We start from the raw sequence: 57,068 nt of genomic DNA, 5'->3' as shown, positions 1-57,068 counted from the left end.
GTACCTCAAGGCCAACGCCCCGGACCTCGACCTGCTCTCGATCAACGCCTACGGCGACGTGTGCAACATCCGCGAGAACTGGGAGGCTGGCGGCTACGACAAGCCCTACCTGCTGACCGAGGGCGGCGCGGCCGGCGAGTGGGAGGTGCCGGACGACGTCAACGGCGTGCCCGACGAGCCGACCGACATCGAGAAGGGCGCGGCGTACGTCTCGTCCTGGAAGTGCCTCATGGAGCACGAGGGCAAGGCGCTCGGCGCGACGTTCTTCCACTACGGCACCGAGGGCGACTTCGGCGGTGTCTGGTTCAACGTGATCCCGGGCGACAACAAGCGCCTCGGCTACTACTCGATCGCCAAGGCGTGGGGCGTCGACACGTCCGCCATGAACACCCCGCCCCGCATCCAGAGCATGGACGTGCCGGGCTCGACGAGCATCGTCGCCGGGTCCCCGGTGAACCTGAACCTGACCGCGACCGACCCCGACGGTGACCCGATCAACTACGTCGCCTTCTTCAACAGCAAGTACATCGACGGGGCGGGCGGGCTCGCCTGGACCGCGCTCACGCAGACCGCTCCCGGGAAGTTCACGGTCACCGCGCCCGAGCGCCTCGGCGTGTGGAAGGTCTACGTGTTCGCCGAGGACGGCCAGGGCAACGTGGGCGTCGAGACCAGGTCGCTGCGCGTGGTCCCGCCCGCGGTCCAGGGCACCAACCTCGCGCTGGGCGAGCCCGCCACCGCGTCGAGCTTCGACCCGTGGAACGGCGACTACTCGGCCGCCCGCGCGGTCGACGGCGACCTGGGGACGCGCTGGGCCAGCCAGTGGGGCCCGACGGCCTGGTTCCAGGTCGACCTGGGCTCGGTCCGGTCGTTCGACCACCTCCAGCTCGTGTGGGAGGCGGCCTACGGGAAGTCGTACGAGGTCCAGACCTCGGACGACGGCTCGACGTGGTCGACCGTCAAGACCGTCACGGGCGGCAACGGCGGCGTCGACGACATCGACGTCGCGGGGTCCGGGCGCTACGTGCGACTGAACCTCACGGAGCGCGGCACCGAGTGGGGCTACTCGCTCTTCGAGCTCGGCGTCTACGCGCGCTGACGAGACCCCGGGTGGGAGCGGCGCCCCGCTCCCACCCGGACCCGCGCCCGGGGGCCACCGCTCGGTGGTGGGCGCGTCGCGCTCCGGCGCGGCCTCCCGACAACGACGTCACAGGAGGAAGCATGCACCGCACCACTCTCACGTCCCGCCGAGCGCCCGGGGACGCCCCGCAGCGCCACGGCAGGCCGCGTGCCCGACGACGGGCCCGCGCCCTGGTGGGTTCGCTCTCGGTCGCAGCGTTGGTCACCTCGTCCGCGATCGCGATCAGCGCGGCCGGAGCGGCGAGCGCCGCACCGGGCACCCTGCTCTCGCAAGGAGCGCTGACCGAGGCCTCGAGCTCGGAGTCCGGCGGGCTCGGCCCGCGCTTCGCGGTCGACGGCGACCGGTCCACCCGGTGGGCCAGCTCCCCGGGCGACGACCAGTGGTTCCGCGTGGACCTGGGCGACTCGTTCGCGCTCGACACGGTGGTCCTCGACTGGGAGGCCGCGTACGGCAAGGCGTTCACGATCCAGGTGTCCGACGACGCCGCGACCTGGACCACCGCGGCGACCGTCACGGCCGGCACGGGCGGGCGCCAGACGCTCGACGTCGACGCGACGGGTCGCTACGTCCAGCTCGTCGGGACCCAGCGAGCCACGGGCTACGGCTACTCGTTGTACGAGCTCGAGGTCTTCGGGGACGGCACACCCGTCGAGGTGCCCGAGACCCCGGGGTTCGACGACGAGGTCACGCACCACGAGTTCCAGGCGAACTGCTCGTTCTCGCACTTCGAGAAGGACGACCCGATCGTCTTCCCGGGCCAGCCCGGCGCCTCGCACCTGCACACGTTCGTCGGCAACCGGTCGACCGACGCCTTCACGACGCCCGAGTCGCTCTTCGCGAGCACGGACTCGACGTGCACCGTGCCGCAGGACCACTCGTCGTACTGGTTCCCCGCGCTCTACCGCGGGGACACCCCGATCGCGCCGGACATCCCCATGACGATCTACTACAAGTCCGGGATCGACGACTACACCAAGGTCGTCCCGTTCCCCGCGGGCCTGGAGTTCGTGGCGGGCGACATGATGGCGACCGTCGACTCGTTCCGCACGGCTCCGGGAGCGGTCGAGGGCTGGGAGTGCGGCGAGATCTCCAAGAGCTGGTCGATCCCGGACAGCTGTGCCCCCGGCAGCCAGCTCAACCTGCGCTACCAGTCGCCGAGCTGCTGGGACGGCAAGCACCTGACGCCCGGTGCCGCCTCGCACATGGGGCACGGCACGCACATGGCCTACCCCGTCGCGGGGCAGTGCCCCATGACCCACCCGGTCGCGGTGCCCATGCTCGAGTTCAAGATCGCCTGGCCCGTGAGCGGTGACATGTCGGACGTGCGGCTGGCCAGCGGCTCGGACCAGTCGTGGCACTACGACTTCATCAACGCCTGGGAGCCGGACGTCCTGGCTGCGCTCGTCAAGCAGTGCATCAACGGCGGCCTGCAGTGCAACCCGCGCGGCTACGACCTCTACAAGCCGCACCGGGGGACGGTCCTCGACGAGGACTTCAACCTGGTCGGCTGACCCGAGCTCGACCCCGCGGCGGCCCACCAGGTCGGGGCGGGGTCGGGGACGTCGGCCGACGACGCAGGGCCCCGAGCCGTCAGGGGGCGGCTCGGGGCCCTGCGTCGTCCGCCGTGGGGACCGGTCAGGCGTCGGCCGGCGGGATCGGGAAGTTCGCCGAGAACAGGTTGGTCGGGTCCACCTGGCGCTTGACCTGGCGCAGGCGCGTCAGCGTGGGCTCGGGGAACGCCTCGAGCAGGCGCTCGGGGCGCGCGTCGGTCTCGAACGACAGGTAGAGCCCGTCGGTGTGCGGGTGCACCAGGTCGTCCCACACGCCGTCGATCCCCGCGGAACCTCCCCGCGACCCGAACGCGGCGACCGAGAAGTTCTGGGTGCGGTGCGCATAGGCCGTCGCGTCGGCCGCGACGTCGTTGACCGCGCCGCCGACCGCGCGGAGCTGGAGGAGCTGCGCCGCGCCGCTCCCGAGGAAGCGGGCGAGGTCGCGGGCCGTGGCCTGGTCGACGTGCTCGAGCAGCCCCGAGCGCGATCCCGGTTCCCCGCCGCCCGAGTGCTGGGCGTCGGCCCGGCGCACGATCCCCGAGTACGGGGTGAGCACCGCCTGGTGGTCGAGCAGCGGCGCCGAGTCGGCGAGGCTCTCGAGCGCGCGGATCGCGGCGTCGGTGTCGTCGTCGGCCCACACGGTCATGAGCTGGGCCATGGGCCCGCGTCCGCCCCGGCCCGCGCTCATGTGCAGGAAGCTCGTGAGCTCGCGCGGCGCGGCCTCGACCGTCGCGGCCCAGCGCTCGAGCAGGCCGGCGGTGTCCGAGGCGTCGAGCACCATGATCGAGTAGACGAGGTCCGTCACGGGCGTCGCCTCGACGTCGACCCAGGTCACGACGCCCATGTTGCCGCCCGCCCCGCGCAGCGCCCAGAAGAGCTCGGGCTCGTTCCGGGCGTCCACGACGCGCACCCGCCCGTCCGCCGTGACGACCTCGGCCGCGACGACGTGGTCGATCGTCAGGCCGTGCTTGCGGCCCATGAGGCCGATCCCGCCCGTCGTGGCCAGCCCTCCGACCCCCACGCCCCCGGAGTCCCCCGAGCTGATCGCGAGCCCGTGGGGCGAGAGGACCTCGGCGACCTGACCCCAGGTCCCACCGGCGCCCAGCCGCACGCGGCGCGACCCGTCGTCGGGCACGACGACCTGGTCCAGGGCGCCGACGTCGAGCAGGACCCCTCCGTCGTTGGTCGAGCGCCCGCTGATGCCGTGGCCGGCCGACCGCACCGCGAGCGGAACGTCCTGCTCACGTGCCCAGACGACGGCCTCGGCGACCTCGTCCGCGCTGCGCGGACGGAGCACGACGCCCGGGGCCCCCGAGCGCATGTAGGTGTGCCGCACCGCGTCGTACGCACGGTCCCCGGGCTCGACCGCGCGCTCGCCCAGGGCGGCGGGGAGCGAGTCGTAGTCGATGCCCTCGCGTCGCGCGGCGAGGGCAGCGGCCCCGCGGCGACGTGCGGCCGGCGCCGTGCCGGCGGACCGGCGCGCGGTCGCGACGAGCTCGCGCAGCGCGGGCGCGACCTCCTCGCCGAAGACCTGGATCTCGCGCGGGTCGTCGGTCGCGAGGACGAACCCCGAGACGCCGTCCTCGAGCGCGAGCGCGCCGAGCTCCTCGACCCACTGCTCGGGCGGACCCTGGAGGTAGCCGAGCCGGCTCGTGGAGAACTTGCCGTTGACGTTGAGCATGCGGCGCACCGCGCTCGGGTCGCGGCCCGCGGCGAGCGCGGCCTCGTCGATCACGGCGTTGCCCTTGGCCAGGTCGCCGGGCTGGAGGTAGGACAGCGAGGGCAGCCAGCCGTCACCCTTGCGGCCGATGAGCCGCTGCATGCGGGGCTTGACCGCCCCGATCCACAGCGGGACGTCGTGCGCCGGGGCGGGGCCGCGCTTGGCGCCGTCGACCTGGTGGTGCGTGCCGTGCACGCGCAGGGGCGTGCGGTCGCTCGTGTCCCAGATGCCTCGGATGATGTCGATGGCCTCCTCGAGCGCCGTGACGGCCTCGCCCGGCGCGAGGCGCGGCGTGCCCATGGCCTCGATGGCGTCCCAGAACGCGCCTGCTCCCAGGCCCATGGCGAACCGGCCGCCCGAGAGCAGGTCGAGGCTCGCCCCGGCACGGGCCAGCACGGCCGGCGGGCGCAGCGGCAGGTTGAGGACGTTGCCCGCGACCTGCACGCGCTCGGTCGACGCGGCGACCCACGTCATGAGGGTCCAGGCGTCGAGGAAGGCCGGCTGGTAGGGGTGGTCCTGGAAGGTCACGAGGTCCAGGCCCGCGTTCTCGGCGAGCTGCGCGAGACGCACGGGCGCCTGCGGGTCGCGGTTCTGCGGGGTGTGGAAGGTACCGAGGATGAGGTCGTGGCCGTAGTCCGTCATGCGTGCGCGCTCCGTGTGCCGCGAGAGCGGCGGTCGTCTCCAAGATCGTCTGAGTTACAGACGATATCACCAGCAACTCATCTTCTCTCTAGATCATTCCGTTGTATCCTGGGGGCGTGACCCTCGCGACGCCGGACACCTCCCGCTCCCCCAGCCCTCTCGGCTGGTCGCTCACCGCGCTCCTGCGCGAGTGGAGCGCTCGCGTCGACGCGCTCGCCCAGGACCTGCCCGACGGGACGCGCGGCTACCAGGTGCTCTCCGCCGTCGTGCACGACACCCCGCCCAGCCAGGCCGCGCTCGCGGCGCGGCTCGGGATCGACCGGACCGTCATGACCTACCTGATCGACAAGTACGTCGACTGCGACCTCGTCGAGCGCCAGGCCGACCCCACCGACCGCCGGACCCGGCGCATCGTCGCGACCGGCAAGGGGCGCACGGTCCTCGCCGACCTCGACGCGCGCGTCGCGGCGGCCGAGGAGGACCTGCTCGCGGGGCTCGACCCCGCGGACCGCGCGACCCTGCGGCGCCTCCTCGAGCGCGCCGCCGACGGCGCGGCGCACGACGAGGACCGGTGCGCCGTCGTCGTGCAGGGCATGGACGCCGTGACCGCGCCGCGCGTCCGCACCGCGCGGTAGCCGGCTCACGACGCGGCGGGCGGCACGTCCTCGCCGATCGTGCGGCGCGACAGCAGCGCCGCGACCAGGAAGCACACCGCGCCGAGCAGCGTGCCGAGGTTGGCCCAGAACGCGCTCACGAGCGAGTCCGTCTGCGGCACCACGTACGCGCCCACGGCCGAGGCGCCGAACGCGACCGAGCCCACCAGGTTGAGCCACGTCCCGTGCCACGTGCGCGCGTCCGCGTCCCACAGGTGACCGCGGTCCCGGGTCGCGACGACCGCGAACGCGCTCGAGACCAGGAACGCGACCGACCCGTAGGCGTCGGGCCGCCAGCCCGCGCCCAGGCGCGTGGGGTCGGCGATCGCCGCGCCCAGCGCGGCCGCCGTGCTGATGTTGAAGAAGAGGGTCCCGGCGAGCTGGACGGCCGCGGCCCACCAGTCCCAGCGGTCGGCCGGGAGGGTCCCCCTGCGGGGCACCCGGCGTCCGCTCAGGCTCAGCTGGATCGCCGCGGCGAGCGTGAAGAAGACCGAGCCGATGCAGAACGTCACGCCCACCGCGACGGGTCCTACGGCCTGGGCGTAGAACGGCACCGCGCCGACCAGGAAGCACGCCGACCCGACGACGAACCCCCACGCCTCGCGGCGCAGGCGGCGCACGCGCACGTCACGAGCCATGCGCCCAGCGTGGCACGCCGTCGTCCGGTCGTCTCGGCGGGACCCGCCCCACGGGCCGGTCCGGCCGTCTCGGCGGGCAGCGGGCAGCCCGCGGTCCACCGGTCGACGGCGGGCGGATCAGCGCGAGGGCGTCTCCACGACCTGCCCGGCCCACGCGAAGCCTCCGCCGAAGCCGATGAGCAGCGCGGGCACGCCCGCGGGGATCTTGCCCGAGTGCCACCACTTCGACAGGCCCAGCGGGATGCTCGCGGCCGAGGTGTTGCCCGACTCGGTGATGTCCGTGACCACGACCTTGTCCTCGAGGCCCAGCGCCTTGGCGAGCGGCTCGATGATCCGCAGGTTCGCCTGGTGCGCGACGAGCACCTCGATGTCGTCGAGCGTCAGGCCAGACTTCTCGACCGCGGCACGCGCCCGGTCCGCCGCGCGCGTGATGGCCCAGCGGAAGACCGCGCGCCCGTCCTGCACGAACTTCTCGTCCGGGGCCTCGATGAGCACGGCCGGGGTCAGCTCGGGCTCCGAGCCCCACGCGACCGGCCCGATCCCCGGGGTGTCGGTGCCCTGCACCACGAACGCCCCCGCGCCGTCGGCCGTGAGGATGCACGTCACGCGGTCGGTCCAGTCGGTGAAGTCGGTCAGCTTCTCGGCGCCGATCACGAGGGCCGTGGTCGCGGCTCCCGTGCGGATCGCCTGGTCCGCGAGGCCCAGGGCGTGCGCGAAGCCCGAGCACGCGACGTTGACGTCCAGGATCACAGGCCCGACGACGCCGCGCAGGTCGGGTGCGTCCTCCTCCTCGGGCGTGGACTGGCCGGGCATGACACCCGTGCGCAGGTTGTACGCCACCCGGCCCGCGGTGTTGGGCGAGCGGTCGCGCGCCGTGGCCGTCGCGACGATGACCATGTCGACCGCGCTCGCCGCGATGCCGGCGTCCTCGAGCGCGTGGCGCGCCGCCGCGGTCGCCATGTCGGCCACGGTCTCGTCCTCGGCCGCGACGTGACGCGTCACGATCCCGGTGCGCGACCGGATCCACTCGTCGTTGGTCTCCACCAGCTGAGCGATGTCGTCGTTGGTGAGCGTCCGCTCGGGCTGGTGGTGGCCGATCCCGACGATGCGCGAGCCGGCGGCTCCGGTGAGGGTGAGCATGGGTCGATCATTCCCCCGGGTGGGCGGATCGGCCAAGTCGCCGGTCCGTGCGCCCGACCTCTTGCGGGACCTGGACGACCTCGTGGGACGAGGCGCGCGGGGGCGTGGCCCCGGCCCTGGAGCGCTCGATGCTCGCGGTCTCGCTGAGCACGACCGTCGATCAGAGACGACCATGGAAGGACGGGGGCACGACGCGGGGCACGGCAGACCGCGTCCGCCTCGCCTTGCATCGACGACGACAGGGGTACAGCTATGTGCACGGGAATCAGGTTCTCGGACGGGCAGGGGAACGTCTACCTCGCACGGAACCTCGACTGGACGAGCGGGTACGGGGAGCAGGTGGTGGTCACCCCCACGGGGTACGCACCGAGGTCACCGTTCGGCGCGGTGCCCAGCATCGAGCACGCTGTCATCGGCATGGGCATCGTCGAGGAGGACACCCCGCTCTACTTCGACTGCGGCAACGACGCGGGCCTGGCCGTCGCGGGGCTCAACTTCCCGGGGTACGCGGAGTACGCCACCGGCCCCGTCGACGGCGCGGTCAACGTCGCCGCCTACGAGTTCCCGCTGTGGGTGGCGTCGCAGTTCGCGAGCGTGGACGAGGTCGAGGCCGCGCTCAAGGACGTGGCGATCGTCGACAAGCCGATCAACGACAAGTACCCGAGCTCGCTGCTCCACTGGATCATCGCCGACGCGGAGCGCGCGATCGTCGTGGAGTACACGAGCGACGGCATGCAGGTCTTCCACGACGACGTCGACGTCCTGACGAACCAGCCCGGGTTCTCCTGGCACCACGAGAACCTGCGCAACTACCTCAACACCTCGCCCGAGTTCCCCCAGGACACCGTGCTCGGCAGCGCGCACCTCACTCCGTTCGGCTCGGGCTCGCACATGCGGGGGATCCCCGGGGACTACTACTCGCCCTCCCGGTTCGTCCGCGCCGCGTACGTCAACAACCACTACCGGGCCAAGGAGACCGAGGAGGAGAACGTCAGCCGGGCGTTCCACACGCTGCAGCAGGTCGCGATGGTCGACGGGTGCGCCGCGATGGGGTCGGGCGAGTTCGAGATCACGATCTACACCGGGCTCTTCTCCTCCCGGACCACGACCTACTACTGGAACACCTACGAGGACCCGGCGGTCCGCAGCGTCGCGCTCGCCGACCACCCGACGGACGGCGACAAGCTCGTCCTCGCGTAGACGTCCGCCGGCTGCGCCGACGCGCGACCGGGCCCCGGAGGGTGTGCGGGGCCCGGTCGGTGCGGGGCCGGACGAGCACCGAGCGACCGAGGTCCCGCTCACCCCCCGATCATCGAGCCCTCGACCTCGGCCAGCAGCTCGTCGACCAGGCCCAGGAACACCGACGGGTCGTCGCGCCGCACGCAGTGCCCCGCCCCGGCGACCCGCACGACCCGGCCCCTGCCCGCGAGGACCTGCTCGGCTCGGCGCGCGCCGTCGTCGGGCACGAGCGAGTAGCTCGACACCTCGCCCGCCGCGACCACGACCGGCACCCGCCCGCCGAACGCGACGGGCCAGTCGCGGGCGGTCCACTCGTGCGGGACCTCCAGCAGGCGCGGCGAGACCGCTCGCTGGGCGCGGGCCCAGGGCTCCGACTCCTCGGGCGACCACTGCGGGAAGCGCGCGCGGAAGTCCGCCGCGAGCTCCGCCGTCAGGCGTACGCGGGCCGCCTCGATGCCCGGCGCGAGGAAGAGCGGCCGCCCGCCCTCGTCGTGCTCGGCGTCGAGCACGCCCCACGCCGGGTCCTCCAGGACCAGGCCCAGGACCAGGTCGGGGTGGCGCAGCGCGAGCTCCTGCGCCGTCAGGCCGCCCATCGAGTGCCCGACGACGACCACCGGGCGCCCGAGCACGTCCCGGACCACGCGGGCCGCGTCGTCCGCGAGCGCCGCGAGCGTGAACGGCTCGTCGGGCAGCTCGGAACCTCCGTGGCCGCGCGCGTCGAGCGTCAGGACGTCGCGCGTGCGGACGAGGTGTCGGACCGTGCCGGGCCAGCACTCCCCCGAGTCGGTCACGCCGTGCAGGAGCAGCACGGGCGGGGGCTGCGGGCCGGGCGCGGCGGCGCCGTCCCCGGTGGGACCCGTGGCCCGGTAGAGCCTCCAGGCGTTGGGGCCGGTCCGGCCGGTGAGCGGGTCCGCGGTGGAGGACGGTCGGGCGGGCGGTACGGAGGACGAGGCGTCGAGGACGTCGGTGTCGGGGCGGCTGCTGTGCACGGGAAGATCTTCGACCCGCGCGACCTCTCCTGAAAATCTCAGGGCGCGTCGAGCGCGGCCCGTTCGTCGTCGCGCGGTGCGAGGACCACGGGGTCGCCCTCGCCGTCGAAGACCCGCACGGGCCGGGTCTCGTCCCAGCGCTGCCAGCCCGGGTCGCCCGAGGTCGCGAACGCGACCCACGCGCCGTGCATCGCGGTCGCGAGCGACTGCGGGGCGTCGGGGCCCGCGAGCGCGACGGAGTCGGGCGTCGCGAGACCGTCGAACACGAACCCGAGCTCGACCGCGTGCGCGGCACCGAGGTCCTGGACCGGGCTGCGCCACGCGAACTCGTACACGAACGTCTCCGCGCCGGCGGACCGGCGCGCGTCGGCGACCTGCTGGAGCGGGACGCGCAGCAGGACGTCGGTCGCGAGCGCCCCGAGGAGCTCCCCCGCGGTCGCCCCGGGGCGGTTGCGCCGGAACAGGCGGACGGCCCGGGCCGAGATGCCGACCTTGCGCCGCGCCACGGCCAGGTGCCACCACCGGAACCGGCTCAGCAGCCCCGTGGGCACGAACCAGAGGCGGTACTCCTCGGTCGTGGCCCCGATCAGCAGCGGGATCGTGCTCCCGGCGCCCGCGACGAGCGCGTCCTGGGGCGTGCGGGGCACCAGGTCGTCGTCGAGGACGAGCGCGAACCCGGGCCCTCCCGTGAGCGGCGTGGCCCCCGCGGTCACGCGGTCCTGCGAGGCGACGAGCGCCTCGGGCAGGACGGTTGCGAAGCCCGCGCGCGTCGTCGGGACCCCCAGGTCCTTGCCCATGGCGCGCGTGATGCGCCCCGCCCTCGCGGCCGGCTGGGCGGACAGGGGGCCGCTCTGGACGATCGCCCGGGCGACCAGGTCGGGGGCCGAGGGGTGCGCGAGGATCGCCGAGACCGTGTTGCCCCCGGCCGACTGGCCCGCGAGCGTCACCCGGCGCGGGTCGCCACCGAACGCCGCGACCTCGTCCTGGACCCAGCGCAGCGCGGCGAGCTGGTCGGCCAGGCCGAGATTGCGGGGAGCGCCGTCGAGCACCGAGAACCCCTCGGCCCCGAGCCGGTAGTTGACGCCGACGAGCACGACGCCGTCCTGGGCGAACCGCGTGCCGTCGTAGCCCGCGAGCGCGTTGGACCCGTGCGCGAGCGAGCCGCCGTGCACCCACACCACGACGGGGAGCAGGTCGGTGCCTCGGTCCGCCGGGGTGAAGACGTTGACGTGGAGCACGTCGTCCCCCGCGACCGTCACGGTCGGCAGCAGGGCCCCGAGCGCCCCAGGGTAGGGCGACTGGGGCGCCGTGGCCCCGTGGCACGTCGCGTCCCGGACGCCGTCCCACGGCTCGACCGGACGGGGAGGCGCGAAGCGGCGCGCGCCGAACGGCGGAGCCGCGTACGGGACGCCGAGGAACTGCTCGACGCCGTGGGCGACGGTCCCCTCGACCGCGCCATGGCTCGTCACGACCTGCACCCGACCGACGGTCTCGCTCTGCGCGCTCATCGGGCCATCGTCTCCCCGGGAACCTGTGGGCAGCGGCGGCGCGCCGTTGGGCGCGCTGCGAGCCGTGGTCGGGCGCGGCCGGGTCCGGGTCGACGTGCCGGCGGGGCTGGCGGGAAGGCGCGGTAATTGCCAGACTGCTGCGATGCCCGACGACGAGGTCGCGACGAGCCCCCACGACCCGGCACGCCCGGCGACGGAGGTCCACCCGGTCCACCCGGTCCGGCGTGCCGTGCTGCTGGCCGCCGCTGCGCTGGTGGTGCTCGTGTGGAGCGCGACGCTCGAGGTCGTGTGCGCCGCGGCGGGGAGCGGGACGGACGGCTCCTTGGACATGCTGCCCCCCTGCCCGGCGCAGAGCACCCGGACGGGTGCGGCGATGGTGTCGGCGGGCGTCGTCGTCGCAAGTCTGGTCCTCCTGCTCGTCGCCCGCCGACAGGCGTGGTCCCGCAGCCCCGGGGTCGAGCGTCTGGTGTTCGTGACGTTCGTGGTCGTGACGGCCGGGGCGGTCGTCGCCGCCCTGTTCTCGACCGGGTTCGACCCGACGATCTAGGTCGTGACCGGTGTCCTCGCGAGTGCAGCGGCTCCCCGTGTGCCGGATGATCGGTGCCATGCGCAGCACACTCATGAACCACACCGAACAGCCCGGCGAGCCGGGGAGCTTCCAGCTGCAGAACGACCGCATGCTCAAGGTCGACCTCGCGGGCACGGGCGGCTTCTTCTACGCCCGGCAGGGCTCCATGGTCGCGTACCAGGGCGACGTCGACTTCGCGTACGAGGGCTCGGGCGGTGTCGCCAAGATGTTCAAGAAGGCCTTCACGGGTGAGGGCATGTCCCTCATGAAGGTCTCGGGCAGCGGCGACGTGTTCCTCGCCCAGGACGCGGACCAGGTGTTCGTCCTGCACCTGGAGGGCGAGTCCGTCACGGTCAACGGCTCGAACGTCCTCGCGTTCGAGAGCACCCTGACGTGGGACATCAACCGCGTCGAGGGTGCGTCCATGATGAGCGGCGGACTCTTCAACACCACGTTCACGGGCACGGGTGCGCTCGCCGTGACGGCGTACGGGACGCCCGTGGTCCTCGACGTCGACGAGCCCACGTACGTCGACATGCAGGCCGCGGTCCTGTGGTCGAGCTCGCTCACGTCCACGATCCGCAAGACCGCGAAGCTCTCGGCCGCGATCGGCCGCGGGTCGGGCGAGGCGTACCAGCTCGGTCTCACGGGTCGCGGCATCGTCGTCGTGCAGGCCTCCGAGGGGCACCCGATCCCGACGGCGAAGTAGCTGCGAGCGGTGCTGGGCCCGTGCCACGGGCCCGGCACCCTGACCACCGGCCGCCCAGGCGTGCCGGGCGCACGAGACCCCCCCAGGAGGCAGCGGTGATCGGCCTCGAGCTCGTCGTGGTCCTCGGCGTGGTCATCGTGGTGTGCGGGATCCTTGCTCGCCGCACGCGGGTCGCCGACCCGATCCTGCTGCTCGTCGCGGGGATCGTCCTCGGGTTCGTGCCCGCCCTGCGGCAGGTGCACCTGCCTCCCGAGCTCATGCTGCTCGTCTTCCTCCCCGTGCTCCTCTACTGGGAGGCCATCACCATCTCGTTGCGCGAGATCCGCGCGACCCTGCGCGGGATCGTCCTGACGAGCACGCTGCTCGTGGTCGTCACCGCGGCGGCCGTCGCGACCGCCGCCCACGCGCTGGGTCTGCCGTGGGGTCCCGCGTGGGTCCTGGGCGCGGCGGTCGCCCCGACCGACGCGACCGCCGTCGGCGTCCTCGCACGCGCCCTGCCCCGGCGCACGGTCACGGTCCTGCGGGCAGAGAGCCTCGTCAACGACGGCACCGCGCTCGTCCTCTACGGCGTCGCGGTGGGCGTGACCGTGGGCGAGGAGACGCTCAGCGCCGGGCACGTGACCTGGCTGTTCGTGCTCGCGTACGGCGGCGGGATCGCGGTGGGCCTGCTCGTCGCGTGGCTCGCGGTCCTCGCCCGGCGCCGCATCGACGACCCGCTGCTCGGCAACGTGGTCGTCCTGCTCATCCCGTTCACGGCATACCTGCTCGCCGAGCTGATCGAGGCGTCCGGCGTGCTGGCCGTGGTCGTGTGCGGTCTCGTCATGAGCCAGGTCGGGCCGCGCATCGGGCGCGCGGCCACGCGGCAGCAGACCGTCGCGTTCTGGTCGGTCTCGACCTACCTCATCAACGCGTCGCTGTTCGTGCTCGTAGGGCTCGAGGCACAGTCCGCGGTGCGCAACCTGGTGTCCGAGGACCTCGTCACGGCGATCGTCGGCGTCGCGGTCGTGTGCGTGGTCATCCTCGTGGTGCGGTTCGCGTTCCTCGTGCTCTCGGCCTACACGATCCGGCTCGTCGACCGGCGTCCGTCCCAGCGCGGGCGGCGCGTCACGAACCGGGCGCGCGCGGTCAGCACGGTCGCGGGCTTCCGGGGCGCGGTGTCGTTGGCCGCGGCGCTCGCGGTGCCCACGCACCTGAGCTCGGGCGCGCCCTTCCCCGACCGCGACCTCATCGTCTTCATCACGTGCGGCGTGGTCGCGACGACGCTCGTCGTCCAGGGGCTCCTGCTGGCCCCGACGATCCGGTGGGCGCGCCTGCCCGACGACGACGGGCTGGCTCGCGAACGTCGGCTCGCCGACGAGACGGCCGCGCAGGAGGCCCTCGACGCGCTCCCGGACGTCGCGGCGGCGCTCGGCACCGACCCGTCGGTCGTCGACCGGCTGCGTGGCGAGTACGAGGAGCACCTCACGCTGCTCCGCGCCCGGGACGGCGAGGGGGACGACCCCGACCCCGCGGTGCTCCTCGACGACGAGTACACCGAGCTGCGCCTCGCGCTGCTCGCTCGCAAGCGCGAGACGGTCGTGCGCCTGCGCGACCAGCGGGCGATCGACGACACCGTCCTGCGGCAGGTGCAGGCCCGGCTCGACCTCGAGGAGATCCGGCTGAGCCGCGGTGATCCCGCCCCGGAGTGAGCCGTCGCCGCCGTGGTCACGGCCGGCTCGATCTCGCGGGAGAATGGAGAGCTGGGTGCTGCGTCCCGCGCGGATGCGCCCCGCCCCCTTGCCCTCGATCGCGCAGGAAACTGCAGGAAGCCACAGGACGTTCCAGTGCCCTCAGCGGACCAGCCCACCACGCCCTCCAGCACCACCACCCCGGCCAGCCCGGCGAAGGAGCAGGCGACCGTCCTCGCGGAGGCCTCGCGCCGCCGCTCGTTCGCGGTCATCAGCCACCCCGACGCCGGCAAGTCGACGCTCACCGAGGCGCTCGCGCTGCACGCCAACGCGATCCGCGAGGCGGGCCGCGCCGACGGCAAGGCGGGCCGGCGCACGGTGTCCGACTGGATGGACATGGAGCAGGACCGTGGCATCTCGATCACGTCCGCGGCCCTCCAGTTCACCTACCGCGACGCGATGATCAACCTCGTCGACACCCCGGGGCACGCGGACTTCTCCGAGGACACGTACCGCGTGCTGTCCGCGGTCGACGCCGCGGTCATGCTGGTCGACGCCGCCAAGGGCCTCGAGGTCCAGACCATGAAGCTCTTCGCGGTCTGCAAGCACCGCGGCATCCCGCTCATCACGGTCATCAACAAGTGGGACCGTCCGGGCAAGGACGCGCTCGAGCTCATGGACGAGATCCAGGAGCGCACGGGCCTGGTCCCCACGCCCCTCACGTGGCCCGTGGGCGTCGGCGGCGACTTCCGGGGCGTGCTGGACCGCCGCACGGGTCAGTACGTGCACTACACGCGCACGGCCGGCGGCACCACGATCGCGCCCGAGGAGGTCATGGGCCCGGACGCGGCCGTGGCGCGCGAGGGCGATGCCTGGACCACCGCGGTCGAGGAGGCCGAGCTGCTCGCCGACTCCAACGGCGACCACGACCAGGAGACGTTCCTGGCCGGGCAGACGACGCCCGTCCTGTTCGGGTCCGCCGTGCAGAACTTCGGCGTCCACGCGCTGCTCGACGTCCTGGTCGACGTCGCGCCCTCGCCGTCGCCCCGCGTCACGGTCACCGAGGACACCCGCCCGGTCGAGGCGCCCTTCAGCGCGTTCGTCTTCAAGATGCAGGCCGGCATGGACACCGCGCACCGCGACCGGCTCGCGTTCGCGCGCATCTGCTCGGGCGTGTTCGAGCGCGGCATGGTCGTGAGCTCGGCCCGCACGGGCAAGCCGTTCGCGACCAAGTACGCGCAGCAGGTCTTCGGTCGCGAGCGCACCATCGTCGACACGGCCTACCCGGGCGACGTCGTGGGGCTGGTCAACGCGGCGGGCCTGCGCGTGGGCGACACGCTCTACCTGGACAAGAAGGTCGAGTTCCCGCCCCTGCCGACGTTCGCCCCCGAGCACTTCGCGGTCATGCGCGCCAAGGACGTCTCGCGCTACAAGCAGTTCCAGCGCGGCGTCATGCAGCTCGGCGCCGAGGGCGTGGTCCAGGTCCTGCGCTCCGACCTGCGCGGTGACCAGGCCCCGGTCCTGGCCGTGGTGGGCCCCATGCAGTTCGAGGTCGCCGAGCACCGCATGGCGACGGAGTTCAACGCGCCCGTGTCGCTCGACCGCCTGGGCTACTCCATGGCGCTGCGGACCACGAAGGACTGGGTCGCGCAGCTCAACGAGCAGCCCGGCGTCGAGGTCCTCCAGCGCGAGGACGGCGAGTACCTGGCGCTCTTCCCGGACCGCTGGCGTGTGACGTCGGTGCGCAACCGCCTCGAGGGCGTGGTACTGCTCGAGGACGAGATCTTCGGCTGACCCTCCTGCCCTGATGCCCGACGGCGGAGCGCACCCACGTACCTGGGTGCGCTCCGCCGTCGGGCATCAGGGGGTGCCGGACCGGTGACCGGCAGGCCTCACTTCGCGACCGCTGCGCCCCTCGCGACCAGACCCGCCTGGTCGGAGAGCTTGAGCTCCTTCATGAAGAACGCGATGACGAAGCCCAGCACCCCGAGCGGGACCAGGTACCAGAAGGCCGGCGCGAGCGCGTCGGTGTAGGCGTTGACGACGAGGTCGTGCAGCGCCGCCGGCAGCTCCTTGACGGCATCCGGTGTGAGAGCGTCCGGACCGAAGTCCTTGGGCATCTCGCTCGCCGGCAGCTCCTTGGTCGCGTCGGCCAGGTTGGACGTCAGCCTCGAGGTGAACACGGTCGAGAACACGCTGGTGCCGACCGCGGCCCCGATCTCGCGCAGGAAGTTGTTGGTGGACGTCGCCACTCCCACCATCTCGGGGGCGACCGAGTTCTGCACCGCGATCACGATGGTCTGCAGCACGAGGCCCAGCCCGAACCCGAGCACGAAGATCATCGCGCCGAACGTCAGCATCGAGATGTCGGCCGTGAGCTGCGTGAGCAGGACCAGCCCCACCGTCGCGATCCCCATCCCGAGGATCGGGTAGATCTTGTACCTCCCGCTGCGCGCGATGAGCAGACCCGAACCGATCGCCGTGATCATCAGGCCCACCGTCATGGGCAGCATGAGCAGCCCCGACTCGGTCGCGCCGTAGCCGTGGGCCATCTGCAGGAAGGTCGGCAGGAACGACAGCGCCGCGAACATCGTCATCCCGAGGATCAGGGCGATCGAGACCGAGACCGAGAACGTCCGGCTCCGGAACAGGTGGAGCGGGATGAGGGGGTCGGCCACGCGGGTCTCGACGACGAGGAAGGCGATCAGCGCGAGCACCGTCACGACCAGCACCGTGAGCAGGGCCGGGCTGCTCCAGTCGTACTTCTTCGCGCTCGTGATCGAGCTCCAGCTCGTGAGGAGCACGATGCCCGCGGTCGTGACCGCCATCAGGAGCGCGCCCCCGACGTCGAACCGCTTGCTCGGCGTGCGCGACGGGAGCCGGAGCTTGAACCAGGCGATCCCGAACGCGATCAGGCCGATCGGGACGTTGAGCCAGAAGCACCAGCGCCACCCCGGCCCGTCCGTGAACCAGCCGCCCAGCAGCGGTCCCGCGACCGTGGCGATCCCGAACACCGCCCCCATGGGACCCATGTACCGGCCGCGGTCCCGGGCCGAGACGATGTCGGCGATGATCGCCTGGCTCAGGATGACCAGGCCCCCGGCCCCGAGCCCCTGGACCGAGCGCCACACCACGAGGTCCACGAACGACGACGACAGCGCCGAACCCGTCGAGCCGACCACGAAGATCGCGATCGCGACGAGGAACGGCAGACGACGCCCCCGCAGGTCGCCGATCTTGCCGTAGATCGGCATCACGATCGCGATCGCGAGGAGGTAGGCCGTGATGATCCACCCCTCGTCCTGGGCCGCACCGAGGTCCCCCACGATCGTGGGCAGCGCCGTGCCCACCACGGACTGGTCCAGCGCGGACAGGAACATCGCAGCCAGCAGGGCGCTGAAGATCACGTAGACCGTGCCCTTGGACAGCACCAGCTCGGGTTCGCCCGGGGCCTGGGTCGTGGGTCGCGCGGTGTCGCTCATCGCAGGGTCCTTCCTGGCGGCCGGTGGGTGCTGGGGACCGTCGGGCGCTGGCGTCCGACGATCGGCGGGACGTGACCTGAACGCGCGAGAACCGCCCCGGTTCCTGGGGGAACGTCGGCGGGCGGCCGCCCGGACGGGGTGCGTCCGGGCGGCACGTCGCGCCCCTCCAGGGTGGGACGGGGCCCCTCGGGGCGCAACAGGGGCGCCGCGGTCGGGCGCGCTCGCCAGGGGCGCGTGAGCGAGGGGGCACGCCCGGAACGGAACAGGGCGGGCCTGCGGACGGCGACCCGACGGAAGGCAGGCCGGGCAGCGATCAGCGCACGAGGTCCGAGGGGTCCGTGTTCGCCCCGCACAGCACGACCGCGACGGTCTCGCCCGGCTCGGGCACGTAGGCGCGCGACTCGAGCGCGGCGAGCGCCGCAGCGGCACCGTGCTCGACGACGAGCCGCCGCTCGTCCCACAGGTGCCGGCGCGCGGCGACGATCGCCTCGTCGGTGACCAGGACCGAGCACACGCCGTCGCTCTGCGCGAGCGAAAGCGCCATCTCGGAGGTGCGGCGGGCGCCGAGCGAGTCGGCCGCGACCGACGCGACGGGGACGTCGACTACCTCGCCCGCCGCGAGCGCGGCGTGCAGGGCCTGGGCCCCGCGGGGTTCGACCGCCACGACCCTGATCCCGTGCGGGTGCGCCGCAGCGGCCACGCCGCTGAACAACCCGCCGCCTCCGACCGCGACGACCACGGTGTCGACATCGATCCGCGCCGCGACGATCTCCTCGATCAGCGTGCCCGCCCCCGCCGCGATCAGCGGGTTGTCGTAGGCGTGCGACGCCAGTGCTCCCGTCTCGGCCGCGAAGCGCTGCGCGGCGTCGAGCGCCTCGGCGTACTCGGACCCCACCTGGTGGACCTCGGCGCCGAGCGTGCGCAGGCGCGCGACCTTGACCGCCGGCGCGGACTCGGGCACGAACACGGTCGCCCGGACCCCGTGGGCCCGCGCTGCCCACGCGTTCGCCATGCCAGCGTTCCCGCCCGACGCGATCACGATCCCGGCCTCGGGCAGCGTGCCCGCATCCAGGTGCGCACCCACGAAGTTCAGGGCACCCCGAGCCTTGAACGAGCCCGTGTGCTGCATGAGCTCGAGCGCGAACACACCTGTCGCGGCACCGAGCGCACCGGGGTCCATGGGCGCGAGCGCGACGGGACGCACCTGCCCCGCGATGCGCTGGGCCGCGGCGAGGACGTCCAGGTGGTCGATGATCATGAAGGGAACCCTACGTCGCGGGCGCCCCGTGCGGAGCGCCGTCGACCACCGGCGCGACGAGGCCCAGCGCCCACTCGAACCGGTCCTCGGGCACGGCCCACTGGACCATGCCGTCCGGGACCCGGATCATGACGACCGTCGTCTCGGGCGGGACGGTCCACAGCTCCCTGTCCTTCGCGGGCCGCACGGTCGTCGGGTCCAACCCGTCGGTGGGCACGCTCAGGCGCCTGGTCGAGATCGCTCCGGGGGTGAGCCTGACCTCCTCGAAGCTCCAGATCGGGGACAGGTTCGGGTGCAGCCCGTGCACGGTGCGGAGGTAGCACGAGATCCCTCCCGACCGACGGAGCTTCAGCTCGCGCCTGCGCGCCCGACGCTCCGCGAAGTAGGACCCAAAGATCCCCTCGAGCAGCGCACCGATCAGCTCGCCCAGCGCCTCCATCACAACCCCGCCTCGCGGTAGAAGCCCTCGATGTGCTCGCGCACCGCGTCCGCCGCCCCGGCACCGTCGCCGCGCGCGACCGCGTCGAGGACCGCGCGGTGCTCGGCGCGCAGGCGCACCGCGGTGCGGGGCCAGTCCTCCAACCGCTCCGTGCCGACCTCGACGTAGGACTCGATCGCACCCCGCAGGCCCGTCATGACGGCCTCCACCAGGACGTTGCCCGCGAGCCGGACGAGGGCCACGTGGAACGCCGCGTCGAGCTCGCGGAAGCGGGCCGGGTCGAGCGAGGGGTCGTCCATGGTGTCGAGCAGCGCGACGGCCTCGGACAGTCCCGCGCCGCCGGCGGTCGCGGCGGCCTGCCCGACCGCCCAGGTCTCCAGGAGCACCCGGGTCTCCACGACGTCGCGGACCACGAGCGTCCCGGACGCGACGTGCAGACGCACGGCCGCCCCCAGGCCCGCGGCGGGCCGGTCGATGACGGTGGCTCCGGCGTCGGGCCCCGAACCGACCGCGGTGCGGACGATGCCCATGGCCTCCAGGACGCGCAGCGCCTCACGGACCGAGGGGCGCGAGACGCCGAGCTCCTCGGCGAGCGCACGCTCGGCCGGGAGCCGTTCACCGAGGCCCCAGCGGCCTGCGGCCAGGTCGGCCTCGATGCGGGCGAGGACGATCTCGTGGGTGCGCACGAGGTCAGCGTAGTGCCGCGGGGCGTCGGCAGGACGAGCACGGCAGCTCGGTCACGCTCGTCCTGACGACGCCCTGCGGGAGACCGGCTGGGGCGTCAGTTGGTGTCAGTCGGTGTCAGTCAGAGTCAGTCGGTGTCAGGCGCCCGCTCCGCAGGAGCAGGACGACCGTTCCGCCGACGACGAGCAGCGCCGCCGCGCCGACCGCCGTTCCGAGCGCGGTTCCCGTCGTGGCGAGCCGGCCGGGCTTCTGCGACTCCCGGGCCCCGTCGGCGGACGACGGGACCGACGCCGTGGAGGGCTCGCCCTCCGTCGTCGCGCCGGACGTCGAGGTGCCCGTCGACGAGCCCGTGCTCGACCCGTCGCCCGGTGCGTCGGCGGTCGGCTCGTCGGCCGGCTCGTCAGTCGGCTCGTCGGCCGGAGGCTCCGACGGCTCCGACGGCTCCGACGGCTCCGACGGCTCCGACGGCTCCGACGAGACCGTGACCGTCTCGCTGTCCTTGAACGGCGCCAGCTCCCACGTCGCGTAGATCTGGCAGTCCTCGCCGAGGGGAGTGCTCGTGACGTCGCTCTGATGGTAGGACGTGCCGTCCCCACCGCCGCGCGCCGTCAGCATGACGGATCCCTCGTCAGCGACGGCGTCGGCACACAGCCTGACCTCCGCGGGGTAGGTGGGGGCGTCGTGAATGACGAGGACGCCGTCCGTCGTGAGCTCCGCGTGCCCGGCGGACTCCTCGCACACCCGGACGGGCACGTCCGAGCTGATGGCGATGGGGCTCCCGAAGGCAGTGGTCCTGAGGTCCCACGAGATCTCCTGCCCGGCCAAGACCGTCGGGTTCGTCGCGGTCACGTCGACCCACTCGCGGCCCATGTCCGCGAGCCAGGTGATCTCTTCGTGGTCCAGCCCGAACATGTCGCAGTTGACCCCGTCGGTGACGCACCAGACCATCGACTGGAGCGTGAGCCGCTCCGACACCGATCCGTCAGCCCGACCAGTAAGGCCCAGGGGGGACGTGTAGCCGTCGCGGATCATCGTGTCGACGGCGGCGAGCTGCTGCTCGTTCAGACGTTGCGGGCTCACCAGGGTGGGGAACGGGATCGGGACGTCCCCTTCCGCGAGCACACCGCCTGGCAGCAGGTTGTTGCACGTGTTCAGGAGGGCGTCGGTGCAGAACGACCACTCGGACACCGGGCGGTCGGTCGCGGCGTCGTACCGGACGGCGCACAGCGGCGGGTGCGAGCTGGCGTCGGCCGTCCCGTCGACGTCGTAGAGCGGGACGAGCTGTCCCGCGTTGTACGCCTCCAGCCGCTCGCCGGAGACGAGCGTGAGGTCGGTGTAGTAGTCGGGCCCGGACCACCTCGGGTCGTGGTGCGTGGCGCCAGGGCACATGGCGGCAGAGAACTCGCCCACGGGGGACGCCGGAACGTCGACCGTGGCGACCGGTGCGGTCGCCGCGAGCCCGTCGTCGGTAGTGGTGGCAGTGGTGGATGCCGCGGTGGCGACCGGTGCGGTCGCCGCGAGCCCTCCGGTCGCGGCGACGAGGGCGGTCAGTGCAGCGACGGCGCCGACGACGAGCCTCCGAGAACGCGGGGGTGTCGGTGTCGGGACAGGCATGACGAGATGAACCTCCAGCAACGAGAAGAGCGCGAGCCCGAGGATGGCGGGCTCGTCGACTCAGCCCACGGCGGGCCGGCAGTCCGCAGGATAAGAGGCCTTCCTGTGTGACGGAGGCCACGTGGCAGCATGCTCGGCTCCGCCCTGGCGTTCGGGGGACCAGCCGCGTTCTGACACGCCGTCCGCATGTGGTCTGACCACATGCCCACGATGGTCTACAGTGGCTCGGACATCGTGTGGTCAGACCACAGCCTGCTCGGCGCCGAGCAGGGGCCGGGAGGGCCGCGCGGTACCTCCGACGGGCACTCGCCGCCCGCCGGGACCAGACTGAATCCCACCGCCCCCTGCCCGGCTGGAGTCCCCAGTGCGCATCGCCCTCGCCGCCACCTGCATCGCCGACGCGATGTTCCCCCAGGCCCCCCGGGCCACCGTCCAGCTCCTCGAACGCCTCGGCCACGAGGTGTACTTCCCCGAGCAGCAGACGTGCTGCGGACAGATGCACGTCAACACGGGCTACTTCGACGAGGCGGTGCCCGTCATCAGGAACCACGTCGAGACCTTTGCTCCCGCGCTCGACGGCGAGTGGGACGCGATCGTCGTGCCGTCGGGCTCGTGCACCGGCTCGATCCGCCACCAGCAGGCCATGGTGTGCCGCCGCGCGGGGCAGGAGAAGCTGGGCGCGACTGCCGAGGCCCTCGCCGCCAAGACCTACGAGCTGTCCGAGCTGCTGGTCGACGTGCTCGGCGTGACCGACGTCGGCGCACACTTCCCGCACCGCGTCACCTACCACCCCACGTGCCACTCGCTGCGCATGATCCGCGTGGGCGACAAGCCGCTCCAGCTCCTGCGGGCGGTCGACGGGATCGACCTCGTCGAACTGCCCGGTGCCGAGAGCTGCTGCGGGTTCGGGGGGACGTTCGCGCTCAAGAACTCCGAGACGTCGACCGCGATGCTCAGCGACAAGATGTCGAACGTGAAGTCGACGGGCGCGGAGGTCGTCACGGCGGGCGACTACTCGTGCCTCATGCACATCGGCGGCGGGCTCTCGAAGCTGCGCTCCGGGGTGCGCACCATGCACCTCGCGGAGATCCTCGCCTCGACGCAGTCGGCTCCCACGCTCGTGGACCCCGATGCCGCGACGCCCGCGTCCTCGTCGCGGGGCGCCTCCGCCGAGGCCCCTGATCGGGGCGTGGATCCGTTGTCAGAAGCACACCGGGATATCCCTCGCCCCAGCTCTGACAACTCGTCAGAGACAGATCCGTTGTCAGAAGCGCACCGGGATATCCCCCGGCCCAGCTCTGACAACTCGTCGGCGGGGGTCGCGCGATGAGCACCTTCCTCGGCTTCCCCACCCGGCGCGGCGCCAAGGCCCTGCCCGACGGCGGCACGCACCACGGCGCGCCCGGCACCAGCGCGGAGCCCGGCTGGGCCGACGACGTGCCCCACCCCGACGCCCCGCTGCGCTGGGGCGCGACGTTCCCCGAGGCCGCCAAGCAGGCGCTGGGCAACACTCAGCTGCGGCGCAACCTGGCCCACGCGACCTCGACCATCCGTGCCAAGCGAGCGGCGGTCGTCGGCGAGGTGCCCGACTGGGAGGAGCTGCGCGACGCGGGCTCGACCATCAAGGCCCACGTCATGAGCGACCTCCCGCACCTCCTCGAAGAGCTCGAGCGCAACGTGACCGCGCGCGGCGGCGTCGTGCACTGGGCCCGGGACGCCGCCGAGGCCAACCGGATCGTGACGGACCTGGTCAAGGCGACGGGCGAGACCGAGGTCGTCAAGGTCAAGTCGATGGTCACGCAGGAGATCGGCCTCAACGAGGCGCTCGCCGAGGAGGGCATCGCGGCGTTCGAGACCGACCTCGCCGAGCTCATCGTGCAGCTCGCGGACGACATGCCGTCCCACATCCTGGTGCCCGCGATCCACCGCAACCGCTCGGAGATCCGCGAGATCTTCCTCGAGCGCATGGGCGACGCACCGCCCGACCTGACCGACGCGCCGCGCGAGCTCGCCATGGCGGCCCGCGCGCACCTGCGCCGCAAGTTCCTCTCCGCGAAGGTCGCGATCAGCGGCGCGAACTTCGCCGTCGCGGACACGGGCACCCTCGCGGTCGTCGAGTCCGAGGGCAACGGCCGCATGTGCCTCACGCTCCCCGAGACCCTCATCACCGTCATGGGCATCGAGAAGCTCATCCCCACGTACCAGGACCTCGAGGTCTTCATGGCGCTCCTGCCCCGGTCCTCGACGGGCGAGCGCATGAACCCGTACACGTCGCTGTGGACGGGCGTCACACCGGGCGACGGCCCGCAGGAGTTCCACCTGGTCCTGCTCGACAACGGTCGCAGCAAGGCCCTGGCCGACGACGTGGGCCGCGCGGCCCTGCACTGCATCCGCTGCTCGGCGTGCCTCAACGTGTGCCCGGTCTACGAGCGCGTGGGCGGGCACGCGTACGGCTCGGTCTACCCGGGCCCGATCGGCGCGGTCCTCACGCCCCAGCTCACAGGGTCGACGGGGAGGTCCGACCCCAACAACTCGCTGCCGTACGCCTCGACGCTGTGCGGCGCGTGCTACGACGTGTGCCCCGTGAAGATCGACATCCCGTCGCTGCTCGTGCACCTGCGGGCGCGCGAGGTCGACCAGGACCGGGGCCGCCCCACGGCCTGGGGCGCCGCCATGAAGGCCGCGTCGTTCGTCATGGCCACGCCCGGGCGGTTCGAGCTCGCCGAGAAGGCCGGCGGCGTGACCCGCGTCCTGGGTGGCAGCAAGGGCCGCATCACGTCGCTGCCGTTCCCGGGCTCGAAGTGGACCGACGCGCGCGACCTGCCCGTGCTGCCCCGGCAGAGCTTCCGCGAGTGGTGGGCTGACGAGCACGTCACCCCGGAGGCACCGCCCTCCCCCGCTTCCCCCGAGACCACCGGAGACGCCCGATGAGCGCTCGCGACGACATCCTCGCCCGCGTGCGCGCGGCCGTCATCAACGACGGCGCGCACCTCGGTGACGCCGTGGCCGAGCAGGCGCCCGTCTCGCGCGGGTACCGGACCACGGGCGAGCACTCCCCCGGGTCCCCCGCAGCCATCGAGGTCCTCGTCGACCGGCTCGTCGACTACCGGGCGATCGTGCACCGGGCCGCGACCGAGGAGGACCTGGCCCGCACCGTGGGCGAGCTGCTCGCGGACGCTCGCTCCGTCGTCGTGCCCCCCGCGCTGCCCCCGGGCTGGACCGGCGGGCTCGGGGACGCGACCGCCGTCGTGCACGACTCGCGCGAGGACCGCCGCACCGCGGCCGAGCTCGACCAGGTCGACGCCGTCCTGACCGCGTCCCGGCTGGCCGTCGCGGACACCGGGACGATCGTCCTGGACGGCGAGGACGACCAGGGGCGCCGGGCGATCACCCTGGTCCCCGACCTGCACGTGTGCGTGGTGCGGACCGAGCACGTCGTGCACACGCTGCCCGAGGCCGTGACGATCCTCGCCGCGCACCCCACGCGCCCGCAGACGTGGATCTCGGGGCCGAGCGCCACGAGCGACATCGAGCTCTCGCGCGTCGAGGGCGTGCACGGGCCGCGCACGCTGCACGTGATCCTGCTGGGCTGAGCACACGCTCGCTACCGAGCATGCGGTCGGCCACCGCATGCTCGGCACCAGCGGTCGGCGCTCAGCCCACCTGGCGCCGCACCGCGCGGCGCGCGCGCTCGGGGTCGAGCGGCCGGTCGAGCGGTCGGCCGTCGGGCCCCGTCGAGAGCGCCGCATGCAGCACGAGCCCTTCGAGGAGCGCGTCGACGTCGGGCGCGACCTCCGCCTCGACATGCCGCCGCAGGGCGGCCCGGCTCGCGGCCATCCACCGCTGGGTGACGGTGCGGAAGGCGGGCTTGCGTGCCGCGAGCACGTAGAGCTCGAGCGCGACGAGCAGGTCCCGTCGGTAGTTCCCCGACTCGTCGCACACGAGCCCGACGATCGCCTCGACCGGGTCCCCGCCCTCGGGGACGGTCGCCATGGCGGCCTCGAAGCGCGCAGCCGCCTGGACCGCGTGCCGTTCGAACGCGAGCCGCAGCAGCTCGTCGAGGTTCTCGAAGTGGTACGTCATGGATCCGAGCGGCACGTCGGCGGCCGCCGCGACCACGCGGTGCGTGGTGCCCGCGACACCGTGCTCGGCGATGACGTCGAGGGCCGCGTCGACGATCCGGGCCTTGCGGTCTGGATCGACGCGGCGCGGCGACGTCGAGGTCACGCGGGGTCGCCGCCGGCAGCGGCACCGGAGGTGCCGTCGGCCCCCTGGGTGCTCGCGGCGCTCTCGGTACCCTCGGCGTCGATGTGCCGCAGGACCCGCGCGGGGTTGCCCACGGCCACGACGTTCGCGGGCAGGTCGCGCGTCACGACGGACCCGGCGCCCACCACGGTGTTCTCGCCGATCGTCACGCCCGGGCACACGGTCACGCCGCCGCCGAGCCACACGTTGTCGCCGATCGTGATGGGCTGGGCCCCTTCCCACTTGTCGCGGCGCGGGCCCGGCTCGATCGGGTGCGTGGGCGTCAGGAGCTGGACGCCCGGGCCGATCAGCACGTCGTCACCGATCGTGACGGGCGCGACGTCGAGGCACACGAGCCCGAAGTTCACGAACGTCCGCTCGCCGATCGTCGTCTGGTAGCCCAGGTCGCAGCGGAAGGGCGGGCGGATATCGCTGTCCTCGCCGAACGCGCCGAGCAGCTCGGTCAGGACCTCACGACGGGCTGCGCCCTCGGTGGGGTCCAGGGAGTTGAAACGGTGGCTGAGCGACATGGCGCGCGCCGAGTCGGCGGCGATCTGCGGGTCGTCGGCGAGGTAGAGGTCGCCTGCGAGCATGCGCTCGCGCATGGGGCGCTGGTCGGAAGGGTCCGGGAAGGTCATGTGTACAAGCGTACACATGGGCGCGGGGCGCCCGTCAGGCGGAGGCCCGACGGCGGTGCGTCAGCTCCTCGAGGACCGTCCGGAGCCGCACGGGGAAGTCCTCGGGCGTGTCGGGCGGGAGCCGGTCCACCCGGAACCAGGCGACGGCCTCGCTCTCGTCGCTCACGACGGGCAGCGCCTCGAGGTCCGCGAACGCGACGTAGCCCACGTCCCAGTGGACCAGGCACGTACCGAAGCGGGAGGACAGCGCGTGCCGGTGCAGGTCCACGGGGGCGCCGTCGGGCTCGAAGGGCTCGAGGGTCTCGATGCCGCTCTCCTCGCGGGCCTCACGGAACGCCCCTGCCGCGAGGCTCCCGTCACCTGGCTCGACGTGCCCACCGACCTGGACCCAGAACTGCCCCTTGCGGTGGAAGCACAGCAGCACGTGCAGCAGGTCCGGGGTCAGCACGAAGCAGCTCCCGGTCAGGTGCTCGGCGCCACCGCGGAAGATCACGTCCCCCTGGCCCTCCTCGACGAACGCCACGTACTCCTCGCGCAGCGCGGCCTGCGCAGGGCTGAGCGGCGCCCAGGACCGGATCGAGTCGAGGGCGGTGGCGGCAAGGGCTTCGGCGGAGGTCACCCCGGAAGCCTACGACCGCCGGGACGCGCCGCGAGGTAGAGGGGTGCCGTCGAGGTAGAGGGCTCCAGCCCTCTACCTCGACGCGAACCCTCTACCTCGACGCAGGCGTCAGGGGGTCAGCAGGCCCCCTCGTCCTTCCACGGGCCCCAGTCGCTGACCACGGGAGCGTTGCCCTGCGTCCAGTACCGGGCAGACCACCTGTGGCCTGCGTGCGTGACCTGCGCACCACCGTTGTAGGCCGTCCCGGCGAGCCACGCGGCGGCCGAGCAACCGGCGCCACCGGTCGTCCCTCCCGTGCTCCCCCCGGGCGTCCCACCCGTCGTCCCGCCAGAGACCACGGGGTTCACGACCATGACGCCGCGCGGGTGGTCGTAGGTCGTGGCGTACGTGGTGGCCCCGATCGTCACGCGGACGTTCGAGATCTGCGCCATGGGCAGGCGCCACGACAGCTTGGTGGACGCCGAGCCGCCCGCCGGGATGCCCCCGGACGGGACCTTGAGCGTCGCCGAGTGCAGGTCTCCCTCGAGCCCGCCCACGTTGTTGCCGGTGTGGCCCGCGACCGTCGTGATGCCCCAGCCGTTCTGCTCGCCGATCGTCGCGGACGTGGTCGTCGCGAAGTCGAACGAGATCGTGGCTCCGGCCGGGATCGCGACCGAGGACCTGTTGGCGAACGTCACCCGCGGGTTGATCGGGTAGTTGTTGTCGCCGAGCGCGAACTCCGAGAACGACACCCCCAGGTCGATCGCCTCGGCGGGCGTCGCGGTCTTCGACTTGGCGGCGCCGTACGGTGCCGCGGTCGCGAACGTCGAGTGCATCCGCGTCACGAGGCTGTCGCCCATGCCGTACTCGCCGCTCGCCGCGTCCAGGCCGTAGTCCCCGGCCAGCTCCCAGATCATCAGACCGCCGTAGCCGCCTGCGACCACGTAGTCGGCCTTGGCCTGGATCGCCTGGTCGGAGTCGCCCGAGATGAACGACTTCGTCTGCGCGTTCCACCACCACTCGGTCTTGGTGACCGGGTCGAAGTGGTGCTGGTAGGTCCCGGTCAGCGGACCGGTCGGCGCGCCGTACGCAGCCGCGTAGGAGCCGACCCTGCCGTTCTGCAGGTTGAGCATGTGCCAGATCGGGTTCCCTCCTGCGGGGATCTTCGCCCCGGCCTTGTCGACGTCGTACCAGACGTTGTCGATCCCGCCCGCCCCGTTGCCGCACTTGGACGTGCCGCCCAGCGAGGGCCCGGTGCCGGGCGGGCACTTGGTCTGGTCGGGCAGCGCGGCCTTGCCCCACAGTCCGTTGGTCCCACCCTGCACGTTGGTCCAGCCGCGCGTGTAGAACGGGACGCCGATGTTGATGCGTCCGGCCTGCACTGCTCCGCGGAAGTAGTGCGCGGCCCAGTCGGCGTTGAGGTACCCGATCCCGTCGTAGGCCCCGTACACCCCGGCGGCCGCGAGCTCGCCGTCCTTGCCGTCGTCGAACAGGGCGCCGTTGCCACCCACGAAGTCGTTCCACGTCCCGTGCAGGTCGTACGACATCACGTTGACGTAGTCGAGGTACGGCATGATCTGGAAGACCTCCATGCCCCGCAGGAGCCACCCCGAGGCGGGGGCCGCGATCGTCAGCATGTAGTACTCGCCGTCCTGCGCCGCGGCCTTGTCGAGGGCCTCGCGCGTGGTCTTCATGAGCTGCTCGTAGTTCTTCCAGAGCTGTCCGCGTCGGGCGTCGGCGATCGCGAAGTCGTCCGGGTTCCCGGCCTTGACGTTCGAGGTCGGGTACTCGTAGTCGATGTCGATCCCGTCGAACCCGTAGGTCCGCACCATCGCGACCGCGGAGGCCGCGAACGCGTCGTACTCGGCCTGGGTGTCCAGGGTGTAGAAGCCGCCCGAGGCGACCCTGTTCCCGTCGGCCCCGAGGTAGCCGCCCGTCTCGGCCCAGCCGCCGACCGACACGAGCGTCCGCACGCCGGGGTGCTGCTTCTTGAACTTGGTCAGCTGGTTGAAGTGCCCCTTGTAGGGGACGGTCGGGTCGAGCGCGTTCTCCGCCCCCGCGAACGTCAGGCCCGTCGCCTCGCTCGTCGCGGACTCGGCGTTCACCGAGATCTTCGAGTCCGGGCCGACGTGCGCGAACGCGTAGTTGATGTGCGACAGCTTGGTCCACGGGATGTCGCTCGCGAGGTAGGCCGGCGTCCCTCCCTCGCCCGTGCGCCACGAGGTGAAGTAGCCGATCACGCGCCGGTCCAGGCCGTTCGGCAGCTTCTCGCGGCCGGCCTCGTCGTACACGTCGCAGTAGGGCACGTCGACGGTCTTGTTGACGGCCAGCCCGTCAGGACGGCACTTCTCCTGGGGGTTCGTCGAGATGGGCGTGCCCGGGTCCCCGCCGGTGGGGTCCCCCGTGGGGTCGGTGCCGGTGGGGTCGGTCCCCGTCGGATCGGTCCCCGTCGGGTCGGTCCCCGTCGGGTCGACCGTCCCGCACGGCCCGACGACCTTCCAGGCCCCCCACTGCTGCGTCCCGGGGACCTCGCCCTGGGTCCACCACGACGCCTTGTAGTTCGAGCCGGCGTACGACGCGGTCGCGCCGCCCGTGTACACCGACGAGGCCGCCCAGGCGGGCGCGCACGCCTCGGCCGCGAGCGCTGCGGGCACCGGCACCGTCAGGGGCACTGCCACTGCTGCCGTGGCGGCGGCTGCTGCGAGCCATCGCCTCACGGACCGTCTGCTTCGTTGCATGATCGACCCTCCCCAGCACGGCTGCGGCACCGTTGCCGCAGCATCGTGTGCGGCCACGCTAGGGCGAGGGCTCGTGGCCTCACATCAGGGTCTGCCACACGATCGCTACGTACGTGATTCCCGCACGAACCCAGGCGCCCGGGCGTACGTCTCACCGGCCCGACGGCGCCACGCACCAGGGTGCGTCCGCGGGCTGGGAGAATGGTCGGGTGACGAACGGCCTCTTCGACCTGCCTGAGGGCACGCGTGTCCCACCCCGACGGATCGTCCTGCTGACGGGTCCGTCGGGCTCGGGCAAGACGTCGTTGACCCGACGACTGGGGCTCCCGGTCGTCGCGCTCGACGACTTCTACCACGACGTCGACCACCCGGACATGCCGCACCGGTTCGGCATCGTCGACTGGGACTCGCCCGGGAGCTGGGACGCGGCCGGTGCGCTCGACGCGCTGCTCTCGCTCGCCACGACGGGCCACTCGGACGTCCCGGTCTACGACATCCCGACCTCGCGCCGCACGGGCACGACCCACCTCGACGTCACGGGCTCGCGCATCGTCATCGCCGAGGGGATCTTCGCGGCCGAGCTCGTCGAGGCCTGCCGGGCCGAGGGCATCCTGGCCGACGCGATCTGCCTGCGACGCCCACGGGTCATGACGTTCTGGTTCCGGCTCCTGCGCGACCTCGGGGAGTCGCGCAAGCCCCCGCTCACGCTGCTGCGCCGCGGCTGGGGGCTGCTGCGCGACGAGCCGCGGCTCGTCCAGGGCTGGGTCGACAAGGGCTGCCGGACCGCGTCGCCCGGGCAGGCCGAGAGGGACGTCCGCGCGCTCCTCGCGGGCTGACCCGAGCTCCGCGAGAGGCGCCACGACCGCCCGGGGCGCGCGACGCCGTCGGGCACCGGACGCCCCGTACGACGCGACCGCACGGGGCGCGTGCTGCCGGAAGGGGACGGAGACCCGACACGAAGGCCGCCCGACGACGCGCGTGGCGTCAGCGGGCGGCCTGGACGTGCTCCGGAACCGCGTCCCCGGCTCCGGGGACGCGCTCAGCCCAGGTGCACGGCGACCTGGTCGCCCTGCGGCAGGAGCTGCTCCTTGGGACCGCGGATCAGCACCGCGGCGATGACGGCGCCCACGACCAGGGTGACGGCCGTCGCGACGAACGCCGCCGAGTAGCCGTCGACGAACGCGGCGAGCTGCGACGCCTCGTCCGTCACGACCGCCCCCGCGACGACGCCCGCGTAGATGGTCGTGAAGACCGAGAGGCCGATCGAGCCGCCGATCTGCATCGAGGCGTTGACGGTCGCGCTCGCGGCGCCCGCGTCGTGCGGCTCGACGCCCGAGAGGGCCACGTTCTGGAGCGGGACCAGGACCATCGCCATGCCCACGCCCAGCACGATCAGGGCGGGCAGGATCTCGACCGCGTACGACCCGCCGACCGTGATGCGGCTCAGGTAGAGCAGCGCAGCGGCCGCGACCAGGGGCCCGCCGATCATGAGCGGACGGGGGCCGAAGCGCGGGAGGAGCTGGGTGATCACGGGGGCCAGGACGAGCGTCATGATCGTCATGGGCAGGGTGCCCAGGCCCGCGTGCAGGGGCGAGAGGCCCAGCACGATCTGCAGGTGGAGGGCGAGGTACAGCAGCGCACCGATCATGAGCGCACCGAAGATGGCCTGCAGCAGGAACGCGCCGGCCCGGACCTTGTTCGTGAGCACGCGCAGCGGGAGGAGCGGCTGCGCGACGCGGGACTCGATCCAGACGAACAGCGCGATGAGCACGACGCCGGCGGCCAGGCACCCGATGGTCTCGGGCGCGACCCAGCTGTGCTCGGCGAGCGTGAAGCCGTAGACGAGCGAACCGAGCCCGAGGACCACCACGACCGTGCCCAGCACGTCGTACTTGTTGTCCCCCTCGGCCTTGCTCTCACGGATCAGGAGCGCCCCCGCGACGAGCGCGACCAGGACGACCGGGACGTTGACCCACAGGCACCAGCGCCAGTCCGCGAACTCGGTGAGCGCGCCACCGAGGACCAGGCCGACCGCGGCCCCGACACCCGCGACCGAACCGAACACGGCGAACGCCGTGTTGCGGTCCTTGCCGCGCGGGAAGGACACCGTGAGCAGCGCGAGGGCCGCGGGGGCGAGCAGCGCTGCGAAGACCCCCTGGAGACCACGCATCGCGATGAGCTCGGTGCCGTTGCGCGCCAGGCCCGCGAGCAACGACGCGACGCCGAAGCCGACCATCCCCAGCAGGTAGGTGCGCTTGCGCCCCCAGTAGTCCGCGATGCGCCCGCCGAGCAGCAGGAGAGCCCCGAACGCGAGCGCGTAGGCCGTGACGACCCACTGGCGCTGGGTGTCCGTGAGGCCGAGCTCGAGCTGGGCCTGCGGGAGGGCGATGTTCACGATCGTCCCGTCGAGCACCACGAGCAGCTGCGTGAGCGCGAGGATGAGCAGGATCCACCAGCGACGAGGCCCCGACGCGCCGGGCGCGTCGTGCTCGGCCGACGCCGAACCATGGGGCTCGGCCGAGGGAGGGACCACCTGGGCCGAGGGCGCAGTGGTGGAGGGAGGAGAAGCGGGCATGACCGACCTTCGGGGACGCACAGCGGGGATCGTGGGGTTTCCAGCCCGGATCGAGACGCGTCCGCGAGGTGCCGGACCGTTCGACCGCCCCAACTTCGAAGTCGGACAGACGGACCATCTTAACGTGTCAGCACGTCAGGAAGCTGTGTGAGTTCCCCCACGAGGATTCACCACCGACGTCCGCGCGACCACCACCGCGGCCGCGCGGACGCGGATGTCAGCGCCGGGTCATCGTCGACGGATAGCCGCCTCCGTCCGGATAGACCCACTCGCCGACGAGCACACGGTCGTCGGCGTCGAAGGTCCCCTCGAAGAACGCGGGGCTGCCCTTGACCCCTGCCCAGATGGTCAGGGTGTCGCCGGTGAGGTCGTACACGTAGTCGAGCGTGTTGCCGAGGGAGTCGTAGAAGCGGGACACGACGTCCACACCGACGGGCTCGCCGAACGGGTGGAGGTTGCCGATCACCTCGAGCCCCTTGATCTCCTGCCCGAACTGGTCGAGCCGCACGCGCTGGAGGAGGAAGTACCCACCCTCCATCCACTCGTACGTGACCTCGCCCTCGGCGCCGCCGGTCACACGCCAGGTCCCGACGAGTCGTTCCAGGGCGCGGAGCCCTGCGCTGGGCGGCGCCTGGCCGTCGAGCCCGTAGGCGTCGACTTCCGCTGATCCGGTCGGGACGGTCGCGCTCGCGCCCGTCGTCTCGGCGGGGGTGCTCGTGCTGTCCATGGTCGTTCTCCTTCGTCTCGGCGCCACGTCCGGTCGGCCGCAGTCGTGGAGACCTCGTCACGCCTCCGCACGCCTCGACATCCAGAGACTGTGATGCACGTCACACTCCAAGGGTGTCAAGGCCCGGGCTGCGGTCACGAGGTAGCCGTGAACCGCCCCGCCACCGAAGGAGAACCTCATGTCACGGCAGATCCCGCTCCCACCGTCCCCGAAGCCACCGACGCTCGGCGCCGCCCGCACGCAGACGGCGGCGGCGGACCGTTCGAGCACCCGACGCCTGCTGGTCGCGGCCGCGGCCGCGGGTCCGCTCTTCGTCGTCTCCGCAGGCGTGCAGTCCGTCGCCCGGGAGGGCTTCGACCTGCGGGTCCACCCGCTCAGCCAGCTCTCCACCGGAGACCTCGGCTGGGTCCAGATCCTCACCTTCGCCCTGACCGGCCTCGGGCTCCTCGCCCTGGCGGTGACGCACCGACGGATCGTCACCGAAGGAGTCGGACGGCGCGCCGTCCCCGTGCTGCTGGGGATCGCCGGGGTCGGCTTCGTGCTCGCGGGGGTCTTCGTCATGGACCCGGAGAACGGCTTTCCCGTCGGTGCGCCCGACGGACCGGCGGACTCGATGTCGTGGCACGGCGTCGCCCACTCGGTGGCCGCCGCCGTCGCCTTCACCGCGCTCGCCGCTGCGGCCGTGGTCCTCACGGTCCGTGCGGTGCGTGCCCGTCAGGTGTCGGCTGCGATCGGCCACGGGATCGTGGGCCTCGCGCTGCTCGTACCCGTCTCGCCCGAGACCGCGAGCCTCCAGGTCGCGGCCAACGGGCTGATCGCCTTCACCTGGACCACGGTCCTCGCCCTGCGGCTGCGGACCCGTGCCCTCGGCTGAGAGTCTGGTCTCGAGCCGACCAGCGAACCTTCGAAGGAGAACCACGTGAAGTACCTGTTGCTCGGATACACCCCGACCGCCGCATGGGACGCCGGCTCCGCCGACACGCCGTCCGACGAGGCCCTCGCGGCCTTCGCGGCCTACCAGGAGTTCGAGGCGGAGCTTCGCCGGACCGGAGAGTTCGTGTCGAGCGAGGGCCTGGGCCATCCCGCGATGAGCACGACGGTGCGCCGCACCGACTCCGGCGTCGTCGCGACCGACGGCCCGTTCGCCGAGCTCAAGGAGGTCCTCGCAAGCTTTGCCGTCATCGACTGCGCGAGCCACGAGCGGGCCGTCGAGGTCGTCAGCCGCATGGTCGCGGTCCTGGGCGAGCCCATGGAGATCCGACCGATCATGGGCGACGACTTCGCGGCCTGACGCCCATGACGCCCTCACCAGAGGTGGACCCGCGGGTGGACCCGAGCATCGAGGACCTGCTGCGCTCCGAGGCACCTCAGGTCCTCGGTGCGCTCGTGCGCCGGTTCAGCCGGTTCGACGTCGCCGAGGACGCCGTCCAGGAAGCGCTGCTCGTCGCGAGCACCCGGTGGCCCGTCGAGGGCGTTCCGGTCGAGCCCAGGTCCTGGCTCGTGCGGGTGGCGTACCGCAGGATGATCGACCTCCTGCGTTCCGAGCAGGCGCGCCATCGCCGCGAGCGGACGGTCGGGGAAGCAGCGCTCGCGGAGCAGGCGTCGGGCCGCGAGGTGATCGACGACGACGACAGCCTCACCCTGCTGCTCCTGTGCGCCCACCCGTCCCTCAGCCCGACCTCGCAGGTCGCGCTGACGCTCCGCGCCGTGGGCGGCCTGACGACGGCGGAGGTCGCCCATGCCTACGGCGTGAGCGAGGCGACCATGGGGACGCGGGTCAGTCGTGCGAAGCAGCAGCTCCGCCGGGAAGGGACCCGCTTCGTCCCCACCACCTCGGCCGACCGCGACGCACGCCTCGCCTCCGTGCTGCGGGTGCTGTATCTCGTGTTCAACGAGGGCTACACGGCCTCCTCCGGGACGAGCCTCGGCCGTGTCGACCTCTCCCACGAGGCCATCCGGCTCACCCGGCTCGCCCGGTCCCACAGCACCCAGGACCCCGAGGTCGCCGGGCTCCTCGCCCTCATGCTCCTCACCGAGGCGCGACGTGACGCCCGGACCGACGCCTACGACCACCTGGTGCCCCTCGAGGACCAGGACCGGTCGCGCTGGGACCAGCGGATGATCGAGGAGGGCCGCGCGATCATCGATGCCGTGTGGCCGCTCCGGACCGTCGGGCCGTACCAGGTGCAAGCCGCGATCGCCGCCGTCCACGCCACGTCGACGAGCGACGCCGACACCGACTGGCCGCAGATCGCCGCGCTCTACCTCTGGCTCGAGCGCCTCGCACCGACCGGCCCGGTCCGCCTGTCGCGCGTCGTGGCCGTCGCGCGGGCATTCGGCCCGCAGCGCGGGCTCGACCTGCTCGACGCGCTCGACCGCGAGCACGGGCTCGCCGACGACCCCCTCGCAGGCGCGCGAGAGCCCGCGGTACGCGCCCACCTGCTCGACGACCTGGGCCGCCATGCCGACGCGGCCGTCGCCTTCCGCTCGGCAGCGGCCCGCACGCAGAACACGGTGGAGCAGGACTACCTGCTCGACCGGGCGCGCACCAGCACGGCGCGAGAGTCCAGCACGCGCTGACGGCACGCGTGCCCGTGATCGACCTCCTGCCCGAGCGCGGTCCCCGCGAGGGACGCTGCCTGCCGCAGGGTGAGCGGCGCCGTCGGGCCTCCCCGTCCCCCGGCCGGTCCGCCGGCCCGGTGCTAGCGTGGAATCGCCTGTCCCGCGTGGCCCCCGGCCACCCTGTCGCCAGCCGACCACCGCCCTGGCGACCCACCTTCCGGCACTGCCGTCGCCCGAGCGAGGAGCTCCCATGGCCGACGAGACGATCTCCCGACGCGCGGCGGACCTCGCGCGGTCCACCCCGTTCGACCACCTGCTCGGGTTCTTCGCGCACGTCTACCCCGAGCGGCGCGCCCGGCCCGGCGTCCTCGACCTCACGTTCGGCAACCCGCACGACCCGGCCCCGGCCGAGTATGTCGAGGCGCTGCGCGCGAGCGCCGTCCCGCGCGACGAGCACTGGTTCGGCTACAAGGTCAGCGAGCCCGCTGCCCGCGCGGCGGCGGCCGACGCGCTGCGCGGCGTCGTCGGCGTGGCGTTCGAGCCCGACGACGTCCACCTGACCACGGGTGGCTTCACGGCTCTCGCGCTCGCGCTCAAGCTCGTCGCCGACCCCGGCGACGAGGTGGTCTTCAGCATCCCGCCGTGGTTCGCGTACGAGGTGATCGTGCGCGAGGCCGGGCTGGTCCCCGTCAAGGTCCCGATCGTCCCCGAGACGTTCGACCTGGACCTCGACGCGATCGCGGGTGCGATCACCCCACGGACCAGGGTCGTCCTGGTCAACACGCCCAACAACCCGACGGGTCGCGTCTACCCGGTCGAGCAGCTGCGGCGCCTCGCGGCGCTGCTCGACGAGGCGTCGGCACGCACCGGGCGCCGCATCTTCGTGGTCTCGGACGAGCCGTACCACCGCATCGTCTACGACGGCACCACGTTCCACAGCCCTACCGAGGTGTACCCCTGGTCGCTGCTCGCGTACAGCTACGGGAAGACGTTGCTCGCGCCGGGCCAGCGCATCGGGTACCTCGCCGTCCCCCCGACCCTGCCCGGCCGTGAGGAGCTGCGGCCTGCGATCGAGGCGCTCCAGATCGCGATCGGTTACGCGTTCCCCAACGCGGTGCTGCAGCACGCGCTGCCCCTGCTCGAGCGGATCCCGTTCGACGTCGCGCTCTACGAGCGCAAGCGGGACCTCATGGTGTCCGGGCTGCGCGAGATCGGCTACGACGTGCACTCGCCCGAGGGAACGTTCTACCTCTTCCCCCGCTCGCCCGTGCCCGACGACCGCGCGTTCGAGTCCCTCCTGGCCGAGCACGACGTCCTGGTCCTGGGCGGCAAGTACTTCGAGACGCCCGGCCGCTTCCGCATCTCGCTCACGGCGAGCCTGGAGACCCTCGAGGCCAGCCTGCCGCGGTTCGCGGCAGCGTGGGCGAGCGTCCGCTGACCCCTCACCTCGTCCCCGGAGCCGCCCGGCACACGTCATGCCGATGTCACAGGATCGCCACGCGTCGGACATCGTGGTGCCCGATCCTGGCGACGGAGGTGACGCCATGTCAGCAGGAGACGGACTGCGGGTCCAGTCGATCTACGAGGGCTTCTTCAGCGGCGGGGCACGAGTGCTGCACAGCGCGGTCATCACCGGGCTGCACGGCGGGGGCCGGCAGACGCACTCCGTCCTGAGCATCCACCGTGCGGTCCTGCGCGAGGGCCTGCTTCAACCCATGACCGAGGACCCGAGGTACCAGGCGCTCCGCGCAGCAGGCATCCAGGTCGCCTCGCTGGGCCGGCGCCCGGGGGCTCCCGCTGGCCCGGCCGCGCCGCGAGGATTCACCGAGGCGGAGCTGTCCACGGCGGCGGAGCTCGCCGCGCAGTCCGACGTGGTCCTCTCGCTCAAGGAGCAACCGCTGCGGCTCGTGAACCAGGACGGCTTCCCGGAGCGGCCCGTGATCGCGTGCCTGCACCGGTCCGACCCCGAGCACCAGGGACCTGCGCTCGACGACCTGCTCGCGACCGTCGAGAACGGACGGCTCGCCGGCGCGGTCTGCTGTGCCGAGTCGACCCGGGACGCCTACCGTGCCGCCGGGGTGCCGGCCTCGCTCCTCCACGTGATCCCCAACGGGGTGGACCTCGCACGGTTCCGTCCCCTGGCCCCGCGCCGTCGCGCCGCCCGGCGCGGGATGCTCGGCGTGCCGCTCGACGCGACCGTCGTGGCGTTCGCGGCGCGCTACGACGGGATGAAGGACGTGGCCCTGTTCGTGCGAGCGGCCCGGGCGTTCCTCGCGCGGGCGACGACACGGCACGTGCTGATGTGCGGCGCGGGGATGAGCCCGACGAACCCGGCCCTGCTCGAGGACCTGCGGGCCTCGTTCGCGGATCGCCCGGACCTGCTCGCGCGGATCCACCTCCTGGGCGTGCGCCGCGACATGGAGTCGGTCTACGCGGCGGCCGACGTCGTCGCGCTCACCTCGTCGTTCGGCGAGGCGGCCCCGCTGTGCCTCATCGAGGGCGCGATGTGCGGGGCCGTGCCCGTCACGACCGACGTGGGCGACGCCGCGTCGATCGTCGACGGGATCGGCCTGGTCACGTCCAGGGACCCCGCCGCGATCTGCGCGGCGTGGGAGGAGGCGGCCCGACGGCGGGACGAGCTGGGCCTCGCGCTCCTGCGCAGCCGACCGCGGTTCAGCCACACCCGGATGATCGCGGCCTACTCGACCGTGATCGAACGCCTCCACCGGGGGCAGCGGGCCGCGCTCGGGGTGCGCTAGACCTGTGCTCGGCTCACCCGGCACGCAGGAGCGTGACCGGAGAGCGCGAGGCCCACACCGGTTCGACGACGACGCTCGCCAGGCGCCACCCGTCGACGGTCCGGCGAACCTCGAAGCTGTAGACCTCCCCCAGGGTGACGGGCTTGTCGGCGACGGGCTCCCGCCGGGCGAACGTCACGAGCAGGTTCGAGCGCACCGTGGCCTGGTCACCGTCGAGGTCGACCAGCACGTTGCTCACGTGATGCTGGATGCCGTCCTCCGGACGATGGTTGCGTGCGGCCTGCCTCACCACTGCCTCGACCCCCTCGGCAGTCCCGCCAGGGGTGCGCGCGGTCGCGTCCTCGACGAACAGGTCGCGGAGCTGCTCGGCGTCACCGGCGTCCAGGGCGTACCCGAGGCGGAAGACGAGACGGGTGATCTCGTCACGGTCGACCAGGGCCCGGAGCGAACGAGCGAGCTCGTCCAGCGGAGCTGCTCCGGTGGCTGCGGAAGGGCGGGGCGTGGACATGTGGACCTCCGGGGGAAGTTGGCCTCGTCAACGATTTTCGTTGGTGAAGCCAACGATACAGATTGTTGGCGCCACCCACAATAGGGCGGCCCCACGAACGATAGGATCGGGCGATGGAGACCGAGACCGCCCCCACGCGCCTTCGCACCCTGCCGAGCTGGCTCCTCGCCCAGGCCGCGCTCGAAGCGTCCCGGCGGGTGGCCGAGAGGCTCGCCGGGGTCGGCGCCCACCGGTCCCACTTCGCGGTGCTCACGACTCTCGAGGAGTTCGGGCCCGCGAGCCAGGCCGCGCTCGGCCGCCGGTGCGGGATCGACCGGAGCGACATGGTCGCGCTGGTCGACCGCCTGGTCGCCGACGGCCACGTCGAACGGAACCCCGACCCCTCGGACCGTCGCCGCAACATCATCACCCTGACCGCCACGGGAGCGAAGCGTCTCGACGAGCTCGGAGCGGTGCTCGCCGCAGCCCAGGAGGACCTCCTGGCTCCGCTCGACGACCGCGACCGCCGCCGTCTCGTCGACCTCCTCGACAGGCTCGTCGTGCAGCGCGGCCAGGGCTGACCGGCGTCCGCTGACAGGCGGCGCACCGACCCCGGGCGGCCTGCCGCGATCCCGGAGCGCTGCGCGCCACCATGCCGTACCTGACCCCAGGCGCTACGGTCGAGGAAACCGCTCAAGGAGGAGAGGTCCCATGACCGGACTCGTCGCCACCGCCTCGATCCACATCGCCGCCCGCCCCGAGAGGGTGTGGGCCGAGCTCGTCCACCCGTCCGCGACCTGGATGCTGGGCGCGAACGTGGAGACGGACTACCAGCCGGGCAGCACCATCACGTTCGAGGGCCAGTACCAGGGAAAGCACTTCGAGGACCACGGCACGGTCCTCGAGGTCGACCGGCCCAAGACGCTGCGCTTCACGCACTACTCCCCCGCGAGCGGCGTGCCCGACGTCCCGGAGAACCACCACGAGGTCGCGATCACGCTCGCCCCGGACCCCAAGGGCACGCGCGTGACGATCCGGCAGGACAACAACGACACCCCCGAGGCGGTCGAGCACTCCGAGGAGCTCTGGCGCACCGCGCTCGCCTCGCTCGCGGGGCACGACTAGGTCTCCTCGGTCCGGTCGCCTCCGGTCCCGGCGCCCCCGGCCCGACCGACCTCGGAGACGACGAAGGGCCCCGATCCGTGAGGATCGGGGCCCTTCGTCCGGTCGGCGTCAGACGACCGGGGATCGACAGCCGGTGGCTGCCGTAAGGATCACTCGGCTCCGGCTCGCAGCTCGCCGGTCGGCGGGAGGTCGGCCGTGGAGATGCCCGTCGGCGCGTTGAGCGCCGCGGTCGCGGCCACGCTCACCGGGCCACGCTCGTGGTCGTCCTTGGAGACGCCGCGGAACGTGAACTCGCCCAGCAGGCCTTCGCCCTCGGCGTCGACCAGGACGACCTGGCCGGCCTTGAGCTCGCCGAACAGGATCTTCTCGGAGAGCACGTCCTCGATGTCGCGCTGGATCGCGCGGCGCAGCGGACGAGCACCGAGGACCGGGTCGTAGCCCTTCTCGGAGAGGAGCGTCTTGGCCGCGTCCGTGAGCTCGATGCCCATGTCCTTGTCCTGCAGACGCTTGTCCAGCTTGGCGACCATGAGGTCGACGATCTGGACGATCTCCTTCTGCGAGAGCTGCGGGAAGACCACCACGTCGTCGACGCGGTTGAGGAACTCCGGGCGGAAGTGCTGCTTCAGCTCGTCGTTGACCTTGGCCTTCATGCGGTCGTAGCTCGTCACCAGGTCGCCACCGGCGTTGAAGCCGGTCTGGAGGCCCTTGGCGATGTCCCGCGTACCGAGGTTCGTGGTCATGATGATGACGGTGTTCTTGAAGTCGACCACGCGTCCCTGCGAGTCGGTCAGGCGACCGTCCTCGAGGATCTGCAGGAGCGAGTTGAAGATGTCGGCGTGCGCCTTCTCCACCTCGTCGAACAGGACCACGGAGAACGGACGGCGACGGACCTTCTCCGTGAGCTGGCCACCCTCGTCGTAACCGACGTAGCCGGGAGGCGAGCCGAAGAGACGCGAGACCGTGTGCTTCTCCGAGAACTCGGACATGTCGAGCTGGATGAGCGCGTCCTCGTCCCCGAAGAGGAACTCGGCGAGCGCCTTGGCCAGCTCGGTCTTACCGACACCCGTGGGGCCGGCGAAGATGAACGAACCACCCGGACGCTTGGGGTCCTTGAGGCCTGCCCGCGTGCGACGGATCGCCTGGGAGAGCGCCTTGATGGCCGTCTCCTGGCCGACGACGCGCTTGTGCAGCTCGTCCTCCATCTTCAGCAGGCGTGCGGACTCCTGCTCGGTCAGCTTGAGCACCGGGATGCCGGTCGACATGGCCAGGACCTCGGCGATCAGGTCCTCGTCCACCTCGGCGACGGTGTCCAGGTCTCCGGCCTTCCAGGCCTTCTCCTTGTCGGCGCGCTGCTGCGTGAGCTGCTTCTCGGTGTCGCGCAGGCGCGCGGCCTTCTCGAAGTCCTGCTCGTCGATCGCGGACTCCTTGTCGCGACGCGCCTCGCCGATCTGCTCGTCGAGCTCCTTGAGCTCCGGCGGTGCGGTCATGCGACGGATGCGCAGACGCGCACCGGCCTCGTCCACCAGGTCGATCGCCTTGTCCGGCAGGTACCGGTCGTTGATGTAGCGGTCGGCCAGCGTCGCGGCGGCCACCAGTGCGGCGTCCGTGATGGACACGCGGTGGTGCGCCTCGTAGCGGTCGCGCAGACCCTTGAGGATCTCGATCGCGTGCGGCAGGCTCGGCTCCGAGACGAGGATCGGCTGGAAGCGACGCTCCAGAGCCGGGTCCTTCTCGATGTGCTTGCGGTACTCGTCGAGCGTGGTCGCACCGATGGTCTGGAGCTCACCACGGGCCAGCATCGGCTTGAGGATGCTCGCCGCGTCGATCGCGCCCTCGGCGGCACCCGCACCGACGAGCGTGTGGATCTCGTCGATGAAGAGGATGATGTCGCCGCGCGTGCGGATCTCCTTGAGGACCTTCTTGAGGCGCTCCTCGAAGTCACCGCGGTAGCGGGAACCGGCGACCAGGGCGCCGAGGTCCAGCGTGTAGAGCTGCTTGTCCTTGAGCGTCTCCGGCACGTCGCCACGGACGATGTCCTGGGCGAGGCCCTCGACGACGGCCGTCTTGCCGACACCGGGCTCGCCGATGAGGACGGGGTTGTTCTTGGTGCGGCGCGACAGGACCTGCATGACGCGCTCGATCTCCGAGGTGCGTCCGATGACCGGGTCGAGCTTGCCCTCGCGTGCGGCCTGCGTGAGGTTGCGGCCGAACTGGTCGAGCACGGCCGAGCCGGACGGCTGGCCCTCGGCGGGGCCGCCCGCAGCGACGGGCTCCTTGCCCTGGTACCCGGACAGCAGCTGGATGACCTGCTGGCGCACGCGGTTGAGGTCGGCGCCCATCTTGGTGAGGACCTGGGCTGCGACACCCTCTCCCTCACGGATGAGCCCGAGCAGGATGTGCTCGGTGCCGATGTAGTTGTGGCCGAGCTGAAGGGCCTCGCGGAGCGAGAGCTCCAGGACCTTCTTGGCGCGCGGCGTGAACGGGATGTGCCCGCTGGGGGCCTGCTGGCCCTCGCCGATGATCTCGGTGACCTGCGAGCGCACACCGTCGAGGGAGATGTTCAGGGACTCCAGCGCCTTGGCTGCGACTCCCTCTCCCTCGTGGATGAGGCCGAGCAGGATGTGCTCGGTGCCGATGTAGTTGTGGTTGAGCATCCGTGCCTCTTCTTGGGCAAGGACGACGACCCGACGGGCTCGGTCGGTAAATCTCTCGAACATGTGCTGCTCCTCACGAGCGGCGTACACCCGCACCGGTGGTGCTCAGGCCTGACCGCAACGACTCTATCCGTGACCAACGGGGCCGACCCCACGGATATGCCCTTGTTCGCCAGGGGCGTGACGAGGGGGTCGCTCCGTGACCTTCGGCCGAGCGTCGACGGGGAGCCTGGACAGACCCCCGCGGGGCGTCCGGCCCGACGGCGCCACGCCCCTCGGGCCCTCGTCTCCAGGGGCGTCGGGCCGGGTCAGGCGGCGCCCGCGACCGCCAGGGTCGAGGGCAGCCAGAGCGCGACCACCAGGACGAGAACGCTCGCGGCGACCTCTCCCATCCCGAACTGCAGGGGCTTCGCCCCGGTCCTCGGTACCCACACCGCCCGGGCGGTCAGGCCGGCGAACAGCAGCACCGCGGGCCACCACGCGAGCCCGGCCGCTGCGAGCGCCACGCTCACGGCGACCCCTGCGGCCACGTGGTAGACGACCGACGCGACCAGGTAGGAGCGCTCGCCGCGCTCCCGGACGAGCGTCTTGACGTAGAGGATCGTCCCCGCGAAGTAGGCCAGCACGAGCACGAAGACGGCCCACACCTGGGGCCAGCCGATCCCCGCGAGGCCCGTGACGCCGTCGGGCAGCGAGACACCCGGCCACAGGTCCGGCGCCGGACCCGTCCCGGCCACGAACGCGACCGGCAGCATGAGGCACGCCGCGAGCACCGTGGCCCCGTCGTTGAGCAGCGAGCGCTCGCGCCGCCGGTACGAGCTCCACAGGCTCACCCCGAGCAGGGGGAGGAACAGCGGGACCCAGACCAGGAGGTCGGGCCGCAGGGCCAGGACCACGACGGCTGGGACGACCGTCGCGATCCCGTACGCCCGCACGGCCGGCAGGTAGCGCGCCCTGAAGCGGGACTTGAGCCACAGGCCCGCGGCGAAGAACGCGAAGTACCCCACGAACCACAGGACCGCGAGCGGCACGTGCACCCAGGCCGGGCCGCCGAGGACGACGCCGACCAGCAGCGGCACCGCGAGCATCGCCCACGCGCCGTGCTGGTCGGGGACCCAGCCCGGGCCGCGGCGTCGTCGACGTCCTGCCGGACGCCGCTCAGGTCGCGTGCTCCCCTGGGTCATGCCCAGAGACTGGCACGCGTCCGTGCAGCCCAGGGGGACGTCCCGGCGGGCGGACCAGGCGTCCCGGCCGGTGGACTCACCCGGTCCCCGACGTGCGTTCCCGGCGCGCCGCCAGCATCGTTGACCCGGGAGCACCGCGAGGGCAGGCTCGTGGCAGGGGCACCCGCCAGTCCGAGGGAGGACGATGCACAAGCCGGACGAACCAGCAGGCGCCCATGAGTCGTGGGAGCAGATCGTCGCCCGTTTCGCACGCTTCAGCGGCGTGGTGGGCGAGATCACCGACCCGCTCACGTGGGGGCTGGACCTCGAGGAGGAGACCGTCACCGGGACGGGTGACGACCGCGACCCCACCGAGGAGCGGTTCCTGCGCGCCTACGTGTCGTTCGTGGGCGAGGCGGTCGACGTCGAGACGCTCCGCGTCGGCACCGACGACCCCGAGCAGATCGACGACATCGTGCGCGCCGCGCTCAGCGGGGCGCTGGCCTCGCCCCTGCACAGCGACGTCCCCGAGGGGGCCGAGGGCCCGACGGGGGCGGACTTCGCCGACGCGTACCAGGACTACCGCTCGGCGATGCGGGCGATCGTCGAGGAGGTCGACCTCGCGGCGCTGCAGCGCACGGCCTTCGTGCTCGACGACGTCTCGCACCCGTGCGTGCGCGTAGCGGTCCGGGGGACGGTCGCGGTGTACGTCCCGGTCGGCGACCGGGCCGTGATCGTCTCCGGCCCGACCGACCTCGTGGACCGTCTGGACATCTCCACGGCCCCGATCCGCAACCTCCTGCACGGCGACGACGGGCCTCGGTTCTGACCCGTCCGCGCCCGTCGTCCGGTGCTGACGCCGAGGCGTGATCAAGCAGACACGCCCAGGCGTGACGTGGCCGTCGGGAACGACCAAGATGGGTGGTGCGGACGGTGCACAGTCGCACTGGACGGTCGTCGAGCAAGAGAGCAGGTGACGTCGATGCGTGACGTGGTCGTCGGTGTGGACGGGTCGGTCCAGTCGCAGGAGGCCCTCGACTGGGCCCTGGTCGAGGCTGGCTCACGAGGGGTGCCGCTCACCGCGGTCCTCGCGTGGGAGCCCTCGTGGCAGGACGGTCCGCGCCCGTCGGAGCCCTCCGACTTCAGCCACCTCGCGGACCTCAAGCAGGAGCAGGTCCTGACCCTCCTGGACGAGGCCCGGCACCGGACCGGGGTCGAGACGATCACGCACGCCGAGCAGGTCCAGGGGTCGCCCGCTGCCGCGCTGCTGGCTCGGGCCGAGCACGCCGAGATGCTCGTGGTCGGGCGTCGCGGGCTGGGACGCCTGGGGCGGCTGGTGCTGGGGTCGGTGTCCTCGGCCGTCGTGCAGGGGGCCGTTCAGGTCCCGGTCACGGTCGTCCGGTCGAACGAGGAGGACGAGGCCCCCGAGACGGACGGCAGCGTGCCGCGCGTCGTCGTGGGCGTGGACGGTTCGCGCACCTCGGTGCACGCGCTGCGTCACGGCCTCGAGGTCGCCCGCCGCACGGGCGCCGTGCTCGACGCCGTGTTCTGCTGGCAGATCGTCACGCTCGCCCCGCTGCCGGACTCGTGGGGCTGGACTCCTCCGATCGACGACTACGAGAAGTTCGCGGGCGAGCAGCTCGACCGCGCGCTCGAGGCCGCGGGCGCGGACCTCTCCGAGGACCGGCTGCAGCGCAGCGTCGTGCACGCGCAGCCCGCCAAGGGCCTGATCGACGCGGCCCGCGGCGCCGAGCGGCTGGTCGTGGGCAACCGTGGCACGGGCGGGTTCGACCGGCTGCTGCTCGGCTCGGTCAGCCGGCAGGCCGTCGAGTACGCGTCGTGCCCGGTGACGGTCGTGCGTCGCCCCGCCGAGGAGTCCTGAGGCGGGTCAGCCCGCGATCGTGAAGGTCGAGGTCACGGTCGGCCCTGCCTCGACCACGCTGCCGCCGGTCGCCCGGACGTAGCGCAGCCCGATCGAGTGCTCGCCGGGCGCGAGCCCCGACACGACGCGGTCGAGCGGGCGGCCGTTCGCGCCGTGCAGGTTGCCCGTGGCGACTCCGTCCACGAAGACCTGCAGGGTCATCCCGGCACGTCCCTCGATCCGGACGTCGATCGACGGCGCCCAGCCCAGGACGGACCCGTCGGCGGGCGTGAGGATCGTGGGCAGCGCGAACGTGAACGGCCCCTGGACGGTGGTCGGCTCGGAGGTCAGCCCGCCGCGCTCCTGGGTCACGGTGAGGCTGTCCCAGCCTCCCCCGCTGCCCGACGGCGTCGCGCGCCACGTTCCGGCCGGCGAGACCTCCGCGGTGGCCAGGACGGACGACGTCCCCGTCGGGTCGGTGCCGGTCAGGGTGACTGTCGCACCGGCCTCCCCGGTGCCCGAGAGCTCGGGCAGGAAGACCAGCTCGCCCGGCGCCGGGGCGACGAGGGTCGGCGCGACGGGCGGGACGTCGACGGGGTCGACGGGGTCGACGGGATCCACCGGGTCGACCGTGTCCGGGGGCACGGGCCCGACGGGGTCCACCGGATCGACGGGCGGCTCGGTGACGACAGGCGCCTCGGGTCCGGCGCCGGTGCCCTGAGGTCGCTGCGAGGAGCCCGTCCCCGGGGAACCTGACGAGCCGGTCCCACCCGAGGGCCCCTGGCCCGGGACCTCGGGCCGGCCCGCCTCGGGGGGCTCGGCCGCCCCGCCGTCCGGGATGCCCGCGGGGTCGGTCGTCCCGGGGGCCAGGGGGTCGTTGGTCGCCCCGTCGGCAGATCCTGGCGAGTCGCTCTCCGCGGTGAGCTGTTCGGCGACCGCCGGCGGCGCTGCGGCCCAGGGCTGCGCGACGACCAGCACACCGGCCGCGACCGCGACGCCCGCACCGACCAGGGCGAGCACGAGCCCGCCCGAGAAGCCACCCGCGGTCGCCCCGGCCCCCGAGGTCGCCGCGCCCAGCGGGCCGGACCCACCCGACGCTCCGCCCGAGCCCGCGGGCCCTGAGGAGGCGAGCTCCGCCGTCGGGCCGACGAACGTCCCCACCGGTGCCGCGCCCGCCGCGCCGCCCAGCGCGAACGAGCCTCCGCCCAGGACCGCCGGGACCCCCAGGACCAGCGGGACCAGGAGCAGACCCAGGCGGGAGGCGACCTGGTCGACCTCCTCGACGAGGATCGAGCACGACAGGCACCCCGTGAGGTGCTCCTCGAACCGGTCCTTCTGACGCGCGCTCAGGGCACCGCGGTTGTAGTCGCCCATCAGCTCGACGGCCCAGCGACACTCCTCGGGCACCGCGGCGGCGTTGACGTGCGCCTGGAGCCACGACCGACGCAGGCCCTCGCGCGCCCGGTACGCGAGCGCCGAGACGGACCCCGCGCTCAGCCCGAGCAGCGGGGCGACCTCCCGGGGATCCATGCCCTCGACCTCGGTGTACCAGAGCACCGCCTGCCACCGCTCGGGGAGCGCCTTGAACGCCGTGACGGTGACCGAGCCCTCGACCACGCCGTCGGCCATGTCGACCGGGTCGGCGACCTCCGGGACCTCCTCCACGGCGATCGGGAGCGGCGCGTGCGACCAGGAGATCGCGACGCTGCGGACCGTCTGGTAGAGGTAAGGCCGGAACGGACCGGTCGGCCCGTGCCCGCCCTGGATTGCGTTCAGGATGCGCGCGAACGACTCCTGGACCAGGTCGTCCGGGTCGAACGACCACGTGACCCGGCGGGCCGCGCCGCGACCGGCGCCCGCGTGCCGGGTCCACAGGACCCCGTAGGCGTCCCGCGAGCCCTGCCGCACGGCGTCGACGAGCTCCTCGTCGGCCAGCGCCTCGAGGTTCTGCTCGCTCGTCGTCGCCATGGGCGTCCTTCCGTCGTCCCGGCGATGACACCGGGCGCACGATCGGGGGCGCCCCGTGCCTGCCACGAGGTGCCCGTCACGAAGAGAGACACGCCCCGGACGCGATCATGACGCGACGGTGACGTGTCTCTCAGCGAGGCCCCGGTGCTGCGGCCGGCGACCGGTCAGTGGGTCCGGACGTCCAGCCCCAGGGACTCGGCGAGGACGAGCGCCTGAGCAGGATCGACGATCGCCCCCTGCACGGTGCTCGACAGCGGGTCGAGCGAACGGAGGTCGCTGCCCCGCAGGTCCGTCCCCGTGAAGTCGGCCTTGTGCAGCCACGCACCCGACAGGTCGAGGTCTCGCAGCACCGCGCCCTGGCAGCGCGCACCCGTCAGGTCCGCTTCGCGGAACCGCGCGCCGGTCAGCGTCGCACTGCGCAGGTCGGCTGCCGGGAGACCCACGAACGACCAGTTGCCGCCCACGACCTTCAGGAGGTCGAAGCTGCACTCGGTGAACACCGAACCGACCGCCTTGCAGCGCGTGAACGTGGTGTCGAAGAACGAGCAGCGCGAGAACGTGCAGTTCGCGAAGGCCGAGTCCGTGTGGGTCGACGCGTTGAAGCGCACGTTGCGGAACGTGCACCCGGTGAACGTGGCACCCGTGGTCGTGATCTCCGAGAAGTCGCAGTCGCCGAACGCCACGTGCTCGAACGTCTCGCCATCGAGGTCGCGGCCGTACCAGTCCTCGCGGTCGACCGACGAGTCGGTGGGCGGGGTGGGGTCTCCGTGCGCGCGATCAGCCATGCGAGCGACGGTAGCGGGAGGCACTGACGGGTCTCTTCGACCGGGTGCCGAGCACGAGGTTCCGCGCGGTCGAGCACGAGGTTGCGGTCGTGAGAACGGCCGGAGCGACCGCAACCTCCTGCTCGACGCACGACAGGCAGCGGTGCTCGGGGCTACCGGCGGGCGAACGCTCGGCGGAACGAGTAGACCGCCAGGCACGCCCCCGCGAGACCGACCATCCAGCCGCCGGTCCCGAGCGCCGGGCCCGTCGTGCAGAGGGCCTCGCCACCGGACGGGTCCTCGACGCACCGCCGCACCTGGACCGCGACAGCCAGGAAGGCCACGACCGCCGCCAGCACCGACAGCGCCAACCAGCCCCAGCCGATGCGGCGGGGCGTGCGGTCGTCGTCGGGCACTCCAGGCAGGTCGGGCACCGTCCGAGGGTAGCGGTCGCGGGCACCCGCCAGGGACATCGACGACCCGGAGAGCGGGCGCTTCCCCGAGGCCCGCCGGGGCCCGCTCCCCGCATGCCTGCACCCACCTCGGTCGACCGGCTCCGGGACCAGGTGCGCACCGCGCCACCGTTCAGTGCACGCGCGGCGGGACCTGCACCCGGTCGAGGTCCTCGGCGACCGTGAGCTCGCCGTCGAACACGGTCCTGGCCTCGGCCCAGAACTCCCCCGCGTCCTGGTAGCGCTGCGAGAAGTGCGTGAGGACGAGCGACCGGACGCCGCACTCCGCCGCGACCGTGGCAGCCTGCAGCGCTGTCAGGTGACCGAACGCGTGCGCGAGCTCGCGGTCCCGGTCGAGGAAGGTCGACTCGATCACGAGCAGGTCGACCCCGCGCGCGAGCGAGAACACCGCGTCGCACAGGCGCGTGTCCATGACGAACGCGAACGACTGCCCCGGGCGCCGGGCGCTCACGTCCTCGAGCCGGACGGTCCGCCCGTCGACCGTGACCACCGTTCGCTCGCGCTGGAGCACCCCGATCGCGGGGCCCGCGACGCCGGCCGCGGCGAGGAGCGCGGGCACCATGCGCCGGCCGTCGGGCTCGTCGAGCCGGTAGCCGAACGCCTCGACACCGTGCTCGAGCCGCTCGGCGCGCAGCGTGAAGCCCTGTTCCGGGCGCACGGGCCAGACGACCCCGTCCTCGGCCAGCGGCTGGAGCTCCAGGTCCGCGCGGTGGTGGTACGACGTCGCGTCGATCAGGTGGTCGACCCACGCCGCGCCCGACGCCGGGAACGACACCGGGATCGTGTGCGGCACGCCGTCCAGGCTGATCCGCTGCACGACGCCGGCCAGCCCCAGGCTGTGGTCGCCGTGCAGGTGCGTGATCGCGATCCGCGTCAGGTCCGTCGCCGACACCCCCGCACGGAGCATCTGCCGCTGCGTCCCCTCGCCCGGGTCGAACAGGACGGCCTCGTCGTCCCAGAACAGGACATAGCCGTTGTGGTTGCGCGTCCGGGTGGGCACCTGGCTGGCGGTGCCGAGGACGACGAGCTCGCGGCGGGACATGAGCGCACGCTAGCGGCCCGGGGACGCATCAGCACGGCGTCTCCCGCTCACGGAGACCCGGGCCCCCGTCCCGCGACCTACCACTCCCTGGCGCCTCGGTCCCCCGGCGCCCCGCGGAACGCGTAGATCAGCACGCGGATGCTGAGCACCGCACCGACGAACAGCATCACGGCGCCGAAGACCGAGTACCAGCTCAGGTCGTTCGTGAGCTGCGGGCCGTTCTCCGCGATCAGGAGGAACACCCCGCCCACGACGCTCGCCGCGGCGATGATCGTCGAGATGACCTGCTGCACCAGGCTCGTGACGAACTTCCGGTCACCGGGGTCGGAGAACGCCCGGACGTTGACCGTGAACTTCCCGGCCTCGAGGTCGGACGTGATCTTGTTGAGGCGCCGCGGCAGGCGCTCGATCGACGGGGCGAACGCCAGGAGCTGGGACCCGGCCTTGGCCCGGATCTTGCGCAGGCTCACCATGTTGCGCAGCAGCTCCTCGCCCTCGTCGCGGGCCGAGGACACCAGCTCGAACGACGGGGACAGGACGTGCAGCGTCCCGTCGAGCGACGCGATGGTGCGGAACGCCGCGGCGACCTGCGGTGGCACGCCCATGCCCGCGTCGTTCACGAGCCGGACCATCGAGGCGAACAGCGACCCGCTGTTGGCGGCCCCTCCACCCCGGAACCGCAGGATGAGCTGGCCGACCGAGCGCTCGAACCGGCGTTCGTCGAAGCTCTCGGGCTGGTCGAGGAGCTCGATGAGCGCGTCGGTCGCCGCGATCGAGTCGTCGGCCTCGACCGCGAGCAGCACGGCCGCGAGCGCGACCCGCTCGGCCTCGTCGAGCCGGCCCACCGACCCGAAGTCGAGCAGCCCGAGCGAGCCGTCGTCGCGCAGCAGGACGTTGCCCGGGTGCAGGTCGGCGTGGAAGACCCCGGTCACGACGATCTGGTCGAGCGTGACGCGCAGCAGGCGGGCCGCGATGTCGTGGCGCGCGTCGTCGTCGAACGTCGTGAGCAGCTCGGCCGCGTCCCCGACGGGCGTCCCGTCGAGGCGGTCCATGACCAGGAGCGTCGAGCTCGACAGCTCCGGGTAGACGCGCGGGATCTCGACGAGGGGCACGTTCGCGTCGGGGTCCTCGCCCTGGTGCAGGCCGGGCAGCGGGTGCCGCCGCGAGCGCCTGACGGTCGCGAGCGCCCCTTGCACGTTGAGCGTGTTCTCGAGCTCGGTCGTGTAGTCGAGCTCCTCCCGCAAGGAGGCCGCGAATCCCTCGGCGAGGTCCATGATGCCCAGCGACGGACCCCAGGACGTGTCGCGCTGGAGCCGGCGCGCGATCCGCAGCACGATCCGCAGGTCGCCCAGGACCTGGGTGCGGGCCCCGGGCCGCTGGACCTTGACGACCACCTCGCGGCCGTCGAGGAGCGTCGCGCAGTGCACCTGGCCGACCGACGCCGACGCGATCGGGTCCGGGTCGAAGTGCGCGAACACCGTGTCCACAGGGGCGCCGATCGACCGCGTGACCATGCCCTCGATCTGCGCCCAGGGGGCGGGCGGAACCTGGCTCTGGAGCCGGGACAGCTCCTCGACGTACACCGCGGGCAGGAGGTCCGCGCGCGTCGAGAGCATCTGGCCGAGCTTCACGAACGTCACTCCCGCGTCGCTCAGCGCGGCCCGCAGCTCGCGGGCCACGGCCCGCTCCTCGGTGTCCGTGGTCCGCTGGTGGCTGCGCCGGCGCGCCCCGCGGCCGAAGAACCCGCCCAGCCCGTGCCGCAGCATGATCCCCATGATCTGCGCGTAGCGCCACATGTCCTTGGACCCGCTGCGGAGCTCGACGACAGCGCGCCAGGGCGTCGGGATGCTGCCCGTCGGCACCAGGAGCTCCAGGACGAGCAGCAGCCCGAGGCCGATCACGAACGACCACGCCCACGCGAGGACGATGATCACGAGCACGACCCCGGGATGGACCGTGAGCGACCCGTCGGCCTCCTGCACGCCGAGCTGCTGGAACCCCTCGGTGAGCCCCCACGACCCGATCGAGACCACGAAGACCGTCATGAGGATCGAGCGGATCCACCCGACCGGGACCCCCAGGACCCTGCGGGCCGTCGCCGCGAGCAGGAGGACCATGACGATCGTCGCGACGGCCGTGAACAGCGCCGTCGCGATCGAGGAGAGGATCTGCATGCCCCCTACTCTCCCGCGCACCGGGAGCGGGCGCAGGCGGACACGCTCGCCGCGGGCGGGGGCGCTCGCCCATGGGCCCGGCGCCTCGACCGCCTGACCGAGCCGGCCCTCACGCAGTCGTCGGGGAGCGCGCCCTACGATGCTCAGGTGTCCCGGACCAAGGCCGTCGTCGTCGCGTGCGTCACGCTCGTGGGTCTCGCGCTGACCTACGAGGCAGGGGCGATCCTCCTGGCGGAGTCCGACGAGGGAGGGATCCCGCCCGCCTCCGCGGTCCCCGCGCTCCCGCAGGGTGTCACGATCACGACCGACGGGATGGGGTGCGGGTCGGGTGGTTGCTGGCGCGAGCTGACCCTGTCCGGCCCGCCGGGGCAGTCACCCGCCGACCTCGCCGCGAGTGCAGCCCCCGCGGGCCAGACGTGCACCGGACGCAGCTGGATCACCGCGCGCCGCGTCTGCTCTAACGTCACCGTGACGGGGGACGAGGTGCGGTTGAACGTGTACTACGACCGACCGCTCGGGCTCTGACCTCGGCCAGCGGGGTCGCCGGTTCGCGGTCGGCTAGGCCGACGCAGCGTCCTCGGTGTCCTCCTCCGCGGCTCCCGAGCGCTCGAGCGCGCCCCGGTAGACCCGCAGCCGCTCGACCTGGAGCTCGGAGAACATGGGCGCGTCGACGTCCTCGATGGGCGTCGTCCGCAGGAAGGTCAGGATCTCGCTCTGCGTCTCGTCGATCTCGGCCAGTCGTGCTCGGTCGGCGTCGTCGAGGAGCTGCCAGACGTCGACGAAGGTGGGAGCGTGCATCCACCCAGTTTCAGGTACCCGCCGCCCGAGCGCACGCCGGTCGGGCATCGAGTGACGGCCGTCACAGGCAGGTGCCGGCGCGGAGCACGGCACGGGGGGACGCCCGAGCACGACGCCAGCGCGGGGCGCGCGACGCCGTCGGGCACTCACGCACACCGGGCGAACCGGACGCCCTGCGGCCATGATGGGAGGGCCCCCGACACCCGTCCCCCACCCGAACGGAAGCCCCTCATGACGAACCTCGAGCTGCTCACGGACGCGCACCTCACCCGCGCCCGGGACGGCGACAACGGCCGCAGCGCGGAGGTCGTGCTGCACGACGGCGTCCTGCGCCAGACCATCATCGCGATCCTCGCGGGCATCGAGCTGGGCGAGCACAACGCTCCCCCGGCCGCGAGCATCCAGGTCCTGCGCGGGCGCGTGCGGGTCACCGCGCTGGGTGGCGACGAGGAGGTCGGGACGGGCGAGCTGCGCGTGCTCACGCACGAGCGGCACGCCGTCACCGCGCTCGAGGACTCGGCGTTCCTCCTGACCACCGTGACGAGCGTGCCTGCGGCGCAGTGACGAGCGTGCCCACCGCGCCGTGACAGCCGTGCCCGCGGCCGGCTAGCCCCGGCTCGGCGGCCCTCCCGTGCCCCCGGCGGGGAACTGACCTCCCCCGCCGCTCGGCATCTGGCCGCGCTGCTGCGGGCTGCCGCTGTCCCCGAGGCCCGTGAGGCCCGTCGAGGACTCCTCGTCGGTCACGATCTCCTGGGTCAGGTCAGCGAGGATCACCTCGTCGCCCGCGTCGAGCCCCGAGGTGATCTCGGTGGTCTCCTGCCCGACGGCGCCGACCTCCACGGTCACGTCCGTCACCTTCCCGTCGCGCAGGACCGCGACGGTGCGCGCCGTCCCGGTCGCGCGCACGGCCGACGTCGGGACGACCAGCACGTCCGTGCCGCCCGCGACCGTGATCGACGCCTGCGCCGAGGACCCCTCGTACAGGGTCTCGTCCTGGGGGTCGAGCGAGATCGTCACGGGGTACTCGGGCGTCGAGGACGTGCTCGTGCTGAGCACCCCGATGCTGCTGACCGTGCCCGTGCGCACGGTCGGGTCGTCGGACACGGTCACGGCCGCCTCCTGCCCGACGGCGAGGCTCACCACCGCGGTCAACGGCACCGTGGTCTCGACGACGTAGCCGTCGGCACCCAGGACCGTCACGACGGCAGAGGTCGACGACGCCTCGACCTGGTCGCCCACCGCGAGCGCGACCTGCGCAACCGTGCCCGCGATCGGGCTCGTCAGGGTCGAGCGCTGCGCGTCGGCCTGGGCGATCGCGACCTGAGCCTCGGCGAGGTCGATCGCGGCACGGTCCGCCAGGACCTGCTGGGCCGACGCGGCCTGCTGGCTCGTCGCACTGCCGCCCGACGTGGGGCCGGTGGTGCCCGACCCGCTGCCTCCTGTCCCGCTCGCGCCACCGGGGCCGGTCACGCCGGAGCCTGAGCCACCGTCGCCGCTCGAGGGGCCTGCCGGAGTGCCAGAGGATCCACCGCTTGTGCCGCTGCCGCCGCTTCCGGTGCCGCTGTCACCGCTGCTGCCCGGAGTCTGCCCCTCGGACCCGCCCGCCTGGTCGGCGGCCAGCGCCTCCTGCGCCGTCTGGATCGCGGCGTCGAGCTGGGCCGCGAGGTCGAGCAGCGAGTGCTGGGCGCCGTCGACGTCGGTCTGCGCACCGAGGGCCGCGGTGATGGCCTCCTGGCAGGTCGTGAGCGCGGCCTCGAGGTCGACGCGGTCCGCTGAGGTCTCGTCCTGGGCGGGTGCCCCTGCGCCTGTGTCGTCGTCGGCCTCGTCGGCCTCGCCCCCGGCCGGTGCGGACGGGAGGTCCTCGTCGGTCGCCGCGAGGAACGCCGCGCACGCCTCCTGCGAGCCGACGATGCTCGTCGAGCTCGACTCGAGCGCTGCGGTCGCAGCGTCGTACCCGTCGAGAAGTGCCTGCTGGGCGAGCTCGACGGCCTCGAGCGCCTGTGCGACCTCGGCCGAAGGTGACGCACCGCCCGCCGAGGCCGAGGACGCTGCCGCTGACGGAGTCGTCGTCGCGACGGCCTGCGTCACCACCGGGGACGAACCCGCCACCCTCGCGACGGTCTGTGACACCCCGGACGTGCCGGAGGACGAGGTCGAGGTGATCGAGGCGATCGACGCCGAGGTCCCGGACGTCCGGGTCGACGTGCTGGTCGACGAGGACGCGCTGGAGGACAGGCCAGCCGCCGTGCTGCTCGACGACGTCTGCGACGCGAGGTCGTCCTCGAGCGTCTGCTCGGCCCGCGCCAGTGTCTCCTGCGCGGACTCGACCGCGTCCTCGAGCTCGGTGAGGTCGAGCGTCGCGAGCACGTCGCCCGCGCTCACGGAGTCCCCCACGCCGACGGCCACGGTCGCGACCGTGCCCGCGACCGAGAACGCGGCGTCGGCCCGCGCGGCCGACGCGACGGTCCCGGCCGCGTCCACGGTCTGGGTGACCTCTCCCGTGGTCGCGGTCGCGGTCCGGTAGGTCCCAGCGCTCCCCCGGTTCGCGGCGAAGGCCGCCCCTGCCCCGACGAGGCTCACGACCACGACCGCCGAGACCCCCGACACGACGAGCTTGCGGCGACGCTTGGCTCCCCGCCGCACCGAGGCAGGGGTCCGCACTGGCTCGTCGGCAGTCACGGCTGCCTCGGTCGCGGCCGTCGGGTCCTGGTCGGCCACGCCCTGCTCGGTCGTGCCCCGGTCCGCCCGGCGAGCACGCGGCGTCGGCTCACGCATCGTCGCTCCCGCTCTCGCTCGACGTGTCCTGCCCGCCGCGGCCACCGCCCTGTCCGGGCCCGCCGTCGCCACCGGGGCCACCCTGGCCCATACGGCCGAAGCCGGTCGAGCACTCGCCGTCGACGGCGTCGGACAAGGTCAGGCTCGTCGCGGTCACGGTGCCCGAGGTGTCGGTCGCCGCCCCCGACGTGGAGCCGCCGGACGTACCTCCCGCCGGCTGCGTCCCGACGCTCACGCACAGCCCGACAGCGAGCGCCGAGGTGTCCGCCGCTGTGGTCGTCGTGTAGGTGGTCGAGCCGTCCACGGTCACGGTCGAGCTCGTCGGCCCGGCGGTCGACGCGTCGTTCGCCCCGTCGCCCGCCCCCGGTCCGGACGAGCCGCTCGACTCGACCGTGATCTCGGTACCGGCCACGGCCGTGACCTTCCCGACCACGATCCCGCCGAACCCGCCTCCGCTCGGGCGATCGGCGCCGTCGGGCATGTCCGTGGGCAGGTCGGTCGGGGCGCCCTCCGGGCGCTCGGGGCGATCCCCCGCGTCGCCCGCAGCGTCCTCCCCTACCGGGGCATCGCCCGAGGGGCGTTGACCGCCCCCGCCGAACCCGCCCGAGCACTCACCGTCGACCGGCGCGGTCACGGCCACGCTCGTGGCAGCGGCCGCTGCCGAGCCGTCGGCGCTCCCCGTGACCACGACCACGCACGACCCCACGGTCACGGCGTCGAGCGTCGTGGTCGTGGTCCGCGAGACCGTCGTGTCGCCGGAGTACGCGACCGCGGTCTGGGAGTCGGAGGACTGGACCTGGAGCACGCCGTCGGAGATCGCCGCGATCTCGCCGGAGATACCCCGGGGCCCGCCCTGACCGCCCTGCCCTCCGCGGCTGGCCCCGTCCTGCGCGCTGTCGGTCGCGGTGCTCTCGGCGTCCGAGGCGCCGTCCGCGTCCCCGCCCGAGCAGGCGCTCAGCAGCAGGCTCGCGCCCAGGAGGATCGCCGGCGCGGCGAGCGAACGACGCGAGCGCACCGGCCGGGACGCAGGGCTCAGGCCGACGGGTGTGATGGTGTTCATGAGTCTCTCCTCGACGGTTCCGCGACGACGCGCGGGACGGACGGGTTCAGGGCGCCCGGACGGCACGGCGTGGCCGGACGAGCGCTGGGACGAAGCGTGGACGGGAGCGGCACGGTCACTCCGACCGGAGGGCGTCGATGGGCGCGAGCCGCGCCGCCCGGACGGCGGGGTAGACGCCGAACACGACGCCGATCACCAGGGCGACCACGATCGACCCCACGACGGCGGCGGGGAGCACCACGAT

At 72.9% G+C, this 57,068-nt stretch carries 50 protein-coding genes and 1 pseudogene (2 of these 51 cut by a window edge); 23 read left to right on the top strand and 28 right to left on the bottom strand.

The annotated features are described in order from the left end of the window. Together ASE27_RS10485 and ASE27_RS10480 are read left to right on the top strand one after the other, a co-directional pair. Positions 1-1,096: the final stretch of a discoidin domain-containing protein gene (locus tag ASE27_RS10485; protein WP_056649567.1), read on the top strand. The gene continues 1,142 nt to the left of window position 1, outside the view; 1,096 of the gene's 2,238 nt are visible here — the last part of the coding sequence; its start codon lies beyond the left edge, outside the window; the stop codon is at positions 1,094-1,096. A gap of 122 nt (positions 1,097-1,218) precedes the next feature. Beyond that, entirely contained in the window at positions 1,219-2,649 is a 1,431-nt protein-coding gene (locus ASE27_RS10480) for a DUF1996 domain-containing protein (RefSeq protein ID WP_082608789.1), read from the top strand. Between the two features lie 124 nt (positions 2,650-2,773). On the opposite strand, the gene ASE27_RS10475 is transcribed toward ASE27_RS10480, so the two are convergent. Beyond that, on the bottom strand, positions 2,774-5,050 hold the full coding sequence (locus ASE27_RS10475) for an LLM class flavin-dependent oxidoreductase (RefSeq protein ID WP_056649564.1): 2,277 nt from the start codon (positions 5,048-5,050) through the stop codon (positions 2,774-2,776). Positions 5,051-5,166: 116 nt separating this feature from the next. Between ASE27_RS10475 and ASE27_RS10470 the strand changes: the two genes are divergently transcribed. Next, entirely contained in the window at positions 5,167-5,685 is a 519-nt protein-coding gene (locus ASE27_RS10470) for a MarR family winged helix-turn-helix transcriptional regulator (protein WP_056649560.1), read from the top strand. 5 nt (positions 5,686-5,690) lie between these two features. Here the strand turns inward: ASE27_RS10470 and ASE27_RS10465 are convergent, their stop codons facing one another. Together ASE27_RS10465 and ASE27_RS10460 are read right to left on the bottom strand one after the other, a co-directional pair. Further along, positions 5,691-6,341, bottom strand: coding sequence for a YrhK family protein (locus tag ASE27_RS10465; RefSeq protein WP_056649557.1), 651 nt, complete (start codon positions 6,339-6,341; stop codon positions 5,691-5,693). Between the two features lie 117 nt (positions 6,342-6,458). After that, entirely contained in the window at positions 6,459-7,481 is a 1,023-nt protein-coding gene (locus ASE27_RS10460) for a beta-ketoacyl-ACP synthase III (protein WP_056649554.1), read from the bottom strand. A 252-nt stretch (positions 7,482-7,733) separates the two neighbouring features. Here ASE27_RS10460 and bsh point away from each other — a divergent pair, with 252 nt between their 5' ends. Further along, entirely contained in the window at positions 7,734-8,681 is a 948-nt protein-coding gene (gene bsh, locus ASE27_RS10455; RefSeq protein ID WP_056649551.1) for a choloylglycine hydrolase, read from the top strand. A 98-nt stretch (positions 8,682-8,779) separates the two neighbouring features. On the opposite strand, the gene ASE27_RS10450 is transcribed toward bsh, so the two are convergent. Continuing rightward, a complete protein-coding gene (locus ASE27_RS10450) occupies positions 8,780-9,709 on the bottom strand; it encodes an alpha/beta fold hydrolase (RefSeq protein WP_056649547.1) in 930 nt (309 codons plus the stop codon). Positions 9,710-9,747: 38 nt separating this feature from the next. Beyond that, positions 9,748-11,217 (bottom strand): carboxylesterase/lipase family protein, encoded by a 1,470-nt coding sequence (locus tag ASE27_RS10445; protein ID WP_056649545.1) that lies wholly within the window; start codon positions 11,215-11,217, stop codon positions 9,748-9,750. A gap of 142 nt (positions 11,218-11,359) precedes the next feature. On the opposite strand from ASE27_RS10445, the gene ASE27_RS10440 reads away from it, so the two are divergent. The 4 genes from ASE27_RS10440 to ASE27_RS10425 all read left to right on the top strand — a co-directional run bounded on the left by ASE27_RS10440 (position 11,360) and on the right by ASE27_RS10425 (position 15,955). Further along, the gene (locus tag ASE27_RS10440; protein ID WP_056649542.1) at positions 11,360-11,764 is read left to right on the top strand and encodes a hypothetical protein; all 405 of its coding nucleotides are present in this window, start codon (positions 11,360-11,362) and stop codon (positions 11,762-11,764) included. 58 nt (positions 11,765-11,822) lie between these two features. Then, positions 11,823-12,494, top strand: a complete 672-nt coding sequence (locus ASE27_RS10435; protein ID WP_056649968.1) for an AIM24 family protein — start codon at positions 11,823-11,825, stop codon at positions 12,492-12,494. 95 nt (positions 12,495-12,589) lie between these two features. After that, entirely contained in the window at positions 12,590-14,182 is a 1,593-nt protein-coding gene (locus ASE27_RS10430; RefSeq protein WP_056649540.1) for a Na+/H+ antiporter, read from the top strand. 135 nt (positions 14,183-14,317) lie between these two features. Further along, positions 14,318-15,955, top strand: coding sequence for a peptide chain release factor 3 (locus ASE27_RS10425; protein WP_056649537.1), 1,638 nt, complete (start codon positions 14,318-14,320; stop codon positions 15,953-15,955). Between the two features lie 98 nt (positions 15,956-16,053). Here the strand turns inward: ASE27_RS10425 and ASE27_RS10420 are convergent, their stop codons facing one another. The 5 genes from ASE27_RS10420 to ASE27_RS20235 all read right to left on the bottom strand — a co-directional run bounded on the left by ASE27_RS10420 (position 16,054) and on the right by ASE27_RS20235 (position 21,638). Further along, positions 16,054-17,643 carry an MDR family MFS transporter gene (locus ASE27_RS10420; protein WP_056649534.1) on the bottom strand — a complete coding sequence of 530 codons (1,590 nt, stop codon included), beginning with the start codon at positions 17,641-17,643 and terminating at the stop codon, positions 16,054-16,056. A 313-nt stretch (positions 17,644-17,956) separates the two neighbouring features. Continuing rightward, entirely contained in the window at positions 17,957-18,898 is a 942-nt protein-coding gene (locus tag ASE27_RS10415; protein WP_235535421.1) for a serine/threonine dehydratase, read from the bottom strand. A gap of 13 nt (positions 18,899-18,911) precedes the next feature. Next, entirely contained in the window at positions 18,912-19,343 is a 432-nt protein-coding gene (locus ASE27_RS10410) for a hypothetical protein (protein ID WP_157257532.1), read from the bottom strand. Continuing rightward, entirely contained in the window at positions 19,340-20,026 is a 687-nt protein-coding gene (locus ASE27_RS10405) for a FadR/GntR family transcriptional regulator (protein WP_056649525.1), read from the bottom strand. Before ASE27_RS10405 ends, ASE27_RS10410 begins: the two co-directional genes overlap by 4 nt. 115 nt (positions 20,027-20,141) lie before the next feature. Then, complete coding sequence (locus ASE27_RS20235) at positions 20,142-21,638, bottom strand: hypothetical protein (protein WP_056649522.1); 1,497 nt, start codon at positions 21,636-21,638, stop codon at positions 20,142-20,144. 364 nt (positions 21,639-22,002) lie between these two features. Here ASE27_RS20235 and ASE27_RS10395 point away from each other — a divergent pair. From ASE27_RS10395 to ASE27_RS10385, 3 genes and pseudogenes are all read left to right on the top strand, one after another. Beyond that, positions 22,003-22,752, top strand: a pseudogene (locus tag ASE27_RS10395) ((Fe-S)-binding protein); the annotation flags it as partial. 212 nt (positions 22,753-22,964) lie between these two features. After that, entirely contained in the window at positions 22,965-24,569 is a 1,605-nt protein-coding gene (locus ASE27_RS10390; RefSeq protein WP_082608785.1) for a LutB/LldF family L-lactate oxidation iron-sulfur protein, read from the top strand. Then, the gene (locus ASE27_RS10385) at positions 24,566-25,231 is read left to right on the top strand and encodes an LUD domain-containing protein (RefSeq protein ID WP_056649519.1); all 666 of its coding nucleotides are present in this window, start codon (positions 24,566-24,568) and stop codon (positions 25,229-25,231) included. Before ASE27_RS10390 ends, ASE27_RS10385 begins: the two co-directional genes overlap by 4 nt. Before the next feature lie 61 nt (positions 25,232-25,292). Here ASE27_RS10385 and ASE27_RS10380 read toward each other — a convergent pair whose 3' ends face one another. From ASE27_RS10380 to ASE27_RS10365, 4 genes are all read right to left on the bottom strand, one after another. After that, positions 25,293-25,865 carry a TetR/AcrR family transcriptional regulator gene (locus tag ASE27_RS10380; protein ID WP_056649517.1) on the bottom strand — a complete coding sequence of 191 codons (573 nt, stop codon included), beginning with the start codon at positions 25,863-25,865 and terminating at the stop codon, positions 25,293-25,295. Beyond that, positions 25,862-26,521, bottom strand: a complete 660-nt coding sequence (locus ASE27_RS10375) for a sugar O-acetyltransferase (protein WP_200955932.1) — start codon at positions 26,519-26,521, stop codon at positions 25,862-25,864. Before ASE27_RS10375 ends, ASE27_RS10380 begins: the two co-directional genes overlap by 4 nt. Before the next feature lie 34 nt (positions 26,522-26,555). Next, positions 26,556-27,140: an NUDIX hydrolase gene (locus ASE27_RS10370; protein ID WP_056649513.1), complete on the bottom strand. Its 585-nt coding sequence runs from the start codon at positions 27,138-27,140 to the stop codon at positions 26,556-26,558. A 116-nt stretch (positions 27,141-27,256) separates the two neighbouring features. Beyond that, positions 27,257-29,857 carry a glycosyl hydrolase family 18 protein gene (locus tag ASE27_RS10365; RefSeq protein WP_082608784.1) on the bottom strand — a complete coding sequence of 867 codons (2,601 nt, stop codon included), beginning with the start codon at positions 29,855-29,857 and terminating at the stop codon, positions 27,257-27,259. Positions 29,858-30,066: 209 nt separating this feature from the next. On the opposite strand from ASE27_RS10365, the gene ASE27_RS10360 reads away from it, so the two are divergent. Continuing rightward, entirely contained in the window at positions 30,067-30,693 is a 627-nt protein-coding gene (locus ASE27_RS10360; RefSeq protein ID WP_056649507.1) for a uridine kinase, read from the top strand. Positions 30,694-30,896: 203 nt separating this feature from the next. On the opposite strand, the gene ASE27_RS10355 is transcribed toward ASE27_RS10360, so the two are convergent. Together ASE27_RS10355 and ASE27_RS10350 are read right to left on the bottom strand one after the other, a co-directional pair. Further along, positions 30,897-32,432: an MFS transporter gene (locus ASE27_RS10355; protein WP_200955931.1), complete on the bottom strand. Its 1,536-nt coding sequence runs from the start codon at positions 32,430-32,432 to the stop codon at positions 30,897-30,899. 217 nt (positions 32,433-32,649) lie between these two features. Beyond that, positions 32,650-33,159 (bottom strand): hypothetical protein, encoded by a 510-nt coding sequence (locus ASE27_RS10350; protein WP_056649504.1) that lies wholly within the window; start codon positions 33,157-33,159, stop codon positions 32,650-32,652. Positions 33,160-33,337: 178 nt separating this feature from the next. Here ASE27_RS10350 and ASE27_RS10345 point away from each other — a divergent pair, with 178 nt between their 5' ends. The 5 genes from ASE27_RS10345 to ASE27_RS10325 all read left to right on the top strand — a co-directional run bounded on the left by ASE27_RS10345 (position 33,338) and on the right by ASE27_RS10325 (position 38,480). Then, entirely contained in the window at positions 33,338-34,033 is a 696-nt protein-coding gene (locus ASE27_RS10345) for a DUF998 domain-containing protein (protein WP_082608783.1), read from the top strand. 45 nt (positions 34,034-34,078) lie between these two features. Continuing rightward, on the top strand, positions 34,079-34,450 hold the full coding sequence (locus ASE27_RS10340; protein WP_056649501.1) for a YciI family protein: 372 nt from the start codon (positions 34,079-34,081) through the stop codon (positions 34,448-34,450). Between the two features lie 5 nt (positions 34,451-34,455). After that, positions 34,456-35,739 (top strand): RNA polymerase sigma factor, encoded by a 1,284-nt coding sequence (locus ASE27_RS10335; RefSeq protein WP_056649498.1) that lies wholly within the window; start codon positions 34,456-34,458, stop codon positions 35,737-35,739. A gap of 232 nt (positions 35,740-35,971) precedes the next feature. Further along, positions 35,972-37,159: an aminotransferase class I/II-fold pyridoxal phosphate-dependent enzyme gene (locus tag ASE27_RS10330; RefSeq protein ID WP_056649495.1), complete on the top strand. Its 1,188-nt coding sequence runs from the start codon at positions 35,972-35,974 to the stop codon at positions 37,157-37,159. A gap of 106 nt (positions 37,160-37,265) precedes the next feature. Further along, positions 37,266-38,480, top strand: a complete 1,215-nt coding sequence (locus ASE27_RS10325; protein ID WP_056649956.1) for a glycosyltransferase — start codon at positions 37,266-37,268, stop codon at positions 38,478-38,480. 13 nt (positions 38,481-38,493) lie between these two features. Here the strand turns inward: ASE27_RS10325 and ASE27_RS10320 are convergent, their stop codons facing one another. Next, a complete protein-coding gene (locus tag ASE27_RS10320) occupies positions 38,494-38,988 on the bottom strand; it encodes a nuclear transport factor 2 family protein (RefSeq protein WP_056649491.1) in 495 nt (164 codons plus the stop codon). A 113-nt stretch (positions 38,989-39,101) separates the two neighbouring features. On the opposite strand from ASE27_RS10320, the gene ASE27_RS10315 reads away from it, so the two are divergent. Continuing rightward, positions 39,102-39,548 carry a MarR family winged helix-turn-helix transcriptional regulator gene (locus ASE27_RS10315; RefSeq protein ID WP_056649488.1) on the top strand — a complete coding sequence of 149 codons (447 nt, stop codon included), beginning with the start codon at positions 39,102-39,104 and terminating at the stop codon, positions 39,546-39,548. A 130-nt stretch (positions 39,549-39,678) separates the two neighbouring features. Beyond that, the gene (locus tag ASE27_RS10310) at positions 39,679-40,092 is read left to right on the top strand and encodes an SRPBCC domain-containing protein (protein ID WP_056649485.1); all 414 of its coding nucleotides are present in this window, start codon (positions 39,679-39,681) and stop codon (positions 40,090-40,092) included. A gap of 149 nt (positions 40,093-40,241) precedes the next feature. Here ASE27_RS10310 and ASE27_RS10305 read toward each other — a convergent pair whose 3' ends face one another. Then, positions 40,242-42,809 (bottom strand): ATP-dependent Clp protease ATP-binding subunit, encoded by a 2,568-nt coding sequence (locus ASE27_RS10305; RefSeq protein ID WP_056649482.1) that lies wholly within the window; start codon positions 42,807-42,809, stop codon positions 40,242-40,244. Between the two features lie 245 nt (positions 42,810-43,054). Further along, the gene (locus ASE27_RS10300) at positions 43,055-43,930 is read right to left on the bottom strand and encodes a YwiC-like family protein (protein ID WP_082608782.1); all 876 of its coding nucleotides are present in this window, start codon (positions 43,928-43,930) and stop codon (positions 43,055-43,057) included. Positions 43,931-44,114: 184 nt separating this feature from the next. On the opposite strand from ASE27_RS10300, the gene ASE27_RS10295 reads away from it, so the two are divergent. Together ASE27_RS10295 and ASE27_RS10290 are read left to right on the top strand one after the other, a co-directional pair. Further along, on the top strand, positions 44,115-44,738 hold the full coding sequence (locus ASE27_RS10295; RefSeq protein WP_056649477.1) for a hypothetical protein: 624 nt from the start codon (positions 44,115-44,117) through the stop codon (positions 44,736-44,738). A gap of 153 nt (positions 44,739-44,891) precedes the next feature. Next, positions 44,892-45,791, top strand: coding sequence for a universal stress protein (locus ASE27_RS10290; RefSeq protein ID WP_056649954.1), 900 nt, complete (start codon positions 44,892-44,894; stop codon positions 45,789-45,791). A 6-nt stretch (positions 45,792-45,797) separates the two neighbouring features. Here ASE27_RS10290 and ASE27_RS10285 read toward each other — a convergent pair whose 3' ends face one another. From ASE27_RS10285 to ASE27_RS10265, 5 genes are all read right to left on the bottom strand, one after another. Further along, complete coding sequence (locus tag ASE27_RS10285) at positions 45,798-47,738, bottom strand: sigma-70 family RNA polymerase sigma factor (RefSeq protein WP_056649474.1); 1,941 nt, start codon at positions 47,736-47,738, stop codon at positions 45,798-45,800. Positions 47,739-47,902: 164 nt separating this feature from the next. Further along, positions 47,903-48,523 (bottom strand): pentapeptide repeat-containing protein, encoded by a 621-nt coding sequence (locus ASE27_RS10280; RefSeq protein WP_056649471.1) that lies wholly within the window; start codon positions 48,521-48,523, stop codon positions 47,903-47,905. Between the two features lie 152 nt (positions 48,524-48,675). After that, positions 48,676-48,936 (bottom strand): hypothetical protein, encoded by a 261-nt coding sequence (locus tag ASE27_RS10275; RefSeq protein WP_139107801.1) that lies wholly within the window; start codon positions 48,934-48,936, stop codon positions 48,676-48,678. Between the two features lie 151 nt (positions 48,937-49,087). Next, complete coding sequence (locus tag ASE27_RS10270; protein ID WP_056649465.1) at positions 49,088-50,017, bottom strand: ribonuclease Z; 930 nt, start codon at positions 50,015-50,017, stop codon at positions 49,088-49,090. Positions 50,018-50,094: 77 nt separating this feature from the next. After that, the gene (locus ASE27_RS10265; protein WP_056649462.1) at positions 50,095-52,191 is read right to left on the bottom strand and encodes an AarF/ABC1/UbiB kinase family protein; all 2,097 of its coding nucleotides are present in this window, start codon (positions 52,189-52,191) and stop codon (positions 50,095-50,097) included. Between the two features lie 147 nt (positions 52,192-52,338). Here ASE27_RS10265 and ASE27_RS10260 point away from each other — a divergent pair, with 147 nt between their 5' ends. Continuing rightward, complete coding sequence (locus ASE27_RS10260; protein ID WP_056649459.1) at positions 52,339-52,716, top strand: hypothetical protein; 378 nt, start codon at positions 52,339-52,341, stop codon at positions 52,714-52,716. 33 nt (positions 52,717-52,749) lie between these two features. Here ASE27_RS10260 and ASE27_RS10255 read toward each other — a convergent pair whose 3' ends face one another. Next, positions 52,750-52,989, bottom strand: coding sequence for a hypothetical protein (locus ASE27_RS10255; protein ID WP_056649455.1), 240 nt, complete (start codon positions 52,987-52,989; stop codon positions 52,750-52,752). A 231-nt stretch (positions 52,990-53,220) separates the two neighbouring features. Between ASE27_RS10255 and ASE27_RS10250 the strand changes: the two genes are divergently transcribed. Then, the gene (locus ASE27_RS10250) at positions 53,221-53,553 is read left to right on the top strand and encodes a hypothetical protein (protein ID WP_056649451.1); all 333 of its coding nucleotides are present in this window, start codon (positions 53,221-53,223) and stop codon (positions 53,551-53,553) included. A gap of 42 nt (positions 53,554-53,595) precedes the next feature. Here the strand turns inward: ASE27_RS10250 and ASE27_RS10245 are convergent, their stop codons facing one another. From ASE27_RS10245 to ASE27_RS10235, 3 genes are all read right to left on the bottom strand, one after another. Then, on the bottom strand, positions 53,596-55,764 hold the full coding sequence (locus tag ASE27_RS10245; protein WP_056649449.1) for an HlyD family efflux transporter periplasmic adaptor subunit: 2,169 nt from the start codon (positions 55,762-55,764) through the stop codon (positions 53,596-53,598). Further along, a complete protein-coding gene (locus ASE27_RS10240) occupies positions 55,757-56,824 on the bottom strand; it encodes a hypothetical protein (protein WP_056649446.1) in 1,068 nt (355 codons plus the stop codon). Before ASE27_RS10240 ends, ASE27_RS10245 begins: the two co-directional genes overlap by 8 nt. Before the next feature lie 115 nt (positions 56,825-56,939). Beyond that, positions 56,940-57,068, bottom strand: the 3' portion of a protein-coding gene (locus tag ASE27_RS10235) for an ABC transporter permease (protein ID WP_056649443.1). It continues 1,104 nt past the right edge of the window; the window shows 129 of its 1,233 coding nt (coding positions 1,105-1,233); its start codon lies beyond the right edge, outside the window; its stop codon occupies positions 56,940-56,942.

This window comes from Oerskovia sp. Root918, assembly GCF_001428945.1.
Classification (GTDB): Bacteria; Actinomycetota; Actinomycetes; order Actinomycetales; family Cellulomonadaceae; genus Oerskovia; species Oerskovia enterophila.
Note: the sequence above shows the minus strand (reverse complement) of the source record. Positions and strands in the feature narration are given on the sequence as shown.

Coding starts and splice junctions, on each gene's coding strand:
- ASE27_RS10445 (WP_056649545.1), bottom strand. CDS start 11,217: ATGAGCGCGCAGAGCGAGACCGTCGGTCGGGTGCAGGTCGTGACGAGC.
- ASE27_RS10320 (WP_056649491.1), bottom strand. CDS start 38,988: ATGTCCACGCCCCGCCCTTCCGCAGCCACCGGAGCAGCTCCGCTGGAC.
- ASE27_RS20235 (WP_056649522.1), bottom strand. CDS start 21,638: ATGCCTGTCCCGACACCGACACCCCCGCGTTCTCGGAGGCTCGTCGTC.
- ASE27_RS10300 (WP_082608782.1), bottom strand. CDS start 43,930: ATGACCCAGGGGAGCACGCGACCTGAGCGGCGTCCGGCAGGACGTCGA.
- ASE27_RS10345 (WP_082608783.1), top strand. CDS start 33,338: ATGTCACGGCAGATCCCGCTCCCACCGTCCCCGAAGCCACCGACGCTC.
- ASE27_RS10250 (WP_056649451.1), top strand. CDS start 53,221: ATGACGAACCTCGAGCTGCTCACGGACGCGCACCTCACCCGCGCCCGG.
- ASE27_RS10365 (WP_082608784.1), bottom strand. CDS start 29,857: ATGCAACGAAGCAGACGGTCCGTGAGGCGATGGCTCGCAGCAGCCGCC.
- ASE27_RS10385 (WP_056649519.1), top strand. CDS start 24,566: ATGAGCGCTCGCGACGACATCCTCGCCCGCGTGCGCGCGGCCGTCATC.
- ASE27_RS10310 (WP_056649485.1), top strand. CDS start 39,679: ATGACCGGACTCGTCGCCACCGCCTCGATCCACATCGCCGCCCGCCCC.
- ASE27_RS10435 (WP_056649968.1), top strand. CDS start 11,823: ATGCGCAGCACACTCATGAACCACACCGAACAGCCCGGCGAGCCGGGG.
- ASE27_RS10295 (WP_056649477.1), top strand. CDS start 44,115: ATGCACAAGCCGGACGAACCAGCAGGCGCCCATGAGTCGTGGGAGCAG.
- ASE27_RS10390 (WP_082608785.1), top strand. CDS start 22,965: ATGAGCACCTTCCTCGGCTTCCCCACCCGGCGCGGCGCCAAGGCCCTG.
- ASE27_RS10355 (WP_200955931.1), bottom strand. CDS start 32,432: ATGCCCGCTTCTCCTCCCTCCACCACTGCGCCCTCGGCCCAGGTGGTC.
- ASE27_RS10375 (WP_200955932.1), bottom strand. CDS start 26,521: ATGACCTTCCCGGACCCTTCCGACCAGCGCCCCATGCGCGAGCGCATG.
- ASE27_RS10350 (WP_056649504.1), bottom strand. CDS start 33,159: ATGGACAGCACGAGCACCCCCGCCGAGACGACGGGCGCGAGCGCGACC.
- ASE27_RS10290 (WP_056649954.1), top strand. CDS start 44,892: ATGCGTGACGTGGTCGTCGGTGTGGACGGGTCGGTCCAGTCGCAGGAG.
- ASE27_RS10465 (WP_056649557.1), bottom strand. CDS start 6,341: ATGGCTCGTGACGTGCGCGTGCGCCGCCTGCGCCGCGAGGCGTGGGGG.
- ASE27_RS10475 (WP_056649564.1), bottom strand. CDS start 5,050: ATGACGGACTACGGCCACGACCTCATCCTCGGTACCTTCCACACCCCG.
- ASE27_RS10440 (WP_056649542.1), top strand. CDS start 11,360: ATGCCCGACGACGAGGTCGCGACGAGCCCCCACGACCCGGCACGCCCG.
- ASE27_RS10245 (WP_056649449.1), bottom strand. CDS start 55,764: ATGCGTGAGCCGACGCCGCGTGCTCGCCGGGCGGACCGGGGCACGACC.
- ASE27_RS10325 (WP_056649956.1), top strand. CDS start 37,266: ATGTCAGCAGGAGACGGACTGCGGGTCCAGTCGATCTACGAGGGCTTC.
- ASE27_RS10270 (WP_056649465.1), bottom strand. CDS start 50,017: ATGTCCCGCCGCGAGCTCGTCGTCCTCGGCACCGCCAGCCAGGTGCCC.
- ASE27_RS10265 (WP_056649462.1), bottom strand. CDS start 52,191: ATGCAGATCCTCTCCTCGATCGCGACGGCGCTGTTCACGGCCGTCGCG.
- ASE27_RS10315 (WP_056649488.1), top strand. CDS start 39,102: ATGGAGACCGAGACCGCCCCCACGCGCCTTCGCACCCTGCCGAGCTGG.
- ASE27_RS10305 (WP_056649482.1), bottom strand. CDS start 42,809: ATGTTCGAGAGATTTACCGACCGAGCCCGTCGGGTCGTCGTCCTTGCC.
- ASE27_RS10335 (WP_056649498.1), top strand. CDS start 34,456: ATGACGCCCTCACCAGAGGTGGACCCGCGGGTGGACCCGAGCATCGAG.
- ASE27_RS10420 (WP_056649534.1), bottom strand. CDS start 17,643: ATGAGCGACACCGCGCGACCCACGACCCAGGCCCCGGGCGAACCCGAG.
- ASE27_RS10280 (WP_056649471.1), bottom strand. CDS start 48,523: ATGGCTGATCGCGCGCACGGAGACCCCACCCCGCCCACCGACTCGTCG.
- ASE27_RS10255 (WP_056649455.1), bottom strand. CDS start 52,989: ATGCACGCTCCCACCTTCGTCGACGTCTGGCAGCTCCTCGACGACGCC.
- ASE27_RS10460 (WP_056649554.1), bottom strand. CDS start 7,481: ATGCTCACCCTCACCGGAGCCGCCGGCTCGCGCATCGTCGGGATCGGC.
- ASE27_RS10240 (WP_056649446.1), bottom strand. CDS start 56,824: ATGAACACCATCACACCCGTCGGCCTGAGCCCTGCGTCCCGGCCGGTG.
- ASE27_RS10330 (WP_056649495.1), top strand. CDS start 35,972: ATGGCCGACGAGACGATCTCCCGACGCGCGGCGGACCTCGCGCGGTCC.
- bsh (WP_056649551.1), top strand. CDS start 7,734: ATGTGCACGGGAATCAGGTTCTCGGACGGGCAGGGGAACGTCTACCTC.
- ASE27_RS10480 (WP_082608789.1), top strand. CDS start 1,219: ATGCACCGCACCACTCTCACGTCCCGCCGAGCGCCCGGGGACGCCCCG.
- ASE27_RS10285 (WP_056649474.1), bottom strand. CDS start 47,738: ATGGCGACGACGAGCGAGCAGAACCTCGAGGCGCTGGCCGACGAGGAG.